This is a genomic window from Maribellus sp. CM-23, assembly GCF_021354595.1.
Lineage (GTDB): Bacteria > Bacteroidota > Bacteroidia > Bacteroidales > Prolixibacteraceae > Draconibacterium.
This window is the reverse complement of sequence record NZ_JADWYJ010000001.1, coordinates 749,727-807,397: the sequence shown is the minus strand read 5'-3', so window position 1 is coordinate 807,397 and position 57,671 is coordinate 749,727. Positions and strand designations below refer to the sequence as shown.

At 44.9% G+C, this 57,671-nt stretch carries 56 protein-coding genes and 1 tRNA gene (2 of these 57 cut by a window edge); 30 read left to right on the top strand and 27 right to left on the bottom strand.

Annotated features, from left to right (window positions below; genetic code table 11):
* The 4 genes from INQ51_RS03135 to INQ51_RS03120 all read right to left on the bottom strand — a co-directional run.
* On the bottom strand, positions 1-990 hold the 5' portion of the coding sequence (locus tag INQ51_RS03135; RefSeq protein ID WP_233376437.1) for a 1-acyl-sn-glycerol-3-phosphate acyltransferase. It extends 354 nt beyond the left edge of the window; the window shows 990 of its 1,344 coding nt (coding positions 1-990); its start codon is at positions 988-990; its stop codon lies off the left edge, out of view.
* 150 nt (positions 991-1,140) lie between these two features.
* On the bottom strand, positions 1,141-2,295 hold the full coding sequence (locus INQ51_RS03130) for an alkaline phosphatase (RefSeq protein WP_233376436.1): 1,155 nt from the start codon (positions 2,293-2,295) through the stop codon (positions 1,141-1,143).
* Positions 2,296-2,388: 93 nt separating this feature from the next.
* Positions 2,389-3,051 carry a helix-turn-helix domain-containing protein gene (locus INQ51_RS03125; protein ID WP_233376435.1) on the bottom strand — a complete coding sequence of 221 codons (663 nt, stop codon included), beginning with the start codon at positions 3,049-3,051 and terminating at the stop codon, positions 2,389-2,391.
* A gap of 36 nt (positions 3,052-3,087) precedes the next feature.
* Positions 3,088-3,534, bottom strand: coding sequence for a GNAT family N-acetyltransferase (locus INQ51_RS03120; protein ID WP_233376434.1), 447 nt, complete (start codon positions 3,532-3,534; stop codon positions 3,088-3,090).
* Between the two features lie 153 nt (positions 3,535-3,687).
* Here INQ51_RS03120 and yjjX point away from each other — a divergent pair, with 153 nt between their 5' ends.
* Positions 3,688-4,221: an inosine/xanthosine triphosphatase gene (gene yjjX / locus INQ51_RS03115; protein WP_233376433.1), complete on the top strand. Its 534-nt coding sequence runs from the start codon at positions 3,688-3,690 to the stop codon at positions 4,219-4,221.
* On the opposite strand, the gene INQ51_RS03110 is transcribed toward yjjX, so the two are convergent.
* Genes INQ51_RS03110 through miaB form a run of 3 tightly spaced genes read right to left on the bottom strand, consistent with a single transcriptional unit; the run spans position 4,208 to position 6,269 of the window.
* Positions 4,208-4,531 (bottom strand): NifB/NifX family molybdenum-iron cluster-binding protein, encoded by a 324-nt coding sequence (locus tag INQ51_RS03110; RefSeq protein WP_119436955.1) that lies wholly within the window; start codon positions 4,529-4,531, stop codon positions 4,208-4,210. The genes yjjX and INQ51_RS03110 overlap by 14 nt on opposite strands.
* A gap of 48 nt (positions 4,532-4,579) precedes the next feature.
* Positions 4,580-4,933, bottom strand: coding sequence for a carboxymuconolactone decarboxylase family protein (locus INQ51_RS03105; protein ID WP_119436954.1), 354 nt, complete (start codon positions 4,931-4,933; stop codon positions 4,580-4,582).
* 4 nt (positions 4,934-4,937) lie between these two features.
* Positions 4,938-6,269, bottom strand: coding sequence for a tRNA (N6-isopentenyl adenosine(37)-C2)-methylthiotransferase MiaB (miaB, locus tag INQ51_RS03100; RefSeq protein WP_233376432.1), 1,332 nt, complete (start codon positions 6,267-6,269; stop codon positions 4,938-4,940).
* Between the two features lie 268 nt (positions 6,270-6,537).
* Between miaB and INQ51_RS03095 the strand changes: the two genes are divergently transcribed.
* The gene (locus INQ51_RS03095) at positions 6,538-6,999 is read left to right on the top strand and encodes an SPOR domain-containing protein (protein WP_233376431.1); all 462 of its coding nucleotides are present in this window, start codon (positions 6,538-6,540) and stop codon (positions 6,997-6,999) included.
* The gene (locus INQ51_RS03090) at positions 6,996-8,894 is read left to right on the top strand and encodes an amidophosphoribosyltransferase (RefSeq protein WP_233376430.1); all 1,899 of its coding nucleotides are present in this window, start codon (positions 6,996-6,998) and stop codon (positions 8,892-8,894) included. Before INQ51_RS03095 ends, INQ51_RS03090 begins: the two co-directional genes overlap by 4 nt.
* A gap of 34 nt (positions 8,895-8,928) precedes the next feature.
* Here INQ51_RS03090 and INQ51_RS03085 read toward each other — a convergent pair whose 3' ends face one another.
* The 3 genes from INQ51_RS03085 to INQ51_RS03075 form a co-directional block, all read right to left on the bottom strand.
* Entirely contained in the window at positions 8,929-9,621 is a 693-nt protein-coding gene (locus tag INQ51_RS03085; RefSeq protein WP_233376429.1) for an NUDIX hydrolase, read from the bottom strand.
* 4 nt (positions 9,622-9,625) lie between these two features.
* Complete coding sequence (locus INQ51_RS03080) at positions 9,626-10,585, bottom strand: GNAT family N-acetyltransferase (protein WP_233376428.1); 960 nt, start codon at positions 10,583-10,585, stop codon at positions 9,626-9,628.
* 136 nt (positions 10,586-10,721) lie between these two features.
* Positions 10,722-11,570 (bottom strand): 1-acyl-sn-glycerol-3-phosphate acyltransferase, encoded by an 849-nt coding sequence (locus INQ51_RS03075; protein ID WP_233376427.1) that lies wholly within the window; start codon positions 11,568-11,570, stop codon positions 10,722-10,724.
* A gap of 378 nt (positions 11,571-11,948) precedes the next feature.
* Here INQ51_RS03075 and INQ51_RS03070 point away from each other — a divergent pair, with 378 nt between their 5' ends.
* Genes INQ51_RS03070 through INQ51_RS03000 form a run of 15 tightly spaced genes read left to right on the top strand, consistent with a single transcriptional unit; the run spans position 11,949 to position 28,754 of the window.
* Complete coding sequence (locus INQ51_RS03070; protein WP_233376426.1) at positions 11,949-12,401, top strand: division/cell wall cluster transcriptional repressor MraZ; 453 nt, start codon at positions 11,949-11,951, stop codon at positions 12,399-12,401.
* A gap of 7 nt (positions 12,402-12,408) precedes the next feature.
* A complete protein-coding gene (gene rsmH / locus INQ51_RS03065) occupies positions 12,409-13,311 on the top strand; it encodes a 16S rRNA (cytosine(1402)-N(4))-methyltransferase RsmH (protein WP_233376425.1) in 903 nt (300 codons plus the stop codon).
* A gap of 1 nt (position 13,312) precedes the next feature.
* Positions 13,313-13,660 (top strand): FtsL-like putative cell division protein, encoded by a 348-nt coding sequence (locus INQ51_RS03060; protein WP_233376424.1) that lies wholly within the window; start codon positions 13,313-13,315, stop codon positions 13,658-13,660.
* A gap of 3 nt (positions 13,661-13,663) precedes the next feature.
* Positions 13,664-15,766, top strand: coding sequence for a penicillin-binding protein (locus INQ51_RS03055; RefSeq protein ID WP_233376423.1), 2,103 nt, complete (start codon positions 13,664-13,666; stop codon positions 15,764-15,766).
* Position 15,767: 1 nt separating this feature from the next.
* Positions 15,768-17,225 carry a UDP-N-acetylmuramoyl-L-alanyl-D-glutamate--2,6-diaminopimelate ligase gene (locus INQ51_RS03050; RefSeq protein WP_233376422.1) on the top strand — a complete coding sequence of 486 codons (1,458 nt, stop codon included), beginning with the start codon at positions 15,768-15,770 and terminating at the stop codon, positions 17,223-17,225.
* Between the two features lie 10 nt (positions 17,226-17,235).
* Positions 17,236-18,486 carry a phospho-N-acetylmuramoyl-pentapeptide-transferase gene (gene mraY, locus INQ51_RS03045; protein ID WP_233376421.1) on the top strand — a complete coding sequence of 417 codons (1,251 nt, stop codon included), beginning with the start codon at positions 17,236-17,238 and terminating at the stop codon, positions 18,484-18,486.
* 1 nt (position 18,487) lies between these two features.
* Entirely contained in the window at positions 18,488-19,825 is a 1,338-nt protein-coding gene (gene murD / locus INQ51_RS03040; protein WP_233376420.1) for a UDP-N-acetylmuramoyl-L-alanine--D-glutamate ligase, read from the top strand.
* The gene (locus INQ51_RS03035; RefSeq protein WP_233376419.1) at positions 19,825-21,036 is read left to right on the top strand and encodes an FtsW/RodA/SpoVE family cell cycle protein; all 1,212 of its coding nucleotides are present in this window, start codon (positions 19,825-19,827) and stop codon (positions 21,034-21,036) included. The genes murD and INQ51_RS03035 overlap by 1 nt, the downstream gene beginning before the upstream one ends.
* On the top strand, positions 21,033-22,136 hold the full coding sequence (gene murG / locus INQ51_RS03030) for an undecaprenyldiphospho-muramoylpentapeptide beta-N-acetylglucosaminyltransferase (protein WP_233376418.1): 1,104 nt from the start codon (positions 21,033-21,035) through the stop codon (positions 22,134-22,136). The genes INQ51_RS03035 and murG overlap by 4 nt, the downstream gene beginning before the upstream one ends.
* On the top strand, positions 22,133-23,524 hold the full coding sequence (gene murC, locus INQ51_RS03025; RefSeq protein ID WP_233376417.1) for a UDP-N-acetylmuramate--L-alanine ligase: 1,392 nt from the start codon (positions 22,133-22,135) through the stop codon (positions 23,522-23,524). The genes murG and murC overlap by 4 nt, the downstream gene beginning before the upstream one ends.
* Positions 23,517-24,266, top strand: a complete 750-nt coding sequence (locus tag INQ51_RS03020; protein ID WP_233376416.1) for a cell division protein FtsQ/DivIB — start codon at positions 23,517-23,519, stop codon at positions 24,264-24,266. Before murC ends, INQ51_RS03020 begins: the two co-directional genes overlap by 8 nt.
* Before the next feature lie 2 nt (positions 24,267-24,268).
* A complete protein-coding gene (gene ftsA / locus INQ51_RS03015) occupies positions 24,269-25,558 on the top strand; it encodes a cell division protein FtsA (RefSeq protein WP_233376415.1) in 1,290 nt (429 codons plus the stop codon).
* 11 nt (positions 25,559-25,569) lie between these two features.
* Positions 25,570-26,874, top strand: a complete 1,305-nt coding sequence (gene ftsZ / locus INQ51_RS03010) for a cell division protein FtsZ (RefSeq protein WP_233376414.1) — start codon at positions 25,570-25,572, stop codon at positions 26,872-26,874.
* Between the two features lie 29 nt (positions 26,875-26,903).
* On the top strand, positions 26,904-28,292 hold the full coding sequence (ftsZ, locus tag INQ51_RS03005; RefSeq protein WP_233376413.1) for a cell division protein FtsZ: 1,389 nt from the start codon (positions 26,904-26,906) through the stop codon (positions 28,290-28,292).
* 12 nt (positions 28,293-28,304) lie between these two features.
* Entirely contained in the window at positions 28,305-28,754 is a 450-nt protein-coding gene (locus tag INQ51_RS03000) for a GatB/YqeY domain-containing protein (protein WP_233376412.1), read from the top strand.
* Between the two features lie 75 nt (positions 28,755-28,829).
* Here the strand turns inward: INQ51_RS03000 and INQ51_RS02995 are convergent, their stop codons facing one another.
* The 3 genes from INQ51_RS02995 to INQ51_RS02985 form a co-directional block, all read right to left on the bottom strand.
* A complete protein-coding gene (locus tag INQ51_RS02995) occupies positions 28,830-29,228 on the bottom strand; it encodes a hypothetical protein (RefSeq protein WP_119438803.1) in 399 nt (132 codons plus the stop codon).
* 197 nt (positions 29,229-29,425) lie between these two features.
* On the bottom strand, positions 29,426-30,115 hold the full coding sequence (locus tag INQ51_RS02990) for a vitamin B12 dependent-methionine synthase activation domain-containing protein (protein WP_233376411.1): 690 nt from the start codon (positions 30,113-30,115) through the stop codon (positions 29,426-29,428).
* A gap of 98 nt (positions 30,116-30,213) precedes the next feature.
* Positions 30,214-30,651 (bottom strand): peptidylprolyl isomerase, encoded by a 438-nt coding sequence (locus tag INQ51_RS02985; RefSeq protein ID WP_233376410.1) that lies wholly within the window; start codon positions 30,649-30,651, stop codon positions 30,214-30,216.
* A 492-nt stretch (positions 30,652-31,143) separates the two neighbouring features.
* On the opposite strand from INQ51_RS02985, the gene INQ51_RS02980 reads away from it, so the two are divergent.
* A complete protein-coding gene (locus tag INQ51_RS02980; RefSeq protein ID WP_233376409.1) occupies positions 31,144-31,791 on the top strand; it encodes an O-methyltransferase in 648 nt (215 codons plus the stop codon).
* Positions 31,792-31,797: 6 nt separating this feature from the next.
* A complete protein-coding gene (locus INQ51_RS02975) occupies positions 31,798-33,159 on the top strand; it encodes an APC family permease (RefSeq protein ID WP_233376408.1) in 1,362 nt (453 codons plus the stop codon).
* Here the strand turns inward: INQ51_RS02975 and INQ51_RS02970 are convergent, their stop codons facing one another.
* The gene (locus tag INQ51_RS02970) at positions 33,160-33,897 is read right to left on the bottom strand and encodes a lysophospholipid acyltransferase family protein (RefSeq protein ID WP_233376407.1); all 738 of its coding nucleotides are present in this window, start codon (positions 33,895-33,897) and stop codon (positions 33,160-33,162) included.
* Positions 33,898-34,078: 181 nt separating this feature from the next.
* Here INQ51_RS02970 and INQ51_RS02965 point away from each other — a divergent pair, with 181 nt between their 5' ends.
* Complete coding sequence (locus INQ51_RS02965; protein WP_233376406.1) at positions 34,079-35,392, top strand: Gfo/Idh/MocA family protein; 1,314 nt, start codon at positions 34,079-34,081, stop codon at positions 35,390-35,392.
* A gap of 55 nt (positions 35,393-35,447) precedes the next feature.
* Here the strand turns inward: INQ51_RS02965 and INQ51_RS02960 are convergent.
* Positions 35,448-35,518 (bottom strand) — tRNA-Cys (locus INQ51_RS02960).
* Between the two features lie 677 nt (positions 35,519-36,195).
* The gene (gene folB, locus INQ51_RS02955) at positions 36,196-36,546 is read right to left on the bottom strand and encodes a dihydroneopterin aldolase (protein ID WP_233376405.1); all 351 of its coding nucleotides are present in this window, start codon (positions 36,544-36,546) and stop codon (positions 36,196-36,198) included.
* 110 nt (positions 36,547-36,656) lie between these two features.
* Here folB and INQ51_RS02950 point away from each other — a divergent pair, with 110 nt between their 5' ends.
* From INQ51_RS02950 to INQ51_RS02925, 6 genes are all read left to right on the top strand, one after another.
* Positions 36,657-38,363 carry a glutamine--tRNA ligase/YqeY domain fusion protein gene (locus INQ51_RS02950; protein ID WP_233376404.1) on the top strand — a complete coding sequence of 569 codons (1,707 nt, stop codon included), beginning with the start codon at positions 36,657-36,659 and terminating at the stop codon, positions 38,361-38,363.
* A gap of 151 nt (positions 38,364-38,514) precedes the next feature.
* Positions 38,515-38,886 carry a LiaF transmembrane domain-containing protein gene (locus INQ51_RS02945; RefSeq protein ID WP_233376403.1) on the top strand — a complete coding sequence of 124 codons (372 nt, stop codon included), beginning with the start codon at positions 38,515-38,517 and terminating at the stop codon, positions 38,884-38,886.
* Between the two features lie 96 nt (positions 38,887-38,982).
* On the top strand, positions 38,983-39,705 hold the full coding sequence (locus INQ51_RS02940) for a LiaF transmembrane domain-containing protein (protein ID WP_233376402.1): 723 nt from the start codon (positions 38,983-38,985) through the stop codon (positions 39,703-39,705).
* Position 39,706: 1 nt separating this feature from the next.
* The gene (locus INQ51_RS02935) at positions 39,707-40,759 is read left to right on the top strand and encodes a sensor histidine kinase (RefSeq protein ID WP_233376401.1); all 1,053 of its coding nucleotides are present in this window, start codon (positions 39,707-39,709) and stop codon (positions 40,757-40,759) included.
* Position 40,760: 1 nt separating this feature from the next.
* The gene (locus tag INQ51_RS02930; protein ID WP_233376400.1) at positions 40,761-41,510 is read left to right on the top strand and encodes a LytR/AlgR family response regulator transcription factor; all 750 of its coding nucleotides are present in this window, start codon (positions 40,761-40,763) and stop codon (positions 41,508-41,510) included.
* A gap of 369 nt (positions 41,511-41,879) precedes the next feature.
* Positions 41,880-45,158, top strand: coding sequence for a WD40/YVTN/BNR-like repeat-containing protein (locus INQ51_RS02925; protein WP_233376399.1), 3,279 nt, complete (start codon positions 41,880-41,882; stop codon positions 45,156-45,158).
* A gap of 130 nt (positions 45,159-45,288) precedes the next feature.
* Here INQ51_RS02925 and INQ51_RS02920 read toward each other — a convergent pair whose 3' ends face one another.
* The 11 genes from INQ51_RS02920 to INQ51_RS02870 all read right to left on the bottom strand — a co-directional run bounded on the left by INQ51_RS02920 (position 45,289) and on the right by INQ51_RS02870 (position 54,282).
* Positions 45,289-46,137: a hypothetical protein gene (locus tag INQ51_RS02920; protein WP_233376398.1), complete on the bottom strand. Its 849-nt coding sequence runs from the start codon at positions 46,135-46,137 to the stop codon at positions 45,289-45,291.
* Positions 46,138-46,442: 305 nt separating this feature from the next.
* Positions 46,443-47,195, bottom strand: coding sequence for a hypothetical protein (locus INQ51_RS02915; protein WP_233376397.1), 753 nt, complete (start codon positions 47,193-47,195; stop codon positions 46,443-46,445).
* 44 nt (positions 47,196-47,239) lie between these two features.
* A complete protein-coding gene (locus tag INQ51_RS02910) occupies positions 47,240-47,773 on the bottom strand; it encodes a DUF4870 domain-containing protein (protein WP_233376396.1) in 534 nt (177 codons plus the stop codon).
* A 117-nt stretch (positions 47,774-47,890) separates the two neighbouring features.
* Positions 47,891-48,337 (bottom strand): hypothetical protein, encoded by a 447-nt coding sequence (locus INQ51_RS02905; protein ID WP_233376395.1) that lies wholly within the window; start codon positions 48,335-48,337, stop codon positions 47,891-47,893.
* Positions 48,338-48,799: 462 nt separating this feature from the next.
* A complete protein-coding gene (locus INQ51_RS02900; RefSeq protein ID WP_233376394.1) occupies positions 48,800-49,411 on the bottom strand; it encodes a hypothetical protein in 612 nt (203 codons plus the stop codon).
* 51 nt (positions 49,412-49,462) lie between these two features.
* A complete protein-coding gene (locus tag INQ51_RS02895; protein ID WP_233376393.1) occupies positions 49,463-50,044 on the bottom strand; it encodes a Crp/Fnr family transcriptional regulator in 582 nt (193 codons plus the stop codon).
* A gap of 7 nt (positions 50,045-50,051) precedes the next feature.
* Positions 50,052-50,843, bottom strand: a complete 792-nt coding sequence (locus tag INQ51_RS02890; RefSeq protein ID WP_233376392.1) for a class I SAM-dependent methyltransferase — start codon at positions 50,841-50,843, stop codon at positions 50,052-50,054.
* Between the two features lie 232 nt (positions 50,844-51,075).
* The gene (locus INQ51_RS02885) at positions 51,076-51,468 is read right to left on the bottom strand and encodes a YybH family protein (RefSeq protein ID WP_233376391.1); all 393 of its coding nucleotides are present in this window, start codon (positions 51,466-51,468) and stop codon (positions 51,076-51,078) included.
* 69 nt (positions 51,469-51,537) lie between these two features.
* Positions 51,538-52,101, bottom strand: a complete 564-nt coding sequence (locus INQ51_RS02880; protein ID WP_233376390.1) for a hypothetical protein — start codon at positions 52,099-52,101, stop codon at positions 51,538-51,540.
* Between the two features lie 122 nt (positions 52,102-52,223).
* On the bottom strand, positions 52,224-52,760 hold the full coding sequence (locus tag INQ51_RS02875; protein WP_233376389.1) for a hypothetical protein: 537 nt from the start codon (positions 52,758-52,760) through the stop codon (positions 52,224-52,226).
* Between the two features lie 1,045 nt (positions 52,761-53,805).
* Positions 53,806-54,282, bottom strand: a complete 477-nt coding sequence (locus INQ51_RS02870; RefSeq protein ID WP_233376388.1) for a hypothetical protein — start codon at positions 54,280-54,282, stop codon at positions 53,806-53,808.
* A gap of 434 nt (positions 54,283-54,716) precedes the next feature.
* Here INQ51_RS02870 and INQ51_RS02865 point away from each other — a divergent pair, with 434 nt between their 5' ends.
* The 3 genes in view from INQ51_RS02865 to INQ51_RS02855 are tightly spaced (at most 9 nt apart) and all read left to right on the top strand, a layout consistent with a single transcriptional unit that may run on beyond the window.
* Positions 54,717-55,088, top strand: coding sequence for a BlaI/MecI/CopY family transcriptional regulator (locus INQ51_RS02865; RefSeq protein WP_233376387.1), 372 nt, complete (start codon positions 54,717-54,719; stop codon positions 55,086-55,088).
* Positions 55,085-56,386 (top strand): M56 family metallopeptidase, encoded by a 1,302-nt coding sequence (locus tag INQ51_RS02860; RefSeq protein WP_233376386.1) that lies wholly within the window; start codon positions 55,085-55,087, stop codon positions 56,384-56,386. Before INQ51_RS02865 ends, INQ51_RS02860 begins: the two co-directional genes overlap by 4 nt.
* Before the next feature lie 9 nt (positions 56,387-56,395).
* Positions 56,396-57,671, top strand: the beginning of a protein-coding gene (locus INQ51_RS02855) for a M56 family metallopeptidase (protein WP_233376385.1). It continues 1,562 nt past the right edge of the window; the window shows 1,276 of its 2,838 coding nt (coding positions 1-1,276); its start codon is at positions 56,396-56,398; its stop codon lies off the right edge, out of view.

Below are 57,671 nucleotides of genomic sequence, written 5' to 3'. Positions count from 1 at the left end.
AACAAAGCCCATAAGAAATACGGGGAGCCCTATCAGCAATATAAGTTTGTTGCGAACAATCTTTAATGCATTGTAATTGCTTTTGTCGAGTAGCCAACTCTTCAGTCCGTGTTTTTTTAGTAGGTTTTTATAGTCTTTCGTAAGCTTTACCAGCTCGTTGGTTTTCTCCGGAGATTGAGCTTCGTATTCATCCAGGTGCCGCACCAGTTGCTGGTCGGAGTGGAACAGGTCAGTTGACGAAAACGGTTTGTTTTGCCGGCGAAGATATTCCTTGCCGTAGATTTCCCGAATGGTTTCAAAATCTTCGTAATGCTCTTTGCTTTTGATATTGAGGGTTAGCGGCTCAATGGCGTTGTACAGGGCATCTTTTAATTGTTGCGTGGCATTGTTGGGATTTTCGGCATATTCCTCCAAAAAATCGTTGACACGAACCGGTGCCCCCAGGTTAACGATCACCGTGCGGTTAAACTTCCAGTAGCTGCTGTAATAAATTCCTGTGGGGATGATATGAATGTTCAGGTTGTGCCCTGCTTTTTCTTCCGCCAGAAAAACAATGCGCGGCACTGCTTTTTTGTGTGGCAGCATCTGGCGTCTTCCCGAATGGGCTGCCTCCGGAAATAATGCAAGCGGAACATGGTTTTCAAGTACCCGGATGGAGTCGGCAAATGTTTTGTCGTTTCTCGAAAGCTGTTCTTTTCCGTCACGCAGCCTGTAAACCGGCATTATTTTGAGAAAACGAAGCAGGAATGCGGCAATTTTGTTTTTAAAAATATCGGCCCGTGCCAGCCAAACCGGCTGAAACGGAGTGTGTAACAAAATGGCCATCGGGTCGCTTAGCGCATTCTGATGGTTGGGCGCAAAAACGATCGGCACCTTTTTCGGGATGTTTTCTTTCCCGTTTACAATTATTTTTTTGTGAATGATAAAGTCAATAAAACGCACGTACTGCTTGAGGAAGAAGTAACCCAGCGACCATTTCTCGTATTTCATGCAAAATCTTCTTATTAATCCCAGTTTAATACCTTTATTGAATTGGTATTGTTTCGAAAAGCGGCGGAAAGATAAAAAACAATGCCCAAAAAATAAAAAACCGGAATCTGCGCATGGCAAAATTCCGGTTTCCTATTTTATTGTTTGAACTTAGTCTTTCAAAAGTAGTTCTTTGATTCTTTTATGAACATCGGTGTTGTCCATAATTCCGGTAAAGTTTTCAGCCCCCGGGCCATAGGCAAAAACAGGTACCATTACCGCACTGTGGCTTTTGGTGGCATAAGCACCTTTTACCATTCCGGTTTCTTCATTTCCGGCGGTAAGTGTAAGCCCTCCGGTTTCATGATCGGCGGTTACCACAATAAGAGTTTCCTTGTCTTTTGCTGCAAATTCGAGCGCTTTACCAATCGAGCGGTCAAAGTCGAGCATGTCTTCGATCACATAAATGGTACTGTTTGCATGGCTTCCCCAATCAATAGCAGAACCTTCCACCATTAAGAAAAAGCCTTTTTTGTTGTTGCTTAAAATATTGATAGCTGTTTCGGTGGCAACCGGCAACATATCGCCTCGTTCGGCTAAACGCGGGTTGTGCATCTCTGCTGTTAACCCGGCCAGTTTTCCACTTTTTACCGTGGCAATTTTGTCCATATCCGTTTCAACCCGGTAGTTTTTCTCTGCCAGATCTTCCAAAAGGTTGCGGCCGTCTTTGCGTTTGGTAAAGTGGTTCATTCCACCGCCGATAAACACATCGATATCGGTTTTGAGGAAGTCGGCTGCAACATTTTCGTACTTGCTTCGCGAAGACTGATGTGCAATAAAGGAGGCCGGAGTGGCATGGGTAATGGCTGAAGTAGACACGAGTCCGGTGGACAGATTTTTTTCCTCTGCCATTTCAAGAAGCGACTTTACAGCCACTGTGTCTTTGTTTACTCCAAGGCCGCCATTGTATGTTTTTACGCCACATGCCAGCGCTGTTCCGCCTGCAGCAGAATCCGTTACGTAGTCGCTGGCTGATTGTGTTTTGGAATAGCCGTTGTATTTGAAATTATTCAGAAAAAGCTTTCCGTGATTGGCCGTAAGAGCTGCAAAAACATGCGATACGCCCATCCCGTCGCCAATCATAAAAATTACGTTTTTGGGTTTGTCCGACTTAAACTTCTGAGGGTATATTTTTACTTCATAAGCTTCCCCGCCTAAGTAAGTTTTTTCTTTGTCTTCTGACTCAGCCTTTAAATATTCGTCCTGTGCCGAAGCAATCCATACCATGTTTGCCAGTACAAACAGTAAAAGTATTTTTTTGAACATGCTTATAGTTTTATAAAATTGTTGCGAAACTATTTAGTTTTTTTGATAAAACCGTCAAATTATGTTACAAATTAGATACGCTTTTGTTAATGTTTACCTGAATTTTTCCAGTTCACTTTTATCAAAGTCCTGATTTAATACAAAAGTTGTGCCTTCGTTGGTCGTCCTGATCTTCAATACATCAATCACCACAAAGTTGCTTAAAATGTCGCCCGCCTTTTTCCGCGAGAGCTGGGCCAGGCGCATGTATTTTGAAAAGGAAATGCTGTCGTTGTTCTGGAGGTATTCAATCAAAAGACGTTCGTCGTCGGAATAGGAAAAACACACACCGGTAGTGCTGTTTTCTTTTTTCCAGGCTTCAATTTGTATGCGGTGTGCCAGAAAATTTTCATCGCCAATGCGAATGTAGGCCAGCCATTTTCCGTTTTCATCTTTGGCGAAATACGGTTTTTTATCGCCTTTTTCAATGCCTATTTCGAGCACTGTTTTCCCTTCAACATGCCATTGGCGGGTGGTGAAATTAATCGCCGGGTTGCTGTATATTTTGGCGGCCGACTCAATCATGTAAAATTCTTCGTCAGAACTTATCCCGGCTATTTTACCATTGTCTTTTACTCCGATCAGCAGTCGGCCACCGTTGGTGTTGGCAAAAGCCACGAGCGATTTCGCAATCTTTTTGGAGTCGTTGATGCAGAACTTAAAATCCTGCTGCTCATGCTCGCCCTGCTCTATCAACTTGTAAAGGTATCTGCTCATCTTGCCAACTCCCAACAACTATGTGGCCCGATTGTTTTATTTCAGCCACTCAAAAGTAATATAATGATCCTGGTTCATCCCCAGGTTTTCGTAGGTACGATGAGCCGAGTGATTCGATTTATCAGCATAAAGCCGTATGCCGTGCCATTCGTCTGAACTCAGCACCATACTTTTTATGTGTGCGTACATGCTGCGGTAAACACCTCTTCGCCTGTAGCGTGGCATTACATACACCGATTGGATCCACATGATGGTTCCATTTCGCCAGTCGCTCCATTCGAAGGTGGTGAGCAACGAAGCCACTACTTCTCCATTGATCTCGGTCACAAAATAACTTCCCTTTTTAGAGTCTCTTAAAACAGCTTCCACGCCTTGCTCTACTTTTGACAGTTGAAGCTCAATTCCTTCCGTTTCGTGGGCCATAGCCACTTGAAACTCTACCAGTCTTTCATGGTCGTCGATGGTTGCCAGTCTTACTTTCATAGTTTTTAGTTTTGATGATCTAAAATAGGTATTCCTCGCCAATTCAAACAAGAGACAAGTCATGAAACGCGATTTCTTTCCATTTTCTTCGCTGCGGGACCCGAATTGTTTTTTTGTTTTCAGGATTATTCATTTTTTTACAGAAAAATATTCATGAAAATCATTGTTGCATCCCGGAATCCGGTAAAGATCAATGCCGCCATTGAAGGCTTCGGGTCCTTTTTTGATCCAGTAATTGTGAACGGTGTTTCGGTAGAATCAGGTGTTTCAGACCAACCAATGAGCGATGAAGAAACACTGGAAGGAGCCCGAAACCGGGTTGCCAATGCCCGAAAGCTTTTTCCGGAAGCCGACTTTTGGATTGGTATTGAAGGCGGGCTGCACCGCGAAAAAGAAGGTTTGGTGGCTTTTGCGTGGGTGGTTATTTCCGACGGATCGCAAAAAGGCGAATCGCGAACCACCAGTTTTTTACTCCCTCCCAAAGTTGCTGTCCTGATCGATAACGGCTACGAACTGGGCATTGCCAACGACATGGTTTTTAAACAACACAATTCGAAGCAAAAATCGGGTGCTGTAGGATTACTGACCGGTGATAAAATAGACCGTACGCAATTGTACCGCCAGGCTGTGCAGCTGGCCCTTATTCCTTTTCTGAATAAAGAACTCTATCTGCCTATTTCCCAGTGATGCGGTCCATCACTTCTTCAATCTTGATGCGCTCTTCGGGTAGAAGAACCAACTGAATTTTTTCGTTTTCCAGCTTCTGACTGACCATTGGGCCAACTTCTCCGGTGATAATGGTTGTTACGCCTTGTTCTTTCAGGTATTCTACCAGTTTAACACCTGTATGTTCTGCATCCAGACAAGGATTTTCCTGAATGGAGAAAGTATTTTTTTCAGGATCAAAAATGACAACGTTGAGACATTTTCCAAAACGTAGGTCCAAAAACGATTTTTCGGTTTTACCCGATGAAGTTATAGCAAACAGTTTGCCCATAGTCGAAAATTTTAAGATGTAATAATAACAATTGAAATCGAAAAAGGCTCAATTGAGTGGGGAATTATTCAGTTCTTCCCAGTATTCAACGGCTCTCCGGGTGTGAGGAATGACAATGGTTCCGCCCACCAAGTTGGCAACCCCGAACAGTTCAAAAATTTCTTCGGTGGTAACTCCCTGCTCGTAGCATTTCTCCAGGTGGTATTTAACGCAGTCGTCGCAACGCAGTACCATCGAAGTGGCCAGTCCGAGCATTTCCTTTACTTTCGTACTTAATGCACCTTCCTGGTAGGTAAGTGTGTCGAGGCTGTAAATGCGCTTCATTACTTTATTGTCCGAAGCCAGAATTTTTTCATTCATTTTTGCCCGGTAGGCATTGAATTCATCTACTAATTTCCCCATGGTCTTATTTTGATATATCTCCAATTAACGTAGTTTGTGTGCAATCGTTCACGGTAATTTTAACCAGGTCGCCTTTTTTATAATTGTACCTGGGAAATACCGCTACTTTGTTTTGCGAAGTCCGGCCAAACAGCATTTCGTCTGATTTTTTTGAAGTACCCTCCACCAATACTTCAACGGTTTTGCCAATGTCGGCCCGGTTGTTTTCGATCGATATTTGATTTTGCAAAGCAATCACCTCGTTCAGCCGGCGTGTTTTTACGTCCTCCGGAACATCGTCGTCGAGCCGTTTGGCCGCGTAAGTTCCCGGGCGTTCCGAGTATTTAAACATGAACGAGCTGTCAAAACGAACCTCTTTCATTAATGAAAGTGTTTCCTGGTGATCTTCTTCAGTTTCTCCACAGAACCCGGCAAAGAGGTCGGTGGTTACGCCGCATTCGGGTAGAATTTCGCGTATGGCACTGATGCGCCCCAGGTACCACTCCCGGTCGTATTTGCGGTTCATGGTTTTTAATACATTCGAGCTGCCCGATTGTACCGGCAGATGAATGTGTTTGCAAAGGTTGTCGTGTTTTGCCATTGTTCGCAACACTTTGTCCGACATGTCTTTCGGGTGTGACGTAGTAAAACGGATGCGCATGTTGGGATCCACCTGTGCCACCATGTCGAGCAAGTCCCAGAATTTTACGGGTTTGCGTTCACCTTCGGGCAGCCACATGAACGAATTTACATTTTGCCCGAGCAGGGTTACTTCTTTGTAGTTCTTTTCCGATAAATCGCGGACTTCGTTTAAAATGTCCTGCGGATCACGGCTTCGTTCACGTCCCCTGGTATAGGGAACAATGCAATAGGTACAGAAATTATTGCATCCGCGCATGATGCTTACAAAACCCGAAATGGCTTTGTCGCCAATCCGGACAGGGGTAATCTTGTCGTAGGTTTCAATGGTGGAAAGCTCAACGTTTACCGCTGCCTGTCCGTCGTTAACTTTATCAATTAGATACGGAAGATCCCGGTAGGCATCGGGACCGGCCACCAAATCAGCCGCTTCCTTTTCAATAAACTCGTTGCCAACTCTTTCGGCCATGCAGCCCAAAACCCCTACAACCAGGTTTTTTTTCTTCTTTTTCAGGCTTTTGTAATGCGCCAGTCTTCCCCAGATACGTTGTTCGGCATTGTCGCGTACCGAGCAGGTATTTAAAAAAATTGTATCAGCTTCTTCGGCCGATTCCACCAGTGTGTATTGTTTTTCTTGTAGTATGGCGGCTACTACCTCGCTGTCTGCCACATTCATCTGGCAGCCATACGTTTCAATAAATAATTTTCTCTCTTCCATGATGCGGGCGCAAAGTTATTTTTTATTTGTGAATGAAACGAGCTTGCATCGATTTTTGAATAGCGCATATCTGCGTTTGTGGGCGCTTGTTGGTTGAAAATGAAACCTCTCGACTTGGCATGCGGTAGAATTCAAAATGAGTGTTTGTTGTTTTCCTGTTTGGACGAATGCTGACATTACTATATGATTAAGGGCAATGACTTGATCTTTGATACGTTCTTGTTTTATATGTTTTTGAATTATATTTGCACACTCAATTAAAGGAATAATGAGGATTCTGATTCTCTTTTTGGCTGTTTTCTTTGTTGCGCAGTTTGCTTGTGCTCAGGATTTTGTGGGGGTGAATGCTGTGCCGGATTCAGCCGGTGTTACCATTCTTGACAAGCTGCAGGTAGAGCGTGATCCTGTGTTGGACAAAATGCTGGATTGGCATATTGAAAAGAACCACGAAAAAGAGGGAATGGATGGATTTAGGGTGGAGATTTTCTTTAGTTCAAAAATGGACGCAAAAGAACAAGCGCTGAAAACCAAAGTTGATTTTTTGTCTGAATATCCGGAATATGCGGTGCACATTAAGTTTGTAGCTCCAAATTTTCGGGTTCGGGTAGGCGATTTCAGGACCAAGAACGAAGCTTGGAAGTTGTATAAAAAGATACAAAGGGAATATCCAACCGCCTTTGTTGTTCCGGATGTAATTAATTTTCCATTGTTGAAACCGAATTCAAAATGAGTGATCAGATTAAGCACGAGTGTGGTATTGCATTGATTCGTTTGTTAAAACCACTGTCGTATTATCACAAAAAGTACGGAACCTGGAAGTACGGACTGAACAAGCTGTATCTTCTTATGGAGAAACAACATAACCGAGGTCAGGACGGTGCCGGGCTGGTTTGTGTGAAAAGTGAGATGGCGCCGGGATATCCTTATATCAGCCGGGTGAGATCGGTGGAGCAAAATCCGATTAAGGATATCTTCGAGAAGGTCAACAAACCATTGAAGAAGGCTAAACGACACGATGCTGATATAAATGATCCGGAATGGGCTGCACAAAACTATCCCTTTGCCGGATCACTTTATTTAGGACATTTGCGTTACGGAACTTTTGGCCGTAACAGTATCGAGTTTGCTCATCCGGTTATGCGTCAAAATAACTGGAAATCAAGAAACTTGGTGCTTGCCGGAAACTTCAATCTGACCAATACCGACGAGTTATTTAATGTACTTGTTGATTTGGGGCAGCATCCGAAAGCGTATACCGACACGGTAACTGCGCTCGAAAAAGTAGGGCACTTCCTTGACGAAGAAAACCAGTTGCTTTTCAGAAAATATAAAAACGAAGGATATTCCAATTCCGAGATTTCTCCTCTTATCGAGAAGAACCTCGATATTCAGAATATTCTGGAGCGTGCCTCCAAAGACTGGGACGGTGGTTATGCCATGGCCGGTTTGGTTGGACACGGCGATGCGTTTGTGGTTCGTGACCCTTGGGGGATCAGGCCGGCACATTATTATGCCGACGATGAAATTGTGGTGGTTGCATCAGAGCGCCCGGTGATTCAAACCGTCATGAATGTTCATGCCAACGAGGTAAACGAAATTGCACCCGGCGAAGCGTTGATCATTAAAAACAATGGCGAAGTTCGTCGCGACATGATCAGGGTGCCGCACAAACGGAAATCCTGTTCGTTTGAACGGATTTATTTCTCGCGTGGTAGCGATAAAAGCATTTACCAGGAACGCAAGGAACTGGGCCATTTGTTGACTCCAACCGTGCTGAAGGCAGTGAATTACGATTTTGAGAATACCGTGTTTTCGTATATTCCCAATACCGCTGAAACCGCTTTTTATGGCATGGTGCAGGGGGTTCGGGATTACCTGGTTGACTGGAAGATTGATCAGATTCAGAAAAAGAACGGTTCGCTAAGCGATAAAGATATTAAGCGGATTCTTTCCTTTGAGCCGCGGGTGGAAAAAATTGCCATCAAAGACGTAAAACTTCGGACTTTTATTGCCGATGATGCCAGTCGCGACGACCTGGTAGCACACGTTTACGATGTTACTTACGGTATCATTAAAAACGATGTGGATACGCTGGTGATTATTGACGACTCGATTGTTCGGGGAACCACGTTGAAGAACAGTATCCTGAAAATTCTGGACCGTCTGCATCCGAAAAAGATCATTGTGGTTTCATCTGCACCGCAAATCCGCTATCCCGATTGTTATGGAATCGATATGGCCCGCTTGGACAAGTTCATTGCTTTTAATGCCGCCATCGAGCTGCTGAAAGATCATGGTAAAGAGGGACTGATCCAGGACGTTTACAAGAAATGTAAAGAGCAGGAGAATTTGCCAAAAGAAGAAATGGTGAATTACGTACGCGAAATTTACAAACCGTTTACTCCCGAAGAAATTTCAGCCAAAATTGCGGAGCTGCTAAAACCGGAAGATTGCAAGGCGGAGGTGGAGATTGTATATCAATCGCTGGAAAACCTGCACAAAGCATGTCCGAACGATTTGGGTGACTGGTATTTCTCAGGAAATTACCCAACTCCGGGAGGAAACCGGGTGGTAAACAGTTCGTTTATCAATTTTGTGGAAGGGAAAGACGAGCGGGCTTATTAACAGTCTGCTCTTTTCAATGTTTTCATTTTGATTTTTAGAGTTCGAAGTTGAATCCCCTGCGGAGTAATTCTTCGTATTTGGCGGTGTTGAACTGGTAGTAAAAGGCTCCTTTTTTGGAGGTTTCCTTTTCCTTTTCTTCCAGCTTGTCGAGCAGTCCCATGGTCAGTACTTTGCGTCGGAAGTTACGTTTGTCGAACGGTTTTTGGTAAATGGCTTCGTAAAGACGCTGCAATTGCGGAATGGTAAATTTCTTCGGAAGCAATTCAAATCCGATAGGTTGCGTGCGGGCACGAATTCGCAACTTTCTGAGTGCTGTTGAAACCATGTCGTTGTGGTCAAAAATCAACTCGGGCAACTCGGACAAAGGTATCCAGGATGCACCGTTCTTTTTAACCAGCTCTTTGTCGTATTCGTTAATTTTTATCAGCGAAAAATAGGCCACCGAAATAATTCTGCCCCCCGGATCGCGGCGGGGATCACCAAAAGCATAGAGTTGTTCCATGTAAACATTCTCCAGCCCGGTGAGTTTCTGGACAATCCGCTGTGCTGCTTCATCCAGGCTTTCTTCGGGAGTAACAAAACCTCCCATCAGCGACCATTCTCCCTTGGCGGGTTCAAAATTTCTTTTCAGAAGCAAGAGCTTCAATTCGTAGTCGTTTTCATTGAATCCGAAAATAATCGAGTCAACGGCTACAAGCGTTCGGTGTTCTTGCTGATAGAAATCCATGTTGTTATTTTGGTGTGGGAAATTCGTCGTTTTCCTTGTCTTTGATGTAGGTTTCGATGTGTCGGTCAACCTTGGCATCGTAGATATCTTTTATGGTAACAATGATTCCGGTTTCCAGGACGTTCCCAAATTTCTCGTTTTTGATGGTGCCAAATGTTTTCATGGACGGCGACAAATTCATGTAAGCGTTTACCAGTGGAGGGATGTTCTCTCCGAATTGACGAACGCCTTGCACCAGTATTTTGTAGTCTTCGTTGTAGTTACTGCCTACAAACAATTTTTGCATGGCCGGAATGTCGATGTCAAATTCCACCGGATTCTTCGGATACACCAGGTTTTCCTTGTCGCGGAAATATTTTTTGAAGAAATACTGGATAAGGTTACGCGCTTCGTTGTGGAAGTGTTCGTACATCGTGATTTTTCCAAAAAAGTACTTTATTTCCGGATGGTCGACAGTGAGTGCTCCAAGTCCGTCCCAAAGATTATCGAGCGCAAAAAGAGCTTTTGCCCCTGCTTTGCTCGACTGGTAAGCCGGTTGAACAAACGAACGCCCCAGTTCCAGTGTATAGGGGAGGTAGTTGTCAACAAATTCTTTGGAGAAGTGAAATACCCTGGATGTTGCCATTAGTACTTCGTCCTTTTCATTGCGTGGAGCATCGGCACAGATCATGTAGCGATAGCCGCCTAAGACCTCCTGCGCATCAGGGTCCCACACCAAAAGCTGTTTGTATGGTTTTTCCTGTGTGTCGTAATTGTCGATGTCGGTTTCTTTTCCTGTTCCTCCTCCTGCATCCCTGAATGTTATCTCGCGTAACCGCCCTAATTCTTGCATGGTTGCGGGAGAATCATGTGCGGTTATAACGTAGATCTCATTTCCTCCCTTGTTTGTTTTCCTTAGAAGTTTATCCGGCGTGAGCTCCGCAATAAGCTCTTCTTTGGATACAGGTGCTATAATTTCCTTCATCTGTTACTTTGTTAGTTTTTTTCTAATCCCATCTGGACAAAAAGTTATTCAATCCAAACTTGTTTACGGTCTTTTAGAAAAATGGATTACAAAATTAAAAAAATCCGTCGAAGCAAGACATTTTCTTATTATTTAATTAATGCCGGCTTTCGGTTGCCGGTAATTGATAGACTTGTTGTTTAACCCATTCTGCCCAGTCTTTGTGGTTTTTGGTTGAGTCGAAGGTTGAATAAGGGATTGGTTTCCCGAAATATAAATGAACATCGGTATTTCGGTGACGGTACGTTTCGTCGGGGAGAAAGAACATCTCCAGGTTCCATTTTATTTTGAAAAACTTTCTGAGTTTGGCAATGCGGTAGAAGCGGTTGGTGTTTTTTCCACTGATAAATACCGGAATAATGTCCCGTTTGTGTCTGATCGCCTTTGCAATAAAATGCTTTTTCCACTCCAAATCCACAATCTTCCCTTTAATTTTTCTGGATGCCAGACCGGAGGGGAAGATTAAAACCTGGTCGTCGGATTCGTAAACACCCGAGAGCATTTTGGCTGCTTCCCGCGCATGGCCGCCGTGCTTGTTTACCGGAACAAAAACGGGGCTGAGCTGTGGAATATTCAGTAAAATATCGTTGGAGAGGAACTTGAAGCTTCCGAGTCTTTTTTCTACGTTTTTCATTAGCAGCATGCCGTCGAATCCTCCCAGCGGGTGATTGCTGGCGAAGATAAATTTACCTTCGGAAGGGATGTTTTCCGCACCATGTAGATGCTCGCGTACATTGAACTCTTCCACTACCTTGTCTACAAACTCAATTCCTTTGAGTTGTCCGTATTTCTGCAATAAATTATTGATGAAATCGATGTGCAGGATCCGGTTGAGATAAGCGTAGCCAAATCCCGGAATAAATCGGGCGATGCGTTCGTTCTTCTCCCGGAATACTTCTCTGATGTTGATGGGTTTAATGGGTGTATTGCCTGCTGTGTCAGCCATCATTGTGTTGTTTAATCAGCATTAAAAAAAAAAGTAGGCCATTCGTAAAAAATCGGAAAACGGCCAGTGATCTTGTCGGGACAAAATTAACAATTCTACCGTCAATTGGTTGAGGTAATCTTATTTGGTTGGTTAAGAGGATGCTAAGGCGGTTTTGTAGAGTTATTAACGCCTGTTTATTATTTTGGGGGTGTTTTGTAAGTTTCATTGAATCAGTGAGAATGAGAAATATTTCAACGGACGAATGCGGGTTATTAACAGGTTAGTAAGGCGTTATTAACAAAGTTGGCTAAAATGGGTGTGGAATGAAATGGAATAATATGGCATGATTTGGAATAAAATTGTATTTTTACGCTTAATAAAAGTGGAACCTCGTTTATGGCAACTTTCGCTGGACAATACAACGCAACTATCGACGATAAAGGCAGGGTGGTATTGCCCTCGGCCTTTAAAAAGGCGATGGGTGAGATGCAGCTTGAGTTTGTCGTGGTGGAAAAAAACCGCCGGAGTAAATGCTTGGATATCCACACGGTTGACACCTGGGAAAGAGGTGTTGAGAAATTCAGGGCAAAGCTTAGCCCGGAGACCAACCCGATGCACGACAAGTTGCTTCAGCTTTACTTTCAGAATTTTGTGCATGTGGGAGTTGCTGCAAATGGCAGGATCAATATCCCGAATGAGTTTCTCGAGTATGCCGGACTGAAAGACAAAGTGTCTTTCCTTGGCATGCAGACTTCCATTCGTTTAAGTACTGCGGTTAGCGCTCAGGAGAGCGTTTCGGATGAGGATTACCTGGATATGTTGAAAATGATTGATGGACAAAACGCGTAAGGTTAAGATGACAAACGTTTATCACATACCGGTTTTGGCAAGGGAAAGTATCGAGGCGATGAACCTCGGCCCGGGGAGCTGTGTGGTCGATGCCACCTTTGGCGGCGGCGGTCACTCCCGGCTCATTCTTGATCAGTTAAATAACGGGAGGCTGTTTGCCTTCGATCAGGATGAAGATGCTGCCGGGAATGCCATAGAGGATGACCGGCTTTTTTTTATCCGGCATAATTTCAAATATGTTAAAAATTTCCTGCGGCATTACGACGTGGAGGAAGTAGACGTGATGTTTGCCGACCTGGGCGTTTCGTCGCACGATTTTGATGTTCCCGAGAGAGGCTTTTCGTTTCGCTTCGACGGAGCGCTGGACATGCGTATGAACCGCGAAGCGCAAACCGATGCCGCTACCATTATTAATGAATATTCGGAGGCGCAGTTACAACAGCTTTTTTCGCTCTATGGCGAAATAAAAAATGCGCGGCGACTGGCTTCCGAGGTTGTAAAGGCGCGCGTGCAAAAACGCATCGATACAACTACCCGCTTAAAAGAGATTGCGGCTGCGTGTGCGCCGAGGGCAATCGAGAATAAATACCTGGCGCAGGTTTTTCAGGCATTGCGCATTGAGGTGAACGAGGAGATGGAGGCACTGAAGGAATTTCTGGAAGCCAGCCTGGATTTGCTCAAACCCGGTGGGCGTTTGGTGATCATTACTTACCACAGTCTGGAAGACCGTCTGTGTAAAAATTTTATAAAGACCGGGAATTTTGAAGGGAAAGTGGAGAAGGATTTTTACGGGAATGTTCAAACGCCTTTTGTGGCAGTGAACCGCAAGGTGATAACTCCGGGAGAAGAGGAACTGGCGGCGAATCCGCGTTCGAGAAGTGCAAAATTAAGAATAGCAGAAAGGGTGTAAAATGGCAGGAGAGAGCACGGGGAAAAAGAAGAAGACGGGAATGAAGTCGTTCATTGGAGGAACGATCCTGACCGATGAACGGATTTCGCGACAATTCCCTTTTGTGGTGATGCTTGCCATGTTTGGGCTGGCCCTGATTATGAACCGTAACTGGTCGGAAAAAACAATCCGGCAAATCGGGGATATGCAAAAAGAATTGGAGGCGCTTCGTTCGGAGCATGCTACCATTTCAGCAAGATTAATGGATGCAAGCCGCCCTTCGGAGGTGGCAAAAAAAGTAAACGAGGCTGGCATTGGTTTAAAAGAACCGGTAAAGCCGCCCAGAAAACTGACAGTAGAGGATAATTGATAGATGGGGATCCGAAAAACCATATTAACACGTTTTGCGCTGGTGTATTTTGTGCTCCTGCTGTTTACCCTGATAGTGATCGGGAAGTTGTTTTCGGTGCAACGCATTAAAAACGACCGTTGGGAGCAGATCGAGGAAAACCTCAGCAAAAACACCGTTGTGGTAGAGCCTACTCGCGGAAACATTTGTGCCGAAGATGGCAGTGTGCTGGCAACTTCGGTACCTGGTTATTTTGTGCGTATTGATTTGGCAGCCGATGGTGTGAAAAAGGTATTTAATAATGAGTGCGACTCGCTGGCCTGGCACTTGTCACGCTTTTTTAAGGATGCTTCTCAAAACGAGTACCTGCGCAAATTAAAAGGAGCTTACAAGGCGGGCAACCGTGGTTTTCTGATCACATCGCGGAAAATTGATTACCTCGAACTGCAGCAGTTAAAGAAATTCCCGATCCTGCGTCGCGGACGTTACGGTGGCGGTATGATTGTGGAGCAGGAGAACAAGCGTGTGAATCCGCTGGGGTCTTTGGCGCTGCGTACCATCGGGAGTTTAAATAAAGGAGAATACGAAGAAATTAACGGGCCGATCGGTTATACCGGTTTGGAGCGTGCCTATGAATCATATCTGAAAGGACAGGACGGAGTAAGCTACCGTCAAAACCTTTCGGGGCGCTGGGTGATTCGCACCGAAATTGAACCTCAGGACGGAATGGATGTGGTCACAACGCTGAATGTAAAACTTCAGGACATTGTTGAGAGTGCCCTTTACAACCAGTTGCTGGAATCGAACGCCGACTGGGCTACGGCTATTCTGATGGAGGTGAAAACCGGAGAACTGAAGGCGATAGCTAACTTGGGAAAAGGCGAAAGCGGTTATTACGAAAAAGATAATTACGCCTTGGGGCACAGGGGCTGTTTTGAGCCGGGATCTTCTTTTAAGCTTGTTTCGCTGATGGCTGCCCTGGAAGACGGAGTGGTGGATACCAGCGATGTGGTGGATACCGGGAACGGCTCGTGGGCAAACAATGGCCGCGTGATCAGGGATACCCACGGTTATGGAAAACTGACGGTGAAACAGGTGTTTGAGAAATCATCCAACATAGGCACTGCTAAAATCATTACCGATCATTACGCAAAGAATCCTAAAAAATACGTGGACCGGGTTTACGGTTTTGGGGTGAACAAAGCCCTGGGGATTGAAATTGAAGGAGAAGGCCGCCCGTATTTTAAATACCCGGGCGATGCCGATTGGTGGGGAACTACGCTGGCGGGTATGTCGTACGGTTACGAAACCAAAATGACGCCGCTTCAAATCCTGACTTTTTACAATGCCGTGGCCAATGGTGGTAAAATGGTAAAACCTCGAATGGTAAAAGAAATTCGCGACAATGGAATTCTGGTGAAACGTTTTGATCCTGAGGTGCTGAACCCCATGATTGCTTCGCGCGAAACCATCGGGAAGGCGCAAGATATGTTGGAGGGAGTTTGTGAGCGTGGAACCGGGACGTCTATCCAGGGAAAATATTTTAAGGTAGCCGGGAAAACGGGAACAGCCCGTGTGGCGACCAGCAGTTCAGGTTATAGCAAAGGAATGTACCTGGCTTCGTTTACCGGATATTTTCCGGCAGATAATCCGCAGTATTCCCTGATTGTCACCTTTAATAATCCGCGAGGATCGTACTATGGCGGGTCGGTGGCCGGTCCTGTATTTAAAGAAATTTCAGAAAAAGTATATGCAAGCCAGATTTTGGCCAGCCTGGAAGATGAGCAGGAAGAGGACCGGGGTCGTAACCTGAAAATCGCCAAAGGAAATACCGAAGATATTTTGGAAGTGGCCGACGAGCTGGACCTCGAAAATGTGAAGGGAAAACCTGAATCTCCGCTCGCAAATGTGGAAGAGAACGACAATCAATTGCTGGTTACCGGCACTGAGTTTCAGCAGGGACTGGTTCCGGACGTTCGCGGAATGGGCGCCAGCGATGCCATTTTTTTGCTTGAAAATGCAGGTTTGAAAGTAAAGATAAACGGAGTCGGAAAAGTAAAAACACAATCGTTAAGAGCAGGGGCAAAATGCAGTCCCGGGCAAACGATTTACATAGCACTGGGATAATATGAAGTTACATCAACTGGTCGAAAAAATAGAAGTTAAGGAGCTCGTTGGCGATCCTGCCGGTGAGGTGAAGGGGATTGCTTTCGACTCACGAAAAGTGCAGGACGGATTTGTATTCGTGGCACAGCGTGGAGTACATGTGGATGGACACCAATTTATAGGCAAGGCAATTGCCGGCGGAGCGTCGGTGGTGGTTTGTGAAGAACTGCCGGGCGAGCTGCCTAAAAATGTGAGCTTTGTTAAAGTGGCGGACGCAAATGCGGTGCTGGGGCAACTGGCTTCGGCATTTTACAATTACCCATCGGCGAAAATGAAGGTGGTGGGCGTAACCGGTACCAACGGTAAAACCAGCATTGCCACCTTGTTGCATCGTTTATTCCGCATGCAAGGCTACAATGTTGGGCTGATTTCTACCATTACTTATAAAATCAACGAAACCGAGGAAGTGGCTTCGCATACCACGCCCGATGCGTTGAAAATACAGCAACTGATGGCCGAGATGGCTGCTGAAGGTTGCGAATACTGTTTTATGGAAGTGAGTTCGCATGCAATTCACCAGGAGCGGATTTCCGGGATTGAATTTGCAGGCGGGATTTTTACGAATATCACGCACGATCACCTGGATTACCACAAAACGTTCGCGGAATACATCAAGGCGAAAAAGGCTTTTTTTGACGGACTGCCTGCTTCGGCATTCGCGCTTACCAACGTGGACGATAAAAATGGTTTGGTGATGTTGCAAAATACCAAAGCACAAAAGCTGACCTATTCCAATCGCTCGATGGCGGATTACCGCTGCAAAGTGCTCGAAAGTCATTTCGACGGGATGCTGCTAAACCTCGATGGTCAGGAAATATGGACCCGCTTTGTGGGTTTGTTTAATGCTTCCAATTTGTTGGCTGTCTATGCAACCGCTATTCAGCTGGGGCAGAACCGCGATGAGGTGTTGGCGCACATCAGCAACCTGCAATCGGTACAGGGGCGTTTCGAAACCATTCGCAGTCTCGATGGTAAATACGCCATTGTGGATTATGCACACACGCCCGACGCGCTGAAAAATGTACTCGGGGCTATTTCAGAAATAAGAACAAGAAACGAGCAGGTAATTACCGTAGTTGGTGCCGGTGGCGACCGCGACAAAACCAAACGCCCCGAAATGGCGCACGAAGCCTTGTTGGCCAGCGATAAGGTGATTCTGACATCGGATAACCCACGGACCGAAGACCCGGCAGCCATTATTAAAGACATGGAAGCCGGTGTTGACCCGCAATACAAAAACAAGGTGGTTTCGATCGAAAGTCGTAGGGATGCCATAAAGACAGCAGTTCTGATGGCGCAGCCCGGGGATATTATTCTGATTGCCGGAAAAGGGCACGAGAATTACCAGGAAGTAAACGGGGTGAAGCATCATTTTGATGACAGGGAAGAAGTAAGGAAATGTTTCGGATTGGACGATTAAATACAGAGATATGTTGTACTGGTTATATGAAATACTAAAAAGTTATGATATTCCGGGAGCAGGGATGATCCCCGGCATCTCTTTCCGCTCGGCGGCAGCCATTATTTTGTCGTTGTTTATTACCACCGTATTTGGGAAGAAACTGATCCGGATTCTGCAGCGCAAGCAAATTGGCGACGAAGTGCGTGATTTGGGGCTCGAAGGTCAGATGCAAAAACAAGGTACGCCCACCATGGGTGGTATTATTATTCTGATGGCAATCATCATCCCTACTTTGTTGTTTGCCCGCCTCGATAATGTGTACATTCTTTTAATGCTGATCACCACGGCTTTTTTAGGATTGATCGGTTTTATCGACGACTATATCAAGGTTTTCAAAAAGAACAAACAAGGGTTGGCCGGGCGTTTTAAGATTCTGGGACAGGTGAGTTTGGGACTTTTTGTGGTGGCCACACTTTTTATCAGCGACGATGTAAAAGTGCGGGAACACGTTCGCGACGAGAACGGAAAATACCTGACCATGCAAACCAACGACCCGGTGACGGGGGAGGTGCAGGAAGTTTTTGTAACCGAAGAAGTTAAATCGACCAAAACAACCATTCCGTTTATCAAAAAGAACGAGTTTGATTATGCGTGGCTGGTGGCTTTTGCCGGAGATGCCGCCCGCTGGCTGAAATGGGTGATTTATGCCATTGCCATTATTCTGATTATCACAGCCGTTTCGAATGCAGCCAACCTAACCGACGGTATCGACGGACTGGCCACCGGAACCTCTGCCATTAGCGGGGCAACGTTGGGTATTCTGGCCTATGTTAGTGGTAACATCATTTATGCCGACTACCTGAACATCATGTACATCCCCAACATTGGTGAGCTTACCATTTTTATAGCCGCTTTTATCGGGGCAACCGTTGGGTTTTTGTGGTACAACTCGTACCCGGCGCAGGTATTTATGGGCGACACCGGAAGTCTGGCACTGGGCGGAATTCTGGCGGTTTTTGCCATCATCATACGTAAAGAGATTCTGATACCGCTGCTTTGCGGCATTTTCCTGGTCGAAAACCTTTCGGTGATCATACAGGTGACCTGGTTTAAATACACCAAACGCAAATATGGCAAAGGACGGCGTGTATTTCTGATGAGCCCGATTCATCATCATTTTCAGAAAAAAGGATTTCCCGAACCCAAGATCGTAACGCGTTTCTGGATCGTAGGAATTATCCTGGCAGTGGTAACAGTGGCAACATTAAAAATGAGGTAAGGTGGAAAATCTGGTAGCCATATTGGGAGCAGGCGAAAGTGGGGTTGGAGCAGCCATCCTCGCGCAAAAGAAGGGATTTGCCGTTTTTGTTTCCGACCTCGGAAAGATAAAGGAGAAATATCAGAAAGTACTTTCTGATTATGCGATTGAATTTGAAGCAGGCCAGCATACAGAGGATAAAATTCTGAATGCAGAGTTGGTGGTAAAAAGCCCGGGGATACCCGAAACTGCACCGCTGATTGTAAAACTCAGGGAAAAAGGAATTCCGGTTGTTTCGGAAATCGAATTTGCAGGCAGGTACACCGATGCAAAAACCATTTGTATTACGGGCAGCAACGGGAAAACTACCACAACGCTGCTTACTTACCATATTTTGCAGAAAGCCGGGTTGAATGTGGGCCTTGCCGGAAATGTGGGAAAAAGTTTTGCCTGGCAGGTGGCCGAAGAAGAGCACGATGTGTATGTGATCGAACTCAGCAGTTTTCAGCTCGACGGTATGTACGACTTCCGTGCCGACGTAGCGGTTTTGCTGAACATTACACCCGATCACCTCGATCGTTACGGCTATCAAATGCAGAACTACGTGGATTCGAAATTCAGAATCCTTCAAAACCAAACAAGCGACGATTATTTCATCTATTGCGACGACGATGAAGTGATCAAACAAGAAATAGAAAAAAGAGAAATAGCTTCTGTTCAGGTTCCTTTTGGGTTGGGAGCGGCCAGCGTGCCGGGAGCAGGAGTACAAGAGAAACGGATAATTATCAACTTAAAACAAAACCAATTCAGTATGTCTATTCTGGATTTATCATTACAAGGGAAACACAACATTTACAACAGCATGGCTGCGGGCATTGCCAGCATGGTGTTTCAAATTCGCAACGAACAGTTAAGAGAAAGCCTGTCCGATTTTAAAGGAGTGGAACACCGTCTGGAGCATTTCCTGAAAGTTCACGGCATCGAGTTCGTGAACGATTCAAAGGCTACCAATGTCAACTCGTCGTGGTATGCGTTGGAAAGCATGCACAAGCCGGTGGTTTGGATTGCCGGAGGTGTTGACAAAGGCAACGATTATTCAATTCTGAAGGGATTGGTAACCGACAAGGTAAAAGCCATTGTTTGTTTGGGAAAAAATAACGCAAAAATCAAAGAAGCTTTTGGTGATTGTGTGGCCGACATCGTAGAAACCGGCAGCATGGAAGAAGCTGTGCGCGCTGCTTACTACCTGGCTCGTAACGGGGATACTGTTTTGCTTTCGCCCGCATGTGCGAGTTTTGATTTGTTTGAGAATTACGAAGACCGCGGTAATCAGTTTAAAAAACAGGTAAGAAATTTATAATGAACGTTTCCTTTTGGAAAATATTCAAAGGCGACCGTGTTATCTGGGCTGTGCTGATTTTATTGTCGCTTCTTTCGCTGCTGATTGTTTACAGTGCGACAGGGGCATTGGCATACCGTGTAGCTTCAGGAAAAACCTGGATCTACCTGGTTCGGCACATGGGGTTTTTGGTTGCCGGCTTTGGCGTGATGTTGTTGATGGTAAATGTGTTGCCGGTAAAGATTTATTCAATGGCAGCCAACCTGATGCTGTATTTTAGTATTGCCCTGCTGGTGCTGGCGGTTGGGCTTAAATTCACGCATATTATTCCGGGAAGTGGACGAACGCTTCCTTTGGGGCCCTTGTCGTTTCAGCCGGCTGAAGTAGCCAAAATTTCACTCATCATGTATGCTGCGAAAGTGCTGGGTAAAAAGCAAAAAACAAAGCGGGATCTTTTTCTGGCATTCCGGGGAATTATTATTCCTGCAGGAATTGTGTGTTTCCTGATCTCCTTATCCGATTTCTCTACATCGGCACTGCTTTTTGCAGCCATCATGACCATGATGTTCATTGGGCGTATTCCTTTAAAATATATGTTTTTGGTGGTAGTGGCCGGAATTGGTTTTGTGGCGTTGATGTATTTTGGTGCCAGTATTATGGACGAGCCGCCCGCTCGTATTGCGACCATTAAAGGCCGTATCGACCGCTTTATTCACGGCGATCCAAATTCAAACCACGGAATTACCCAGGCCGATTATGCGAAGTTGGCTATTTATTCCGGAGGATTCTTTGGGAAAGGTCCCGGACAGTCGGATGTAAGTAACTTTATGGCGGCGGCCTACAACGACTTTATTTTTGCCATTATCGTAGAAGAATACGGTTTGTTTATCGGTATCGGGGTGATCTTTTTGTACCTGATCTTCTTTTTCAGGGGAGTGACGATTGTCCGAAGGGCCAACCGTACTTTTCCCGCATTTTTGGTGGTAGGGCTAACGATGATACTGGTTTACCAGGCCATGATAAATATTGGGGTGTCAAGCGGTACCCTGCCGGTTACGGGGCAGCCCCTGCCGTGGGTAAGTTACGGTGGAACCGCCTTGTTGTTTACAGCCATTTCGTTCGGGTGTATTTTAAGCGTGAGTTACCAAAACCAGGTGGACCACGAAGCGGTGGATCAGCCGGTGATGATTAAAGCGCCGGACGAAGATTATGAAATTGAAAAAAGCGAATGAAACAAAAGATAAACAGAGTCATATTAAGCGGAGGAGGAACCGGGGGACATATTTTCCCGGCCCTGGCCATTGCCAATGAAATACGGCGCCGGAATCCGGAGGCCGAAATTTTGTTTGTAGGCGCTTTGGGGCGCATGGAGATGGAGAAAGTTCCCGCGGCCGGTTACAAAATTATTGGGTTACCGGTGATGGGATTTCCGCGCAAGCCCAGCTTAAAAATGATCACCTTTTTCAGAAAGCTGATGCAAAGTGCTTCGATGGCCCGCAAAATAGTAAAAGATTTTAAACCCGAAGTGGCGATTGGTGTGGGAGGCTATGCCAGTGGTCCGCTTTTGAGGGCTGCTGCGAAATTTAAGATTCCAACGCTGATTCAGGAACAGAATTCTTACGCGGGGATCACCAACAAGCTACTGAGCAAAAAAGTGAAAAGTATTTGCGTGGCCTACGATAAAATGGAGCGCTTTTTCCCGAAAGAGAAGATCGTGTTTACCGGAAATCCCGTGCGCGAGAACCTCATTCAAAAAATAGACAAACAAGAGGCCCTGCAATATTTTGGGCTGAATGAAACCGATAAAGTAATACTCATTGTTGGCGGTAGCCTTGGGGCTCGCTCGGTCAACAATGCAGTACTCAAAAATATAAAGTCGATCGCGGACAATGATTGTAAAATAATTTGGCAAACCGGAGCGATTTATTACGACAGAATTGAAGAAGAATTAAGAACTTCGAAGCCTGAAAATTTACAGGTGCATAAGTTTATTTCGCGAATGGATTTGGCTTATGCAGTGGCCGACCTGGTAATTTCGAGAGCCGGTGCAGGTACGATCTCGGAGCTTTGTTTGGTAGGAAAGGCATCGGTGTTGGTGCCATCGCCCAATGTGGCAGAAGATCATCAGACAAAAAATGCTCTGGCTTTGGTTGAAAAAGAAGCCGCTTTAATGTTGCGCGACGATGAAATAGACATCCGTTTGTTTCCGCTTGCTTTCGAAGTGGTAAACGACGATGAAAAATGCTCCCGCCTGTCCGAGAAAATTAAGGAACTGGCCAGACCGGAAGCCACGAAAACAATAGTTGATGAAGTAGAAAAGTTGTTAAAATGAAGAGCATCGAGAAGATAAAGAATGTGTATTTCCTCGGAATCGGGGGAATTGGGATGAGCGCTCTTGCCCGGTATTTTAAATACACCGGTAAGAATGTGGCGGGCTACGACCGCACGCAAACCGCACTCACCGATACATTGCAGGAAGAGGGGATTGATGTGCACTTTGAAGACGATATCCGGAATATTCCGTCGAAGTGGAACCCGGCAGAAACCATTGCGGTTTACACTCCGGCCTTGCCCGACGAGCACAAAGAACTGAACTGGTTTAAAAGCCAGCCCATTGGTTTATTCAAACGGGCCAAAGTGCTGGGTTTAATTGCCAACGAAAAGAGTGCGATTGCCGTGGCAGGTACACACGGAAAAACCACCACGAGTACGATGGTAGCCAATATTTTGAACAAAACCCCGGAAGGCTGTGGCGCTTTTCTGGGCGGCATTTCAAAAAACTTTGGAAGTAACCTGGTGTTGCCTAAAGAAGAATCGCCTTGGATTGTGGCCGAAGCCGACGAGTTCGACCGTTCGTTTTTGCATTTGCAGCCTTTGCTGGCACTGGTGACCTCGGTAGATGCCGATCACCTGGATATTTACGGCGACAAGGCGCGGATTGTTGAATCGTTCGAAAAGTTTATTTCCCAGATTCGGGAAGAAGGAAAGCTGGTCATTAAAAAAGGAGTGGAGTTGGATACTTCCAAAACAAAGGCACAGGTATTCACCTATTCATTAAAAGACGATACCGATTTTGCTGCATTGAATCTGAAACTGGATGAGATAAGCGGGACCTACGGTTTTGACCTGAAGACACCGGATGGAATTATTGCCAATTGCAAAATGGAATATCCCGGGTTGGTAAACGTGGAGAATGCTATTGGGGCAGCTTCGCTGGCCTGGCTGGCTGGAGTAGGTGCCAACGAACTAAAAGCCGGAATTCAGGATTACCATGGAGTGGCCCGTCGTTTTGATGTACGATTTCGCTCCGAAAAAAAGATTTACATCGACGATTATGCCCATCATCCCGAAGAGTTGAAGGCCTTTATTTCGTCGGTGAAAGCGCTTTATCCCGGCAAAAAAGTAACCGGTATTTTTCAGCCGCACCTTTATTCACGTACCCGTGATTTTGCTGCTGAATTTGCCACCAGCCTCGATCTGCTGGATCATGCTGTTTTACTGCCGCTTTATCCGGCAAGGGAAGAACCCATCAAAGGAGTTTCTTCTGAAATTATTTTTGATAAAATGGCGCTGGAGGCCAAGCAGCTGGTGGAGAAAACAGAACTGGAAGGGCTGCTGAGAAACGATCAGAATGAAATAATCCTGACGATGGGGGCAGGAGACATTGACAGAATGGTAAAACCAATTGTGGAACTTTTACAACAGGAACAAGGTGTTTAAAAGACTTTGGAAAATAGGAGGTGCTTTGCTGGTGGTGTTGTTCATGATAATAACACTGGCTTTCACGTCTATGAAATACTCCGGAGTTCTGTGTAAAACTGTCCGTGTTGAGTATGAATCCGATGACAAGATCACGCTGAACAAAGAGGTGATCCGGCGGGTGGTTAAGAAAACGGACAAGGACATTGTTGGAAAGACCTTTGATCAGATTGATGCCGAGAAACTGGAGGCTGCTGTTGAAAAACAGGCCGCTGTTTTTAAAGCGGAAGTTTACAAAACGGTAGCCAAAGACAGCTCGTCGTTCTCCGGAATACTGACCGTTCGGGTGAAGCACCGCGAACCGGTAGTACGGGTGATTACGAGTACCAGCTCGTATTACCTGGATGAGTATGCACATCGTTTCCCGGTGTCGTCCACCTATCCGGCGCAGGTGTTGGTGGCCACCGGAAGCATCGATACTACCTACGCAAAAGAACAATTGCTGCCATGTGTGCTGTTTATCACCGGCGATGAGTTCTGGAATGCGCAGATTGAACAGGTGCACGTGGAGCCCAATGGCGACATTGTATTGACGCCGTTGATGGGCGATCATTTAATAGAGTTGGGAGCTCCTGATAATTTTCAGGAAAAATTCCGGAACATGAAGGCTTTTTACAAACAGGTACTGGCCAATAGAAACTGGAACAAATACGAGTCGATTAGTTTAAAATATAAGAATCAGGTGATTGCTAAAAGAAGGTAATTATGGCTTCAAAACAGAATTTTTCGGTGGTTGTTGACCTGGGCACGTCAAAAATGGTGGCGCTGGCCGGAAAACTAACGGAGCTGGGTAAAATGGAAATACTGGGCACAGCTCAAATATCCTCGAAAGGAATAAAACGGGGGGTGATTGTAAACATTGAGGAGGCTGCCGAGGCGCTCGGTGATTTGCTTGACCTGCTCGAAAATCAGCTGGACGAAAAGCCGGAGCAGGTGCACGTTGCATTTGCCGGATCTAAAATGCAAACCATCGATTACCGCGCTACCTCGCTTACTTCGGGCGAAGGCTTTGTGACTGCCCCCGATGTTCAGCGCCTGCTCGACGAAGCCGAAAGAGTGGAGATTCAGCAGGATTACAAAGTGGTGCAGGTGATTCCTACTTCGTACATTATCGACGACGAACACGAAGTGGAAAAACCGGTGGGTAGTACCGGGCGGAAGATTGAAGCCCACTTTAAGCTGGTGGTAATGCCCACACAATACGTAAACAACCTGAAGCTAGTTTTTGACAAAGCGGGGTTTGAATTGGGCGAAATCGTTCATGCTTCGCTGGCTGTTTCGGAAGCAGTATTAAGTTCTGAAGAAAAAGAGGTGGGCGTAATTGTGATGGATTTTGGCGCCGGCACTACGAATATTGCGGTTTTTCAGGACAACGTTTTAAAACACACTGCGGTAGTTCCTTTTGGCGGACAGGTAGTGACAAACGACATAAAAGAAGGATGCTCGATCTTTTTGAAAAAGGCCGAGCTGCTAAAAGTAAAATACGGACAGGCAATGGGCGATTTTGCCGACGAGCAGAAAGTGGTAACCATAGCCGGTGAAAACGGCTGGGAACCGCGCGATATTTCCTTTAAAAGCCTGGCTTATATTATTCAGGCCCGCCTGGAAGAGATCATTGAGTGCGTGAATATTCAGATTGAAAAATCGGGGATCGAAAACAACCTCGGATCGGGAATTGTTATAACCGGAGGCACGGCAAAACTCGACAACATGATATCGCTGGTGAAATTCAAAACCGCCATGGACGCCCGGAATGCCCATCCCGTTATTCACCCGGTAAACCGCAAGGAAGAATTTCGCAATCCTGAACTTTTTACCGCACTGGGGACTTTAAAATTAATGCTGAGTTCAACCGGAACCGGAACCGTTACCGAACGGGTGCAGGTAAAAAGCAGCAAGAAAAAGGAACGCCGTTTTGGGCCGCTCTTCAAAGATGTAGTACAGGGGGCGCTCAATCTTTTTGATACCGATGGTTCAGATGCAGAATTAAATTAAAAAATCACAATATGGCCGAAGAATTCGTAAACTTTCAATTTCCAAAAGCAACCTCTTCCATTATTAAGGTGATAGGTGCGGGAGGGGCTGGCTGCAATGCGGTCAATCACATGTACGAAGAAGGCATTAGAGGGGTTGACTACATTATTTGCAATACCGATGCGCAGGCGTTGGAAAACAGTCCGGTACCCGTAAAAATACAGTTGGGTGTTACGCTTACTGAAGGACGGGGAGCGGGAAATAAGCCAGAGATGGGCGAAGAAGCAGCCCGTGAAAACTATGAAGACCTGAAAAAGGTTCTGCAGGATAATACCAAGATGCTGTTTATCGCTGCCGGAATGGGCGGTGGCACCGGAACAGGTGCAGCACCCGTTATTGCTGCGCTGGCACGTGAGCTGGATATTCTCACCATTGCGGTGGTAACCATTCCTTCGCCCGCCGAAGGACGCAAACGCTACGACCAGGCGCAGGAAGGCATCAAAAAGTTAAAAGAATCTGTCGACAGTATGCTGGTGATTAGCAACGACCGGCTACACAATATTTACGGCGATCTGCCAGCAAGCAAAGCCTTTAAAATGGCTGACAACATCATTGCTACGGCGGTGAAGGGAGTTGCCGAGATCATCACGGTTCACGGAAATGTAAACATCGATTATACTGATGTGCATACTGTAATGCACAAAAGTGACGTTTTCATTATGGGAACCGGTTTTGCAACCGGCGAAGGACGTGCGATGGATGCGGTACAGGCTGCTTTGGAGTCGCCGCTGCTTGACAGCAACGATATTTTCGGGACCAAAAATATTCTGCTAAACATTATTTCCGGAAGCGAGGAAGTAAGAATTGGAGAGATCGGTGAAATTATTGAAGCGCTGCAGGAAAAAGCAGGACAGGAGGCGGATATTATCTGGGGGAACGGATACGACGACCGTTTGGGAGACAAAATCAGCGTAACCATTTTGGCTACGGGTTTTGTGACCAACCCGAACCGAGTGTTGCAGCCCGCACAGGAAACCCAAAAGTTTGACCTGGAAGAAGAAGAAAAAGCCAACGAAGGCTTTGTGAGTTTCGACTTTAGTAACCGCGAAGAGGAAGAAGAGGAAACCGTTGACTATGCGCCGGAACCTGAAGAAACCATTATCATCAGGCCTCCGAAACAGGAATACGACAGAAAAAAAGAAAAGAAAGCCAAGCGAGAGAAGAAGGATAAAAGTACAAGGGATGAGCCGGTGGCTGAATCGAACGTAGATAACTGGTTCTTTAAGAACTTTGGTTTGAGCAAGTTTTTTGAAGAGGATGACCAATCGATGGATTAATACCACTTAACCCTTTTAATGACTGGAAAATGGAAAAACTGGCAAATTTTAATCTAAAGGAAGAACCGGGAACGGTAATAAAAATAGTGGGAGTTGGAGGAGGCGGAGGAAATGCCGTTAATCACATGCACGAGCATGGAATCCGTGATGTAGGTTATATGATTTGCAACACCGATGCCCAGGCGATGGAAAACAGCCCGATCCGGTTAAAAGTACAGCTGGGTGCCACCCTTACCGAAGGACGAGGTGCCGGGAATAAACCGGAAATGGGACGGCAGGCTGCCATCGAAAACATTGAGGATGTAAAAAAGGCGCTGGAGAAAGATACCAAGATGGTATTTATTACCGCCGGAATGGGCGGCGGTACCGGTACCGGAGCTGCGCCGGTAATTGCACAGGCCTGTCACGAAAAGGGATACCTTACAGTGGCCATTGTTACCATCCCTTTCCGAAACGAGGGAAGAAGAAGAATCAAGCAGGCCTACGAGGGCATCAAGGAACTGGAAAAATATGTGGATTCGCTGTTGGTGATCAACAACGAACGCATTCGCGAAATGTACGGCGACTTTGGCATATCCGAAGCCTTTCTGAGAGCCGACAATATATTATCGACTGCCGCCAAAGGCATTGCTGAAATTATTACGGTGCCCGGCTATATCAACGTCGATTTTGCCGATGTGGAAACCGTGATGCGCAAAAGCGGGATGGCGGTAATGGGAACTGGTGTCGCAGTGGGCGATAACCGGGCGGAAGAAGCAGTGGAACAGGCATTGAATTCACCCTTGTTAAACAATAACGATATTCGCGGAGCACGGAATGTGTTGATTCAAATTACCTCAGGCGAACGGGAAGTTACGATGGCCGAAGTGGGCCGTATTACAGATTACGTTCAAAACAAGGCCGGTTTTGATGCCGACCTGATTTGGGGAAACGGCATTGATGAAAGCCTCGATGAAGAACTTTCGGTGACAGTGATTGCCACCGGCTTTCCGAGCAGCATTCTTTCCGGAATACACGAAAACAGTCCGCAAAAGGAAAGAGTGTATCTTTCGGACGATGTAAGCACCGGAGGCGACCATTCTGCAAGTCATGCCAAACAGGCACAAGGGCATTCGGCCGGTCAGAAAACCTTTGAATTCGATATCCGGAAGGAACGGGAGATCGAAGACATGGAATTTGAAAACCTGTATCCCACTACCAGCCGTAAACGTAGTACTCCGGAGAAAGAGCTTGACCTGTCCGATTATTCAACGCTAAGCGAGGAAGATATGGATGACCTGGATAAGATTCCGGCCTACCGCCGGCGCCAGATTCGGATGAACGACCCAAAGTTTCAGAAAAAGCCGTCGAAGTATTCGGTGAACCGGAACAACCAGATTTCAGACCGTAATAGTTATTTACACGATAAAGTAGACTAAAAAACAAACGTTATGTCATTATTCGATCAAATCAACAACGATATCAAGGAGGCGATGAAAGCACGCGAGAAGGAAAAGCTGGAAGCCATCCGCGGAATCAAGAAAGTAATGCTGGAAGCCAAATCTGCCAAAGGTGCCGGAGCCGAACTGAGCGACGAGGAAGCTTTGCAGATCATTTCCAAACTGGCCAAACAGGGGAGCGATGCAGCTGCCATATTTAAGGAGCAGGGCAGGGAAGACCTGTACGAACAGGAAATGGCGCAGGTAGCTGTTTATGAACAGTATTTACCTGCAAAAATGTCGGACGAAGAATTAAGCGCTGTCGTGAAAGCCATTGTGGAAGAAGTGGGGGCCACTTCGATGAAAGACATGGGAAAAGTAATGGGAATTGCTTCCAAAAAACTGGCTGGTCAGGCCGACGGCAAAGATATTTCAGCAAAAGTAAAAGAGCTTTTAAGCTAACAGCCGTAATAATCCATACAGAACTATAGGTAAAATAGAAAAAGAAAAGGCTGGTAACCACCAGCCTTTTTTATTTTAGAAATCGTCGTCGTCTCCTTCGTCGTCACCACCATCATCATCGTCGTCATCGTCATCATCCGGAATATCCTCATCATCGTTTAACTTGTCGGCGATGTGATCCAGTTCAGAGTACTTGTCTTCGTATTCCTGTTTTACTTCATCCTTCAGGAATCCTTCATCATCGTAATCATCGTCCTCGTCAACCAGTGCAACGGCTTCGTTTTCCGTCATCCTTAACATGTAGTACTTGTCCTCGGTTTCGAACGGAAGAACGGTAATTTTTTGCCCGTTTTTGTCAAAAAAATGGATAAGGTTGTCGGCGAAGCCATCGGCATAAATCAGCTTGATTTGTTGTTGTAATTCTTTGTCAAGCTTGTTATAATCTTTTATTACTCTGGGTTTGCTAATTGTCATTTTTGTAGCCCGTTAAGTTATTGTTTACTAAATATTTCATAACACAGACGCCGGAGCATCCCCTCATTGAATTCGTACAATAAACTGTCATTTTTCTTCGACAAATAAATATCCTTAATCCGACATTTGCAATAGTACTTACCTATTTTTTTTGAATTCGTGGAAAGTTTAGTTAAAACTTACTGATATATAAAAGTTTACTTGGTGCGTTTTATTCGGCGGAAGATACAGTTGGTGTCGGAACACCACTTGCACTGGTAGCCTTTTTGCGTAAGACCGCTGCCAATTCCGATAATCCCGCTAACCGACTTGATGGGATGCATGAGCGATGAGGCGGAAAGAGTAACACCGCAAAAGTTGTTGGGAAGAAGGGAGAAAAGCTTCTGTTGCTCGCTCACACTCCAGTTGCAGTACCCGGGCGAGTAACGGTCCGAAATGTTCATGCCTTCCTGTTTTACCTCATGATTCAATTTCATTTGAATGTTATCCATGGCTTTTTCTACGGTTACCGATCCCAGCACGTCAAAAATATAGGCCAGCACCGGGTCATTTTTTGTTGTTTTAGCTGCATGGTTTGAAATACCTTCACCTGCAGTGCAAACAAAAAGGGCTGCAGCGCTTGATTTTCGTAGTTGGGTAGTAACAATTTTCGACGGATGAAAAAGCTCATTTTCCAGCTTCAGTGTTTCATTTAGGAGATTTACTTCAATGCTTTCAAACCGTTTGAAGCCACCGCTGATGTTAAAAAGTTGGGGAGCCTTACTAAGCGCATATGCAATCATCTCAGGAAAAGGTTCAGGAAGGTCTTCCTCAAACCCCATCAAATCGTAAAGGTCGGCGGGGATTACGCCCAATTCTTCAAATTGATATGTAAACGCGCGGATCATAATTTAAATGAGAGAGCGAAAGATACAATAAAGATGCGAGCGCGAACAAAAAAGGGGAAATGTTGAACACTTCCCCTTTTGCTTATATGCAATTTTGCTTAGCCTTCGGTAATGACAATCTTTTCAATTACATCTCCTCCACGGATGGCATCGATCACTTCCAAACCTTCAAACACTTTTCCAAAACAAGTGTGATGACGGTCGAGGTGTTGGGTGTTTTCGCGGTTATGGCAAATGAAAAACTGCGAGCCACCGGTATTTCTTCCGGCATGAGCCATCGAAAGTACACCGCGGTCGTGGTACTGATTGTTCCCGTCCAGTTCGCATTTGATGGTATAACCCGGGCCACCGGCACCGGTTCCGTCAGGGCAACCTCCCTGAATTACGAAATTGGGAATTACCCGGTGAAAGGTAAGACCATCGTAAAAACCTGATTCCGACAAATTGATAAAATTCGAAACGGTTCCCGGGGCATCTTCTTCGAAAAACTTAACTTTCATTACCCCTTTCTCGGTATGAATTTCTGCTATTTTCATATTACTTAAATATTGTTTGTTTTTTATGGTACGTCAAATGTTTGATGAAATTTGCATGTCCGTCGTCTAACGGATAATCAGCTGTTGATCTGAGCTGCTTGTCATGCTTGTCTCATATTAATCAACTTTAATCCAATACAAATGTAGAAAAAGTTGCCGGATTTCTCGGAACTGCGAATAATTGCGTCTGTTGGCTTAGGTATAGATCGTTACAGTATGAATTGGGATCGGTTGGGAGTTGAGGTAAAAGAAAGAAGGAGACTCATCAGTCTCCTTCTCAAATGTTAACCCCCAAACACACAATATGGGATGAATCCCAAATGCTCTGCAAAGTTAACTAAAATAGAAAGAGGGTAGAAATGACATATGTCATTGTCCTGTTATGTTGTGTTCTGACTTGCAAAAGTATGTTGTACAAAACATCGTGGAAAGCGCGACCTGGCATATTTTCGCCGAAATATTTTAACTTTATGACTTCTAAATCGACTTTAAATGAAACTTGAAAAAAGAATACTACTGTTTGTTTTCTTGCTTTCTGTGGCGGTAAATGTCAATGCCCAGTATCCACCAGTTGAAACCAAACTCGATAAAAAAATTATGGCATTTCTGGAAGACAATGCTACCAACTGGAGAGATATGAATGTGCCGATTTCGGACGGAAAGGCTTTGTACGACATCATTTTAAAGAATGGCTACACCAAAGCCGTGGAGATCGGAACTTCTACGGGGCATTCGGCTATATGGATTGCATGGGCCCTTAGTAAAACGGGAGGAAAACTGGTGACCATTGAAATCGACACCAAACGGTATCTCGAAGCAAAGGCCAATTTCAAAAAAGCCGGTGTTTCCAAATACATTGACGCGCGGTTGGCCGATGCACATGAGCTGGTCCCGAAGTTGGAAGGCGAATACGACTTTGTTTTCAGCGACGCCGATAAATACTGGTACAAGAACTATTTCGTGGCGATGGATCCGAAGCTGAAGGTGGGCGGATGTTTTACCGCGCATAATACAGCTATGAGAGCCAACGGTATTCGCGAGTTCCTGGAGTACGTTGAAAGCCTGAGTAATTATAAAACAACTTTCGCCGAAGAAAGCCGGGAGGGAATTTCGATCAGCTACAAAAAGGCGTCAAAATAAAAGCCATTGTCGGACTCAAATCAGCAACTTGAACGAAAATTAGGCCTGTTTCCGGTCACAAATATCGTGGTCGCAAACATTATCGGAGCCGGAATTTTTACCACCACCGGTTACATTATGGATTTTCTGGGAAACCCCTGGATGATGATCATTTTATGGTGTGTGGGCGGTGTGATCTCGTTTTGCGGGGCGCTGGCTTTTGGAGAATTGGGGGCAGCCTATCCCGAGGCCGGCGGTGAGTACGTTTTTATTTCGAAATTGTTTAGCCCGCTGCTGGGCTTTTTAAGCGGATGGTTATCTCTGCTGGTTGCGTTTTCCGCTCCCATTGCGGCATCCGCCATCGGTTTCAGCAAATACCTAACCTGGGCCTTTCCTGGGTTTCAGAACGAATTAATGCTGAACGGAGTAATTACTCCCGAAACTTTCAGCAGTGTTTTAGCCATCTTGTTAATCCTTGGTTTTAGTTTGATTCATTCTTTGGGAGTTGTTTTCGGAGCGCGCATTCAAAATGTGTTGACCGTTTTTAAGGTTTTGCTTTTGATTGGACTGATTGTGGCCGGTTTTGCTTTTGGTGAAGGGAGTTTTACGCATTTCCGGTCATCATCGCTTATGCGTTTTGATTTTGCCAATTGGAAGGAAATTGGGTTAGCGCTGGTTTTTGTTATGTTTGCCTACAGTGGTTGGAATTCGGCCACCTACATTGGTTCTGAGATTAGAAATCCGCGAAAAGTTATTCTTCGTTCACTTTTAATTTCAACGCTGATTGTAACGGTGTTATATGTCTTGCTGAATTTGTTTTTTGTGTACGCCATTCCTCCGGGGCAGATGGTGGGAGAAACCGAAATTGGCGGGCTGGCAGCCGGTAACGCATTTGGCCCGGTGGCGGAGAAAATCATTTCTTTGCTAATTGCCTTTGCGCTGTTTTCTTCGCTAAGTGCCTTTATTATTCTGGGGCCCCGGGTGTATTTCCAGATGGCGCGTGATGGCTATTTTTTCAAAAGCATTGCTGTCATTCATCCGAAAAGAAAAGTGCCGGTTAACGCCCTTTACCTGCAGGCTGTTATTGCCATTGTGCTGGTTTTGTCGGGCACCTTCGAACAGATACTGGTATACATGGGCTTTGCATTGGGTATCTTTCCCGTGTTGGCCGTGGCAGGAGTTTTTGTTTTGCGAAAAAGGGAAAAGAGTGTTTTACCATTGTGGGGATATCCTTGGGTGCACCTCATTTTTATCATAACCGGCATTGCAATGTTGGTGCTGGCATATTGTCAGCGGCCTGTTGAATCGTCGGTTGCCATCCTGACCGTACTTTCCGGAATACCGGTGTTTTATTGGTTCAATGCCCGAAAGAAGAAGCTCAAAAATTGATTACATCTCTTTGAGCATGTGGTCGATGCTTTCCTTTGTTTTTGCTTGTAGCTCTTTGTAATCAGCAAGAATAAGAGGTGTTCCGTATTGAATCTCGACGTGAGTTACAGGCTTGCTTATCTGTCGGAAGAAATGTCCCAAAAATGTGTCGTCGCCCACCCAGGCATCTTCCCTGTCTTTGTATTGAATGGCCATCGGAATAACCGGGATTCCGGTTTCAGCGGCTATTTTAAAACTGCCGTTTTTGAAGGTTTTGGTTAACGGTCCTTTGTAGGTAGTGCCTTCGGGAAACAAGGTAACCGGAATTCCCTGGGAAACCGATTCTTTTATTTTTTTCATGGTATTGATCAGACTGCTGGTATTGTTGCGGTCCACCAAAATGGAATTCGAAACGGTCATGGCCAGTTTTCCCAGCGGCCATTTGGCAATTTCTGCTTTCCCTACCATGGCCGAGGGCGTTAACCCGGCAATAATGAAAATATCGAGGTAGCTGCGATGGTTCGACATTAAAATAAAGTTGCTGTCGTCGGGGAAGGCTTTTTTATCGAGCCGGATGCCACAAATCCAGGTAAGCGATTTGCCCCAGTTACCCATGGTCCACCGCTGAACCTTTCGGCTGAACCCGGAAATTTTCATCCAAACCAAAGCAATGGTCGAAAAAAAGAGGGTGGATAGCAACACCAGTAGCAAGCGGATAAGCGCCAACGGGCTTAATAAAATTATTCGAAGTATTTTCATCTTAAAAAAGTCTGTATTTGATAACAGATTTCACGTTCACAAATATGCTAAAAGAATTTTTATCGGTTCGCGTAATTTTCTGTTACTTTATTATGTAAATTTCCACTTCAATCTGTTTTTACAATCACTTGAGATTCCTATTTTTATACTTCGCAAAACAAAACCTTTAACAAATTATATTATGAGTAAAGAAAATTTTTCGAGAAGGAGGTTTATTGGCACTACCGCCGTTGGATTGGCCGGTATTACTATTTTGCCTTCTTTGAGTTCTTGTGCAACAAAAGCAGTGGCGGAGGAGGGGATTCGCCTGGGAATTATTGGCCTGGGACGACAAGCCATGTTTCTGCTGAATGGTTTTCTCCAGATTGCCGGTGTTAAAGTGGTGGCTGGCTGCGACGTTTACGGCCGCAAACGTACCCGTTTTGAAAACAAGGTGAATGAGTTTTATGCTTCGAAGCAGCAAAACGTGGAAGTAAAATCGTACGAACGTTTTACCGACCTGCTGGCGCGCGAAGACATTGATGCCGTTGTTATTGCGGTACCTGACCACTGGCATGCACTTATTGCCATTGCAGCATGTAATGCAGGGAAAGATGTTTACCTGGAAAAACCGATGACCTTCACTATTAAAGAAGGGCAGGAGTTAATCAAGGCAGTACGCGGAAACAACCGTATTCTCGGAATCGGAAGTCAGCAAAGATCGGATCCAAACTTCCAGCATGCCGTAAAATTGGTGCAAAGCGGAGCCATTGGCAAAATTGAAAAAGTAAACGCTTATGTTGGTGCTCCTCCAACGCCTTATAATTTGCCGGAAGAAACCGTGCCGGAAGATCTGAACTGGGATCTGTGGTTAGGGCCTCTGCGCGGAGATATTCACTTTAACAAGGAATTGAATCCGCCTATTTCGCTCAATCCTCCAAAAGATGAAGAGTTCTGGGGCGGATGGCGCTGGTACAAGGAAATGGGTGGTGGTTTCACTACCGACTGGGGCGCACACATGTTCGACATTGCTCAGTGGGGACTGGGAATGGATAACAACGGCCCGGTTAAAATTGCACCCATCGGCGACGGTTCAGAATTTATTCATTACGAATACGCCAATGGTGTGGTAATGACTTCTGAAACTTTTGACGAAGCAAAAACCAAAGGTGTGAAATTCTGGGGCGATAATGGCTGGATTGAAGTATCCCGCGGCCATTATAAAGCTTCGGATGATTCGTTGCTTCCAGCTGACAGCGGGCAAGCGGATGACGATACGCCGTATGAAACAAAAATTCCGCACCAGGTTAATTTTATTGAAGCGGTTAAAAAACGGATCGATCCGGTGGTGCCGGTGGAAATCGGACACAGTTCGTGCACCGTTTGTACGCTGGGTAATATTGCCTGCGACCTGGGACGCGAAATTATCTGGGATCCAAAAGCACAGTCGTTTGGAAACGATGAGGCTGCGGTGGCATACATGCAGTACCAATACCGTGAACCCTGGAAATTATAAGATACGATCGGATAAAAAAAGAAGGGCAGTCTTTTCAGATTGCCCTTCTTTTGTGAGGTTCCTGGCGGATTCGAACCGCCGTACGCGGTTTTGCAGACCGCTGCCTAGCCACTCGGCCAAGGAACCATTTTTGAGTTGCTTCCTAGTCCCGAGTACTCGGGACCAAGGAACCTTGTTCGTTTCGGTGTGCAAAAATATAAATTTTATTAGTTCCTGCAACAGGGAACGATAAATCGTGCTTATTTCCGCAATTTTTGCCAGTGTGAATTTACATGTGTGCCTTGTGCAACATATGCATTCTCTTGTATCGATTTTGGGTTCTTTCCCTCTTGCAACTCTCTCTTTCGTCCGCCGAAACACTTGTCGCGGCAGCCTCCTTCGCTCAAATTCTTCGTACTCAAAAACATGGTTGTAAAGGTTGAAATTTGTGTTTTCGAAAATACGAATTAAAAATTTGAAAAATTTGATAAATGTCAGGATTACATTGGTAATTAAATATTTGATAACATCCTTGTGATTGATTAACGTGGAAAGAGGATTGATTCGACTGATAGATTGAAGTAGATTGTGGGTTGAGTTTCCATTCTCGGTTATTGAAGGCATAAATGCATGAATGCTTTAATGCGTAAATGGGAAAATAAACTACAAGCTACTAGCTACAACGAACAAGTGACTGGTTATTCAACATTGGGTATTGAAAATTTTTTTATGACTTCAATAACTACGACTGCTGACTTAACCATATAAGGAGTAAACATCTCGAACATCTGCGCCTCCGCCTTCGCCTTTTTCTCCACCTTTCCCTATCTTTCCAGCGTTACACTTACCCGTTCCATTTCACCACCCATCGGCGGGTTCATTTTCGAAATTTTGATTTTTGCTTTTTCAATGGCCGAAAATTCAGCGTACAGCGCGTCAAGAATCCGGGTTGCAACGTTTTCGAGCAGTGCCGATTTTATTTGCATTTCTTTCTGAATGGTTTCGTATACCGCCTGGTAATTCAGTGCGTCGTCCAGATTATCACTTTCTCCGGCCTTGCTGCAATTTGCCTCAATCCGCGCATACACCTCAAAATTATTCCCAACGATCTGTTCTGCTGCAAAATGCCCGTGATAGGCATAAAACTTCATGCCCTCGATTTCAATAACTCCCATGTTTTTTAAATATGTGGGCACAAAAGTAATAAAATGAGAGGGTAGCCGCCTTTCTCACAAATCATTTTTTAATTTTGTAGGCTTTTAAATGAGGGGTTAATTCTAAAAATATGTCAGAAAATAACACAGCCAACAATACGGAAGCCAAAAAGAAGGCCAACTTTATAAACATGCAGATCGATGCTGATCTGGCAGCCGGGAAGAATGACAAGCGGGTTCATACGCGTTTTCCCCCGGAACCAAACGGTTATTTGCACATTGGTCACGCAAAGTCTATCTGCTTGAATTTTGGCCTTGCCCAGCAATACGGAGGTAAAACCAATCTGCGTTTCGACGATACCAATCCTTCGAAAGAAGAGACAGAATATGTTGAATCCATCATGGAAGACGTACACTGGCTGGGATTCGACTGGGAAAACCGCCTGTATTATGCTTCTGATTTTTTCCCGAAACTGCATGCTTTTGCGATCCAGTTGATCAAAGAAGGGAAAGCCTATGTGGATGATCAGGATGCAGAAACCATCAGTAGCCAGAAAGGTACTCCTCAGAAACCGGGGATGGAAAGTCCGCATCGTAATCGTTTGGTGGAAGAAAACCTGGATTTGTTTGAAAGGATGACAGCCGGCGAATTCAATGAAGGTGAAAAAGTGTTGCGGGCAAAAATTGATATGACTTCGCCCAACATGCACATGCGCGACCCGATTATTTACCGGATCATGAAAGCGCATCACCACCGCACCGGAGACAAGTGGTGTGTATACCCGATGTACGATTTTGCCCACGGGCAGTGTGACTATTGGGAAGGAATTACACATTCCATCTGTACGCTGGAATTTGAGGTGCACCGTCCCTTGTACGATTGGTTTATCGATCAGTTAAAAGATAGTGACTACCGTCCGCGCCAGATTGAATTTGCGCGTTTGAACCTGACTTACACCGTGATGAGCAAGCGTAAACTGCTCGAGCTGGTAAAAGACGGGCATGTAAGCGGTTGGGACGATCCGCGGATGCCCACCATTTCGGGTTTGCGCCGCCGTGGTTATACGCCCGAATCGATCCGGAATTTCTCGGATAAGATCGGAGTAACAAAAGTGGACGGAATGATCGATGTTTCGCTGCTCGAGTTCAGCGTGCGCGAACATTTAAATAAAACAGCACAGCGGGTAATGGGAGTGATCAACCCGCTGAAAGTAGTGATCACCAACTATCCGGAGGATCTGGTGGAAGAATTGGATGCGGTCAATAACCCGGAAGATGAAACCATGGGAATGCGTAAAGTGCCTTTTACAAGAGAGATTTACATCGAGCGCGATGATTTTATGGAAGATCCGCCACGTAAATTCTTCCGTCTCGGACCGGGCAGGGAAGTACGTTTGCGTTACGCTTATTTTGTGACTTGCACGGATGTGATCAAAGACGAAAACGGAGAAATCACGGAGTTGCATTGTACCTACGATCCGGCTTCAAAAGGCGGAAATTCACCCGACGGGCGTAAAGTAAAGGCAACGCTTCACTGGGTGTCGGCTACGCATGGTGTAAAATCAGAAGTACGTTTGTACGATCGTCTTTTTAACGATGAAGATCCCAATGGTCACAAGGACGTAGATTTCAAGGAATTTATGAATCCTGATTCGTTGAGCGTACTGAGCGATTGTTACCTGGAACCGTTTATTAAAGATTCGAAACCGCTGGACCATTTCCAGTTCGAACGACTCGGGTACTTTAATATGGACCCGGATTCGACTCCCGAAAAACCGGTGTTTAACCGAACAGTTGCATTAAGAGATTCGTGGGCAAAAGCCCAAGGCAAAGAATAAGTAGAAGGCGGGATCATTTCCCGCTTTTTTTGTGCTTTCTGGTTTCCGATCATTCCTTTTACCGACATATCCCCTTTGTTAACCGAATGTAAACTGCGCGGTGTGCAGGTGTTTCCTACCTTTAATCCCGAAATCATAAAACATCAACATCATGCAGGAGAAACCACACAACGACAACTCAAAAAAACTGCTGGCGGTATTTTTGATCGTATTCGGAATATTGTGGCTAATAAAACAGAGCGGGGCTTTTTCGATGTTCCCGTTTCATCATTTTCAGAATGTTTTTATCCCTTTTCAACTGACGGCCACTAAACTGGGGCATCTGATTTTCTCCTGGCCGGTGATACTGATCATTGTCGGGCTGGTGCTGATGGCTGGACGGCGTCCTGTCGGACTGGTACTTTTGGTAGTGGGAGGCATCTTTTTAATCCCCAAATTATTTTTCCCCGGAATTACAGTTTTCCTTTTATTACCGCTTATTCTGATCGGATTTGGGGTGGCAATTGTTGCCCGATTGTTATAATGTGTATATTAACCGACAATTATGCTTTGTTTACCGAATAGAGAGCAGGCATTAGAAGCAACGAACCTAATTTTGAATTTCTAAAATTCGATAGCAATGGAGAAAAGAGAATCATCGAATAAAAGAGTATATTTTGGCGTATTCATGATCGTTATTGGCGTATTGTGGATTATGGAACGACTCAACCTGATTCCTGATTTTTGGAATGATATTCTCATTTCCTGGCAAATGTTGCTGATAGGTATCGGGGTGTTCTCACTTATCGGAGGAAACAAAACAACCGGAACCGTATTGATCGTTATCGGTGGTTTTTTTCTTATGCCTGAAATGATGAGCATTCCGTATGAACTGAAACGAATTGGCTGGCCATTGCTGATTATTCTTATCGGTGTAGTTTTGCTGGTCACGCATTTTGGAAAACACAACACTCCGCGCGAACAACCAACCTTCGATCCCGGTAGAGCTTACGGAATTAACTACTTTGATGAATTTGTGATGTTTGGCGGAAGGGAAGTCTACATCGATTCAAAAAGTTTTGTCGGAGGAAAAACAACCTCTGTTTTTGGTGGTGCCGAATACGATCTTCGGCAGGCACAGCTTTCACCGAACGGTGCGGTTGTTGACTGCGTTTCCATATTCGGAGGATGCAGTTTTAAAGTTCCGCCCGACTGGACCATCAAAAATGAAGTTACGGCTGTTTTTGGTGCATTTACCGATAAACGGGGATCTTCCATTAATCATATTGTTTCCGATCCTTCAAAAACGCTGATCATAAAAGGATTTGCAGCGTTTGGTGGGGTGGAAGTAAAATACATGTAAAATGGACATCCGCCATCCGTTTATATCCAATCCAAAGCTCACCATCGCTTACGGACTGTTCTGGATACTTGTTTCTACGGTTCTGGTGCTGATTGCTACATTGGTAAACGGAGTTCCGCTTGGCAACTCTGTTGTTGAAACCTTTACATTTCTTATTCTTTACGCCCTGATTGGAGCGGCTATCTGGTACGTGATTAAGTTCAGTACACTCGAAGACAATAGCATTCTGCGGGTTATTCTGGCGCATCTGATCGCAGCTACCATCATCGTTTTTATCTGGATGTACATTGGAGTGGTAGTGGTAAAGGCCTTTCATCCCAATGCACGGCAGTGGCTCGATCATACGGTTTTAGGTCGCACGGTGGCCGGATATATTATGTACGTTGGCTTTGTGGTTTTTTTCTATGCTGTAAATTACTACTATGCCTTCAAGGAAAAATCGAAGAACGAAACACACCTGAAAGCTTTGGTAAAAGAGGCGGAATTACATGCTTTAAAATCGCAGATAAACCCGCACTTTTTGTTCAACAGTCTGAACAGTATCTCGTCGCTTACCATGACCGATCCCGCGCGGGCGCAGGAAATGGTGATCAACCTGTCGCAGCTGATGCGCTATTCGCTTAAACACGACCAGGATGAGAAGGTAACTTTTATGCGCGAACTCGAAAATAATAAGCTGTATCTCAGCATCGAAAAAGTGCGCTTTGGGAAAAAACTGAACCCGGTTTTTGCCATCGAAGAGGATTGTATGAAAGCCGAAATTCCGAACATGATTCTTCAGCCTTTGTACGAAAATGCAATAAAATACGGTGTTTACGAGGCCACCGAAACCATCGATGTAATTACCCACTGCCGCCTCAACGGAAACATGCTCGAAATTGTTATCAGCAATACCTACGATAAAAATGTGTTAAGCAAAAAAGGCGAGGGCATTGGTTTGCGTAACATTCGCGACCGGCTCCAGGTGATATATGGGAATCCGCATTTGTTAAGGATCGAGGACAACAACAACGAATTTACCGTAACTTTGAACATACCACAAAAACAGAAATAAAATGACCGAAAAATTGCGCACCATCATTGTGGAAGACGAAGAGCTGGCCCGCAACCTTATGAAGAATTTTTTGTCGGACATTGAATCCATTGAGATCATTGCCGAATGCGAAAACGGGTTTGAAGGGGTGAAAATGATCAATGAATTAAAGCCTGACCTTGTTTTCCTCGATATTCAAATGCCCAAAATTACAGGTTTTGAGATGCTTGAATTGCTCGAACATAAACCACAGATCATATTTGCCACCGCCTACGATCAGTATGCTTTAAAGGCTTTTGAGTACAATGCTGCCGACTACCTGCTGAAACCTTACTCAAAGGATCGTTTGGTGGAAGCTGTGGCAAAAGTGGAAGAGCGTATCCAGACAGAAGGGCGCGAATCGGACGTGGCCGAGAAGGTAAGTGATTTTCCGCGCGAAGGTTATCTCGACCGTGTGGTTGTGAAAGACCGTCATAAAATCCATATTGCGCCGGTGGATGCTATTCGTTACATCGAGTCGATGGATGATTACGTGATGATCTACACCACTGAAGGCCGCTGGATGAAGCAAAAAACCATGAAGTATTTCGAAACGTCGTTGAACCCCAATGATTTTGTGCGTATTCACCGTTCGTACATTGTAAAGGTGAACGAAATTTCCGAGATTCAGCAATACGAAAAAGAGTCGTATGTGGTCATTCTTCACGATAAAACCAAGCTGAAAGTCTCCAAAACAGGGTATAAAAACCTGAAAGATATTCTCAACTTCTAATCCCTTAGCCGACGGCTCGTCGTCTTGGGTGTTGCTGTGCGCTGCGGTCAGTATGGGCTGGCGGCTCACAGCCTGTGTAATTCTCTTCTTTTGTTGTGAGTTTTCAGTAAACTCTCGCCCTTTTAGCATTCGGGTGCTTTCCCCCTAAAACTTTTCCCTTCTGTCTCAGCCTGAATAGGTTTGTGAGTTTTGTCTTATTTCTGAAAGCAGATAATTTGTATATTCAGGATCTCGATTTGAATCATAAACCATTGAGATGATGACCGGAAATGAAAGATGTGTTAGACATGCTGACTTTCCTTAACCTCATTTCGCGCGGCATTTATCCTGACTTTACCGCAACTTGAATTTTCACAAAAACGATAACTTATGAAGAAACTGTTACTATTGCTGGCCGTCGTATTTCTGTTTTCGACGGTGGTGAATGCAAAAAAGAAAGAAGACGAGAAAAAAGAAGAACCCAAATCCTTTATTAACTCCGGCCTGGTGAGCGGCCTAAAATGGCGAAGCATCGGCCCGGCATGGGCAAGTGGGCGAATTGCCGATTTTGCGGTGAATCCCAACAACACCAAGGAGTATTATGTGGGCGTTGCCAGTGGCAATGTTTGGAAAACAGAGAACAACGGGACTACCTGGAAACCGGTTTTTGACAACTACGGGACTTATTCGATTGGCGTGGTGGTGCTCGATCCCAATAATGCAAACGTAGTGTGGGTGGGTACCGGCGAAAACAACCACCAGCGTGCTTTGGGCTATGGTGACGGGGTTTACAAGTCGCTTGATGGCGGGAAGTCTTTCAAAAATATGGGATTGAAAGAAAGCCGGCAGATTGGTGGAATTGTGATCGACCCCCGGAATTCGGATGTTGTTTTTGTTGCCGCCGAAGGCTCGGCCTGGGGACCGGGCGCAGAACGTGGCCTTTACAAGTCGACTGACGGTGGCGAAAACTGGAAGAAAGTGCTTGAGATAAGTGAAAACACAGGTGTTAATAATGTGAAGATCGATCCTTCGAATCCGGATATTATGTACGCCACTTCGGAGCAACGCCGTCGTACTTCGTTCACTAAAATTGGTGGCGGGCCTGAATCGGCCGTGTACAAATCAACCGATGGCGGCGAAAACTGGCGCAAGGTTACCAAAGGTTTACCAAGCGTTCAGCTGGGGGGTATGGGAATCGATGTTTCACCGGTGGATCCGAACGTAGTTTATCTGATTGTGGAAGCGGCTGACAATAAGGGTGGCTTCTACCGTTCGACCGACAAGGGGGAAAGCTGGGAGAAAATGAGCGACCATCATTCGAGCGGACAGTATTACAACGAAATTTATTGCGATCCGAAAGACGTGGACAAAGTTTATTCGGTGGAAACACGTTCGGTGTATACAACCGACGCCGGGAAAACCTGGAACAACATCACCACCAAAACCCGCCACGTGGACGACCATGCGATTTGGATTGATCAGAAAGACACTGAACATTTTATCATCGGTGGTGATGGAGGGATTTACGAGAGCTGGGACGGCGGACTGACTTTTGATTTTAAGGAAAACCTTCCTGTCACTCAATTCTACCGGGTGTTTGTTGACGATGCCGAGCCTTTTTACAACGTGTATGGCGGCACGCAGGACAACAATTCCATGGGAGGGCCTTCGCGCAACACAAGCCGCAACGGTGTGGTCAACGACGATTGGTACATTACCATGGGCGGCGATGGTTTCTGGGCGGCTACCGAACCCGGAAATCCCGACATTGTGTATACCGAATATCAATACGGAAATATGTTCCGCTACGATAAAAAAAGCGAGGAAACCATCAGCATCAAACCGCGCGAGCGAAAAGGCGAACTTACCTATAAATGGAACTGGAATGCACCGCTTATTCTCAGCCCGCACATGAAAACGCGTTTGTATGTGGCAGCCAACAAAGTGTTTCGCAGCGACGACCGGGGAAATACCTGGGAGGTGATCAGCGACGATCTTACAGCACAGGTAGACCGTAATTCCTTCCCGGTAATGGGCAAATACTGGCCGGCAGACGCGGTGGCGAAAGATGTTTCCACTTCGCAGTGGGGAACCATCGTTTCGCTCGATGAATCAAAACTAAAAGAGGGCTTGCTGTATGCCGGAACCGACGACGGTGTAATTTCCATCACTGAAAACGGCGGCGATAACTGGACACAGGTAAAATCTTTCCCCGGTGTTCCGGAATATACCTATGTGAGCGATCTTTTGCCCGACCGTTACGACGAAAATGTGGTGTATGCCACTTTTGATAACCTGAAACGCGACGATTTTAAACCTTACGTGTATAAAAGTACCGACAAAGGAAAGACCTGGACCTCCATTTCGGGGAACCTGCCTGAAAACGGAACCGTCCATACACTTGCACAGGACTTTCTGCGGCCCGAACTATTGTTTGCAGGTACCGAGTTTGGCATTTATTTTACCGTAGATAACGGGCAAAACTGGATCGAGATGAAAGCAGACCTGCCCACCATTGCTGTTCGGGATATAGCCATTCAGGAGCGCGAAAGCGACCTGGTGATTGCCACCTTTGGGCGCGGGTTCTACATTCTGGATGATTACAGTCCTTTGCGCGAAGTAACACCCGATTTGGAGAACAAGACGGCTGCCATTTTTCCGGTGAAAGATGCTTTGATGTACATTCAAACCGATGGAAAAGACAACCAGGGCGATACCTATTTTTATTCGAAGAACCCGGAGTACGGCGCTACTTTTACTTATTTTCTAAAAGAAGTTCCGAAGACCAAAAAGGAACTTCGGAAAGACGAGGAAAAGAAATTGTTCGAAGAAGGAAAGCCGATCCCGCAGCCCAGCTGGCGGGAGCTGCAACTCGAAGACCAGCAGGAGAAAACACATTTGATTTTTACGGTTTACGACCAGGGAGGCAATGTGGTAAGCCAGTTTGCCAAATCACCTTCCAAGGGAATCAACCGGGTAAACTGGAACATGACTTACACGGCCACGGCCGGTATGCGTTTTAGCGGGAAGTTCGATCCTGTTTCTTCGGGGCGCAACCGGGGGATTATGGTGCTGCCGGGAACTTACAAAGTAGGAATGCAAATGTGGCACGAAGGCGAATTAAGTACCTTGGTGGAGCCGCTTGAATTCACTTGCCGGAAACTGAACAACACTACGCTGCCGGCTGAAGATTACCGCGAAAATGTTGATTTTGCAGCCAAAGTCAACAAGCTCGCCTTGTCAGTGGTGGGGGCAGGAAGGTTGATCAGCGAATCGATGGAGAAGGTGGAACAGATAAAACAAGCCATTTATGCTACACCGGGTGCTGGGCAGCAGTTGATGGACAAAGCGCGGGCATTGGGAGTGGAACTGGAGGCGCTGAACTACAAAATGAACGGAGTTCCGGCCAAGGCCAGTGGCGAAGAAGTGCCGCCGGAACAGGTGCCGCTGAACGACCGCCTGGGGCATATCACTTACACCCACATGGGATCGACCAGTGGAATTACCACTACCGAAAAACGCGGATATGAAATTCTGAAAGAAGAGTTCCCGCCGGTACTGGAAAGCCTGAGAAAGATGGTTGAACAGGAGATTCCGGCATTGGAGGCCGAACTAAACAAGATCAATGCGCCGTGGACTCCCGGCCGCCTGATCGACTGGAAGGAATAGTATTGCGACAGGCATGGCCACGAAATAATTCACCCGGTGACTCTAAGTCTCCGGGTGAATAAATTTATCAAAAAAGGGAATAGCCATTCAATGACCATTCCCTTTTTGTTATACATGGTTGTATAAGTTTCTAGAAGAATCTTCTTCTTACAATTACAGTTACTGCCAATAGCGCAAATAAGCCGGCAAAGTAGCCCGGATGTAAAGGAACTGCCGTAAAGCCTGTGATAATAAATGGAACTCCCTGGGGAGTATTTGTTCCTAAATCTAATAAGCTGTTCCAATTACCACTATCATTGGTATATTGTATCGCATTCCCGGTTGTGCTGTTTCCGGTGATGGTAACCGATGGGCACCACGGCCCGGAAGCAAGAGATCCGTCAACCTGTATCTCGAGCCAGTAGGTTCCGGCCGGTAAAGTTGTGTTTACATCGCAAACGCACTCCATAATGGGGCGGTCAGTAGTTCCTGAGCTGGTCTCTTGTACTCGGTAAATTTCACTCCAGGTTGTGCTGGCTAAACGGTTGGTGGATAAATCTCCCCAGATAACATTTCCTCCCGCACCGGGTTGGCCGTCATAAATCTGAAGATAAACAGCCGTGATGCTTGATGTTGTTGAGGAGCCGGTTTGGTAAGCAAAAACTTTAATTTGGTTGATGTCACTTGATTGGGTAAACGTAAAATCATCCGCTACACTGTTTCCTGCAGATGTTTGAAAGCCAAAGCCAAAGGTACCCATGCTTAGTGAAGTATTTTGCAACACACTTTCGTCAGCGCCACCAGAACCTGTGCCGGGACTGTTAATAATGGGCCCGTTGTTAAATAGTTCGTTACTTGGAGGGGCAATTGCCGCCGATTTGGTGGCGAGAGGAGTTAAAGTGATATTAGGCGTACCGCCTGTAGTTGATACGTCTTGGGTTTGTGCAAACACCGACAATGCAAATGCTTGCAAAGCAAAAATCAAGAATACTTTTTTCATTTTTTATCTTTTGGGTTAAAGTTAATCGGTCTTGGTCTGTTTTTTCGGACTGCAAATTAGCTCATTTTGATCTAATTTAAAATATTTTATGTATGTTATTTTGATCATAATTTCGTAATAACTAATCAATTCAAGTTTTTCATTGAAGTAAGCTTTGTGGTAAAGATTTCAGAAAAATTACACTGAAGAACTTCTGAGAATTGAGTTGTGTAAACAGAAAACTCTTGTTGAGGGGCCGATTCCGCTTGGTCTGCCGTTTAGTCCCTGCTTTTTCCGGTGAATAATTTTTTAGTAGGAGCAGTTAACTATTCCATCCTTTTTACTGCCAACTTCCGGATTTCCGGGTCAGGGTCGTTTAACGCTATATGTTCAAGTGTTGACTCTATTGTTAACTTTTGAATGGCCGATCTTTTTACTTCACTGTTTTTGTCGTTCAGTGCTACATGCGACAAAGTGGATTGCAGCGATACCATACTTGCGGCTAACTTTCTGATCTCCGCCTCAGGATCGTTTAATGCCACATGTGCCAACGTAGACTCGAGGGTTACTTTTTTTAGGGCTGCTATCCTTACTCCAAAATCTTTGTCGTTTATTGCTACATGCGACAAAGTGGATTGTAGCGATACCCTGCTTACTGCAAACTTCCTGATTTCTGCGTCAGGATCGTTTAATGTGACATGTGCCAGCGTGGACTCAAGGGTTACTTTTTTTAGGGCCGCGACTCTTACTTCCCCGTTGTTGTCATTTATTGCAATATGCGACAAAGTGGATTGAAGGGTCAGCTTATTCACCGCCAATTTTCGTATTTCAGGGTCGGTATCGTTCAGCGCTACATGAGAAAGCGAAGATTGAAGCGTCAGTTTTTCAACTGCTGCTTTCCGAACCTCAAGGTCCTTTTCATTCAATGCCAGGTGCGAAAGGGTGGATTGACCGGAAGCGGGTATTGTCGTTTCAAGGTTCTCGGACGAGACCGTCTGAAAGGTAATTTTTTCATGACTTGAAATCGTACACGCGCTCAGTACGCTTACAATCAGTACCAGTTGTACTATTTTTTTCATCTTATTTTCATTCGTTTTCATTGCTGTAACGAAAACAGTTCTCACTACGAAAAAAAGTTAATGGCTAAAGGATATTTCCAAATCTCTCCTTTATTGGCTTTTACTGCTCCCGTTATGATGAAAACAATATTCAATACCATCAGAATCGTTATCGGCACAAATCCGGTGAAAAGCGAAAGCGGACTGCTAAAGGTAAACGAAAAGCTGATCGACAGATTAAACAAGAAATTGATCGGAAGTATCAGTATAAACAAAACGGTGAAATAGATCATTAAGCTCAACAGCCAGTTGACTACATTTTTTCCGTGCTGATCAATGCGTTGTGATTTATCTTTGTTAAGCACCCATAAAATGATGGGGGCAATTAAGCCCAATACCAGGTGAATCATTCCCAGGAACACTGATATGTGAAGGAGAAATCCATAGGTATTTTCGCTAAGTCCGAATAAATTCCCCGGATTGTTTTGGGGCCTGTCACTTAAAATTCTTTCTTTCTCTTTTATAAATTCGTCTTTCGTAATGATCTCTTTCTTGAGTAAGTCATCCAGTTTCTCCAAGTCTTCAAAATGTTTGTTCATATTCAGTTCCTTTTAATAGGTTAGTGCTAATTTAAAGTATCATCCGGCTGATGATCATTAGCCATTGCATTGTCATTCATATTGCATCGGGGATTTGTGTTTTACTATGGTGGTTAGCTAGCTAAGTTGTTCCTTGTAATCATTGATTTTTACCCAATAGATGATCCAACAAACGATTCCGGCAATTACGGTCGCATATCCCAGGATAGGTATTATACTGCAGGCAAACAAGACGCAATACGCTAATCCTATTCCGGATCCGGGGTTTACTTCGTTGGTTTTAATGCCTCTTTGGACAAATTCCAGCTTTAGCGATTCGGCCATTTTATTTACAATAATAAATTGCCAGACCACGCCAAACAGTGGAATTAAACTGAGCCAAACCATGCCCGGTTCCATTTTCCGGTTTTCAAGGCTCACCTGCTTTAAGGTGTTTTGAAGAGTGAGTAAATAAAAGATCATCGGGATTAAGGTGATGGCGGGAAAGATCAGAATGATCATTATTATAATCAGTTCCTGCGGTCCGACAAAACCAAGTAAAATGGCGTTTAAGATTGGGTTCATTGCGTTAAGTTTTAGTTGTTCTACTGTTTTGTTTTTATTTAGCGATTGCCCTTCTGTTTTCGGGTTTCAGGGCTCGGTTCCATTTTTTTGTTGTATTCCTCCCGGTTCTTCCTCGTGTATCTTTCCTTGTTGGTTGATGATGCCTTATGACCTGCATTGCAAAAAGCATGAGTGATACAGGGCGATTCAGCAAATGTCAGTATCTACCCCTCCAAAACGGCTCTCTGCGCCACTTCATCCCCATATGTTTTGTGCTGTTTTCAAAGGCGTATTCAAGGTGTCAACTTTTAGACAACAATAAAGTAAACATAAAAAAGCTAACGATACAATTGCAGCAAGCTTTTTTTCTGCAAAAATTGTGTTTAAGTCGACCGATGATGTGAGAGGTTTGCACCTCGGGATTCATGTTACAGAGTAGTTTTTAGCTCCTGGGGAGTAGCCGAATCAACCTCACTTCTGGTTTTATTTCCCAATCAATAAATTGTATTCTTCGGGAATTTCAACCCCGTTTAAGCCATTTGTCAGGCCATAGAAGATCACCAATGTTAAGACAACTCCGGTTGCTAAAACAAGTTTCGATTGCAGGTCCACGGGTAAGCCCATTACTTTTCTTTTCATCTTTTTATGATGAATGGCAGCAAGATGACCAAAGAATGAAAGGATTGCCAGCGCGTAGTAGGGTATAAAAAACAGGTTATGGGGAAAGGTGTTCAGGCCGGCAACGCCGAAATAGAAATTCGTGTCAAGGTGGAGGATGTACCGGCCGGCAAACACAGCTCCCAGGTGAATTACAAAGAAAATGGCCAGGTACAAACCGGACCAGAGTTGTAATTTCTCAAAAAAACCAGTGGCCGATTGGCGTTGCCGAAAGAACATTCTGATACCCGAAATAACCTGGAGAAGAACCGCACCCAACAATATCGTTTCGCCTGCGGTAGTTCTGTAAATGGACTGCAGTTGGTTCATACAGGCGATGTGCGATTCGGCACCTGTAATGCTTACTGCATGATTAATTAAATGAAGCCCGACAAAGCAGGCTATGATAAGCCCCGAGACGTAATGTATCCGTTTCATCTTTTTTGCCGCAAAGGTAGCTTGTCAAGGTAAAGGGGCATTTGACATAGATCAAATTCGGTGTTTTGATTTCCGGATCCGGCTCAACGTTTCGAGGGTAATGCCCAGGTACGACGCAATGTGTGTTAACGGAACTCTTTGCGTGATATTCGGGTGAATGGCCAAAATGTTTTCGTATCTCTGCTCGGCACTGTAAAACTGTATGGACGCAATTCTTTCCTGCTGGTCTAGCAGGGTATGGGTAAGCACTACCCGAATCAGGCGTTCAAAATCGTGGTATTTGTCCGAAAGCTTTTCTATCTGATCTTTTGGCAATTCCAGCAGCAACGAATCCTCCAGCAGTTCAATGTAGTGCGGACTGGGCTTTCCGGTAAAGAAACTGACAATGGAACTAATGAATTTATTTTCGAAGGCGAACCACTCCGAAATGTCTTTCCCGTCTTTTAAATAATAGGCCCTGGCGCATCCGTTGACGATGTAATATGTTTTGGCCGAAAACTGACCTTCGCGTACCAGTACCGTGCCCTTTTTCAGCGACAAAAGGGTGGCACAAGCCGCCATTTCCTCCCTGCATTCGGGAGTGAGAGGAGAGTATCTTTCGCTGATTGCATTTACTGTTTCTTCCGGTTTCACAGCTGTTTTATAATTTTCCTTTGATAGCAATTGCTCTGCCCAATAATTTGATTGAACCATCAGGTTCACAATTAAGTCTTTCCTGGATGTTATTCTTTATGTCTTCCTGTAATTCTTTGCTTAGAGAAAGTAAATAACCTGGAGCAGGTCCTTGTCCACCTAAAAACGGATTCCAGTAATCTTCGAAATTTATAAATAGGGTGTCAATACATAAATACGACGATTCAATCTCCGCAAACCCGGCTTTTTGAAATGCGTGAATTAAATTATTCGAACTGCAAATTGGGAAACGTATTCCCTCATCAATGGTTTTTGATTTTGGATCTATTTGATAAGCTGCGTCCCAAAAATGCCTTAAAAAATCCATTCTTCCGGAGTAATCCCATACATAAGCCCCCACAACTCCCCCGGGTTTTAAAACTCTTTTTATTTCAGCTAAAGCAGTCTCTGTTTTTGGGAAAAAATTTAAGGCAAGTCCGGATACTACAATATCAAAGTTTTCATTTTCAAAGGGCATGTTTTCAACACTGCCAACGGTAAATGCAGCCTTCATTGAAATTCTTTCTTTTGCTTTCTCAATGAAAACAGAGGAAGGGTCAAGGCAAGTTAAATTTTGAGGAGAGCAGTTTTGTTCAATGGCTTTACTTAAAGCACCCGTTCCGCAGCCAACATCAAGCCAGTTCGTGTGCAGAGGTGCATTCAACCACACGAGAAATTCCCGGGCCATTAATGTGCTCCATCTACCCATAAAATATTCATAAGGGTCTCCATTGTCCCAATTGTCTTTTATTGCGCTCATCACTTTTTAAGTTTCTGATCCAACATTATCATCGCATCGTTCAATTGCTAACGGTTGACGGTAATAAATTGTTGCAGAATTCGACGCGCGTCAGCGGCAGGTAGGGGAGTACTTCAACGTGGAAATTGGGTACAGTGAAATCTACCCGGGCAACCAGCAGGTCCCAGGCTTACCAGTTTCGTGCTTTTGTCAGCTGGCGGCACCGATGGCAAGTTTGTGCCACTAAGGTCTGCTAAACCACAGCAGCCCGGGTCATCGACCAATGGCTGTGGACGATCTTCCACTCCTTGTTTTCTTCCAGCCTGTACACTTCGGTGCAATTTTCTTTCCAGAGCATTTCACCCGAGTAGGAACGCAGGTTGTAGGTAAGAACCGCCATTGTGTCGCTAGCCTGCACAACGGGATCTATTATTTCGAACTTATCCATTTTTACCTTTCCGCGCATGCTTTCGTAGAACTGTTTGATCGTGTCCCACCCATCGAGCCGTTTTTCATGCACCGGGTCGAAATACGTGAAGTCTTTTGAATAAAGTGCGAGATAGGGAGAGGGATTGCCCTGGTGCCATGCATCAAGAGCCGCTGTCTCCAACGCAATAATGGTTTCTGTAATGGTGCGCTTATCCATGATGTTTTATGTTGTGTTGATAATGGTCGCTTGCAAGTGGGAAGCCCCGCTTTGCAATTTACCCGGTGTTTATTTTATTAAGAACCTGGTTTTGAATTCCACATCTTTTGCATTACCCGCAGTTCCATTGCCAGCTAAAATACTGAGATTACAATCGAATGTCCCCGTAATAATCAGTGTCGTATCTGTTTCGAACTCGATATCAAATATCTCAACTTTGTTATCATCATTGTTTGAATATGTTGAATGGATGGTCCACTCTTGACCTGTTTTTTCAGCTACATTAAACTGAAAAGGAGAACTTGAGTTATAACTACCAACTTTTTCAAACCCGTATTGCCCCGTTTGTTGAACCGGAAATAATAATGAGTTAGACGTAGAGTCTTTGGGGATAGTAAAAGTCAATGAATAGCTCGTGTTCCCTTTTTTAAACATTGAAACGAAACTCCTGCTATTAAACGGTCCGTCTAAATCAATAATATCTACAAACAACAAGTTGTTTTCATTCAGAGATATCGTTTCACCGAGAATATTTCCTTTAAATCTGATGTCTGAGATTTCCAGGCTATCCTCCTGACAGCCCATTAAACTGAATAGTACAATAACAATAATAATGATGGGAAACTTTTTCATATATGATTAGATTAACATTGTGTTGACGGTCACTAGTGTGTGGTCGTGGCGGTCCCGGATACTCTGGATTGTCAGACCGCTCTTACCCCCGCCTGCCATGTTACAAATTGTTAGGGTAGTTTTTATTTTCTTTCAAGTTTAATATCATGCAAATCTCCAATTTCCATTTCTCCAAGAAAAGTTCCTGTCAGGTTTCCGAATAATGCTTTGCCTCCTTCTTTTAGAGTCAAAAGTAAAGTGCCAAGTCCAATGCATTTAGATGACTTAGGCAAGTAGTTTAATATTAGGAAATTATCTTTGATAAAACCTTCGAATTTATAAAACGACATCGTTTCAGTACCGTCAAGGATGTTGATGTTTTTTATGGTTAAATCACCTTTAAGATTGTAGGCGCTTTGTTGTATCGAAATATTTATTTCCTTCCATTTGACTTTCTTTTTCTTTTTAACTTCCTTGTATTCTTCTTTATCTGCTAATTTAGTTGTGTCGTAATAACAAGCAGAATGCCATTCTCCTTCTAGATCAATACCCTTGTAAAGTAATTCTCTTATTTTAGGTTTGATAATTGCATTAACAATTAGAATAAAGAACCAAATAATACCAGATGAAACAAGACCTGCTATTATGCCAATCATTAAATTTGAAAGTGATTTTTCCATATTTATTTATGTCTATTATTTTAGTCCTTCACTCTAAATTACCGGCAACGTATGTGTATATCACACTGTGCTATACATTTTATTAATTGTTGTTGTTTTAAGTCGTTTATTTCGTTGGCTTTGATCCTGGAAAACCAAGTGTATTTGTGTTTCGTATTTGCAGGAGATATTTTCAATGTATTGGGAATGATTGATTTTTCGTGCTCTAAAATAAACATAAAAATTATTGGTAGTACAGCAGCAGATATGTTATAGAGTAGTTTTCAGCCCAATAGGGGTACTTCGGAAGTGGGATTCCCGGTGCACATTTTTTCCGGAGCCTGAAGAAAATACAAACGTTTCTTAATCAATACTGTCCGGGAAAAACAACTATTCCGACGCTTAAACCGATTACGCTGCGCTGCAGCTTAACGGTTTTTTTGTCTGTTTGTCTACAACGATCTTGCTGCTCTGCAGCTGATTTTTTAGCAACAGCGTTGCGATGCTATTAATAGAAAACTCCAGGTGAGAAAAAATAAGCCCCATCGGGGCGGAACATCCTGTAGCAGCAAGAATGAAAAGATAGCAGTAGGGGCCGGTTAATCTTACCGATTGCGTCTCCGTTCCTCATCCGACGAACAGACCGCAATGACGTACAATTCAGGGCTTTTTGATAGGGAGAGGGGTACTTCGGAAGTGGGGAGGGGTACTTCCGAAGTACCCCTCCCCACTTCAAAACATACTCGCCGGGCTTCAGAGGGTAGTGCAGTCGGCAAAAAGGCGACTCGTGTTACTTCCGAGGCGACTGCAGTAGCCTTTTTACCGACCGGAGTCGCCCCGGAGATGACTGCAGTTGGCAAAATACCGACTCGGGTCGCTTTTTTTCCTCTCGCAGTAGGTTCAGAGGCAACTCAGGCAGGCTCGGAAGTGAGTGCTGTTGCCTGGGAGGACGGATCAGGGTGAGTCAGAAAGTTGTAATCGTATTTTGCTGTTGTTTTTTGAGAGACTTTCAGAAAAAAAAGCGGGGTTGATGATCCCCGCTTTTTTCCGGACTGCGCATCCCGGATTACACCTCAGGTTCCGGTTTCTTTCGGCTGCCATTTGATTCGAATCGTTTCTTCAGATCCTCGAAAATGGCTTTGGCGCCGGGAACATTCATTTTGGCGGCTTGTTTCACCGAGTTGTAATACCCCAGCGCATTTACGTAGCTTTCGCCGCCTGCCGCCATCAGCGTGTCGTCGAGCCCGTCGTTGAGCTGCTCAACCATCCGCAGCAGCGGAACCAGTTGCCCCACCACCTTCATATCGTTGGCCAGTTCCTGCTTATCCATGTAAGGCGGTGCAAACTGCGGGTCGGAGGTGGTGTAATCAAGTGTCTTCTCCACAAACGGAAGGGTTTTGTCACTCATTTTAGGCACAGAGCGCCGCTCGTCGGGTGTAAGCGCAATCAGGTAAGGCTGTAAAGCTGTTTGTACTTCGGCTAATTTCGTTTGGACGTCGGTAATTACCTCGTCGGGAATAATAAAATCTACGATGTTTTCCATGAGGATTAAATTTAAGTGTTACTAACTAGAATTTTGTGTAATGGTTTGTTCAAGATAAACCTATTGAGCCTTAAAAACAAGGAATGTTTTTTAAAACATAAAAAATAGATGCCTGATACAGTGTGTTGTACGGGTTGTCTGTAAGAAGTTTTTTTGAATAACTATAAAAAATAGTTTGAAAACTATAAAATATAGTTACATTTGTTTTGAAAGAGTTCAGAGTTCAGGGTTCAGAGTTCAGAGTGCTCGAAGCTCCCCACTTTTTGATTTGTCCCCCTTTTAGAGGGGGACGAGGAATTCCGGGGCATTAGCCACCGGAATGACGGAGGGGGTGTCTGAGCTTGGAGCTCGATACTCGAAGCTCGAAGCTCGAAACTCGAAACTGGATACTTGTTACTCAATACTAATTACTCGATACTCAATACGAAATAAAGATGAAGAAACTGACACAGAAGGAAGAAGAGATCATGAACTTTTTTTGGGACCGCGGGCCCATGTTTGTGAAAGAATTAAAAGAGTTGTATGCCGGGCAAAAGCTGCATTACAACACGCTTTCGACCATGGTGCGGGCACTCGAGGAAAAAGGTTTTGTTGATCACGAGCAGTTTGGAAATACCTACCGCTATTTTGCGGCGGTAACAAAAGAAGAGTACAGCAAAACAACGCTGGGCAGCGTGGTGAAGAAGTATTTCGACAACTCGTATAAAAACGTGGTGTCGCTGCTGGTGGAAGAAGAAAACCTTTCGCTGGATGATTTGAAAAAGCTGATTGAAGAAATAGAAAATCAACAAAACAACTCGCAATGAACCCATTCCTGGTTTGGCTGCTAAAATCGTCGGTAAGTCTGGCGCTGTTGTATGCGGTGTTTAAGCTGGCCGTTAGCCGCGACAAAATGCACACCGCCAACCGCATGGTGCTGCTGGGTATTTTGCTCACGTCGGTGGTGCTTCCTTTTGCCGATGTCCCGGTTTTCAGGGAGACGCAGGTGATTCCGCAGTTTGAAGCCATTCACGAGTGGGTGGCAGCACCCGTGGTAAATGAACCGGTGGTTTACGCTGAAGACACGCCAAAGACAATGAGTGAGGCAACTCCCGTGAAAGCGCCGATTAACCCTTGGCTGGTATTTTACCTGGGCGTGATCGGGATGCTGGTTGGTCGGCTGGCCTTTTCGGTGGCGAGGGTATGGCAAATCATCCGCCGGGCCGAGAAACAACACTTCCGCGATGTGGTGCTGGCCATTGTCAAAGATTTTATTCAGCCCTTCTCCTTTTTGCAGCACATTGTTTTGTCGGAAAAAGATTTTACTGAAAACCGTGATATTGTAATCGCCCACGAATACGCGCACATTCAACACAAACACGCGCTCGACCTGATGATCTGCGAGCTGTTTACCGCCCTTTTCTGGTTTAACCCGGTGGTGTGGCTGTTGCGCCGCGATCTGAAACTGATACACGAATACCAGGCCGACCAGGCCGTACTTAACCAAGGCATCGATGCAAAAACATACCAACTGTTGGTTCTTAAAAAGGCTGTGGGCGAGAGACGTTTTGCCCTGGCCAACCATTTTTCACAAAAACCAATTTTAAAACGAATCAAAATGATGCACATGAAAAAAGAAACAGGCAAGGCATTTTTGAAATTGCTTCTATTCGTTCCTGCAATTATGTTACTGTTGATTTCATTTAAGGAAGAAAGTAATTCTATTCAAATAGATGGTAGAAGCTATCCAATTGAAAAAGTAGTTGTAGCCAATGAATCGCCAAAGGAATCTGGCAAATTTGAAATAAATATTTACCCGAAAGATGATAAAAATTTTTTCCTGGGACTTATCAGTTTCCGGACTAATTCAAAAGAAAAGCCAGATGAAGGTACTTATAAATACATCGCAAAATCATATAGCGAAAGGGAAGCCTATACATTTTTTGGGAGTTTGTTTTCGGAAGGAGATGAGGTGGATATAACACAAGCAACTTTTCAAATGTTGGAAAGTAATAATAATAAAATGAAATTCACATTTGAAGGGAAGCTGAAAGATGGTCAAAGGTTTCAGGGATCTTTTTTTGGACAGGTTGAAGCTGTTGATTACAGGTACATTCATAAATAGAGAAGAAAAATGATGAATTTATTTTTGGTCTGGCTGCTAAAATCGTCGGTAAGTCTGGCGCTGTTGTATGCGGTGTTTAAGCTGGCTGTTAGCCGCGACAAAATGCACACCGCCAACCGCTTTGTGCTGCTGGGTATTTTGCTTACGTCGGTGGTGCTTCCTTTTGCCGATGTCCCGGTTTTCCGGGAAACGCGGGTGATCCCGCAGTTTGAAGCGATTCACGAGTGGGTGGCAGCACCCGTGGTAAATGAACCGTTGGTTTATGCTGAAGACATGCCAATAACAATGAGTGAAGCAGCTCCTGTGAAAGCGCCGCTTAACCCTTGGCTGGTATTTTACCTGGGCGTGATCGGGCTGTTGGTCGGCCGGTTGGCCTTTTCGGTGGCGAGGGTGTGGCAGATTATCCGCAGCGCCGAGAAACAACACTTCCGCGATGTGGTTTTGGCCATTGTCAAAGATTTTATTCAGCCCTTCTCTTTTCTGCAGCACATTGTTTTGTCGGAAAAAGATTTCACCGAAAACCGCGATATGGTGGTGGCACACGAATATGCCCACATTCAACACAAACACGCACTCGACCTGATGATCTGCGAGCTGTTTACCGCCCTTTTCTGGTTTAACCCGGTGGTGTGGCTGTTGCGCCGCGATCTGAAACTGATACACGAATACCAGGCCGACCAGGCCGTACTTAACCAAGGCATCGATGCAAAAACATACCAACTGTTGGTTCTTAAAAAGGCTGTAGGCGAAAGACGTTTTGCCCTGGCCAACCATTTTTCACAAAAACCAATTTTAAAACGAATCAAAATGATGCACATGAAAACCAATCGTCGCCGGACAAACCTCAAACTGGTTTTGTTTGTTCCGGTGCTGGCGCTGCTTTTGCAGGCTTTTGCAAGACCTGAAATAATTGTGGAGAAAGCGGGAGCCTATTTGCCCGCAATCGGACAGCAGGATAGTTCTGAGGTTTGGGTTGGAAATTGGGTAAGTTCGAAAATGAAGGCACTTAACGATGAAAGCTATCTGCGCACGGCAAGCAACCAGAAAACACCTCAGCTTATAACTATTGTTGATTCAGATGCTTCGGCAGATGAGGCCAATACTTTCACAAAAAACAATGTATTTATTGTTTTGCAAAATAGTAAAGGCAATTTGCTGGTGGAAAACCAAAGACTTGAACTAAAGGATTTAAAGCCAAACCTGGAATGGTTTCTAAAAGGAAAAAATGCGCTTTCCGGAGAAGTGCCTGGTTTTAACCCGGTAGAACTTCCGTTTGTCGGGAAAG

Excerpts from the sequence above, each read along its gene's own strand:
- INQ51_RS03130 (WP_233376436.1), bottom strand. The coding sequence starts at position 2,295 with ATGTTCAAAAAAATACTTTTACTGTTTGTACTGGCAAACATGGTATGG.
- INQ51_RS03125 (WP_233376435.1), bottom strand. The coding sequence starts at position 3,051 with ATGAGCAGATACCTTTACAAGTTGATAGAGCAGGGCGAGCATGAGCAG.
- INQ51_RS03120 (WP_233376434.1), bottom strand. The coding sequence starts at position 3,534 with ATGAAAGTAAGACTGGCAACCATCGACGACCATGAAAGACTGGTAGAG.
- yjjX (WP_233376433.1), top strand. The coding sequence starts at position 3,688 with ATGAAAATCATTGTTGCATCCCGGAATCCGGTAAAGATCAATGCCGCC.
- INQ51_RS03110 (WP_119436955.1), bottom strand. The coding sequence starts at position 4,531 with ATGGGCAAACTGTTTGCTATAACTTCATCGGGTAAAACCGAAAAATCG.
- INQ51_RS03105 (WP_119436954.1), bottom strand. The coding sequence starts at position 4,933 with ATGGGGAAATTAGTAGATGAATTCAATGCCTACCGGGCAAAAATGAAT.
- miaB (WP_233376432.1), bottom strand. The coding sequence starts at position 6,269 with ATGGAAGAGAGAAAATTATTTATTGAAACGTATGGCTGCCAGATGAAT.
- INQ51_RS03095 (WP_233376431.1), top strand. The coding sequence starts at position 6,538 with ATGAGGATTCTGATTCTCTTTTTGGCTGTTTTCTTTGTTGCGCAGTTT.
- INQ51_RS03090 (WP_233376430.1), top strand. The coding sequence starts at position 6,996 with ATGAGTGATCAGATTAAGCACGAGTGTGGTATTGCATTGATTCGTTTG.
- INQ51_RS03085 (WP_233376429.1), bottom strand. The coding sequence starts at position 9,621 with ATGGATTTCTATCAGCAAGAACACCGAACGCTTGTAGCCGTTGACTCG.
- INQ51_RS03080 (WP_233376428.1), bottom strand. The coding sequence starts at position 10,585 with ATGAAGGAAATTATAGCACCTGTATCCAAAGAAGAGCTTATTGCGGAG.
- INQ51_RS03075 (WP_233376427.1), bottom strand. The coding sequence starts at position 11,570 with ATGGCTGACACAGCAGGCAATACACCCATTAAACCCATCAACATCAGA.
- INQ51_RS03070 (WP_233376426.1), top strand. The coding sequence starts at position 11,949 with ATGGCAACTTTCGCTGGACAATACAACGCAACTATCGACGATAAAGGC.
- rsmH (WP_233376425.1), top strand. The coding sequence starts at position 12,409 with ATGACAAACGTTTATCACATACCGGTTTTGGCAAGGGAAAGTATCGAG.
- INQ51_RS03060 (WP_233376424.1), top strand. The coding sequence starts at position 13,313 with ATGGCAGGAGAGAGCACGGGGAAAAAGAAGAAGACGGGAATGAAGTCG.
- INQ51_RS03055 (WP_233376423.1), top strand. The coding sequence starts at position 13,664 with ATGGGGATCCGAAAAACCATATTAACACGTTTTGCGCTGGTGTATTTT.
- INQ51_RS03050 (WP_233376422.1), top strand. The coding sequence starts at position 15,768 with ATGAAGTTACATCAACTGGTCGAAAAAATAGAAGTTAAGGAGCTCGTT.
- mraY (WP_233376421.1), top strand. The coding sequence starts at position 17,236 with ATGTTGTACTGGTTATATGAAATACTAAAAAGTTATGATATTCCGGGA.
- INQ51_RS03035 (WP_233376419.1), top strand. The coding sequence starts at position 19,825 with ATGAACGTTTCCTTTTGGAAAATATTCAAAGGCGACCGTGTTATCTGG.
- murG (WP_233376418.1), top strand. The coding sequence starts at position 21,033 with ATGAAACAAAAGATAAACAGAGTCATATTAAGCGGAGGAGGAACCGGG.
- murC (WP_233376417.1), top strand. The coding sequence starts at position 22,133 with ATGAAGAGCATCGAGAAGATAAAGAATGTGTATTTCCTCGGAATCGGG.
- ftsA (WP_233376415.1), top strand. The coding sequence starts at position 24,269 with ATGGCTTCAAAACAGAATTTTTCGGTGGTTGTTGACCTGGGCACGTCA.
- ftsZ (WP_233376414.1), top strand. The coding sequence starts at position 25,570 with ATGGCCGAAGAATTCGTAAACTTTCAATTTCCAAAAGCAACCTCTTCC.
- ftsZ (WP_233376413.1), top strand. The coding sequence starts at position 26,904 with ATGGAAAAACTGGCAAATTTTAATCTAAAGGAAGAACCGGGAACGGTA.
- INQ51_RS03000 (WP_233376412.1), top strand. The coding sequence starts at position 28,305 with ATGTCATTATTCGATCAAATCAACAACGATATCAAGGAGGCGATGAAA.
- INQ51_RS02995 (WP_119438803.1), bottom strand. The coding sequence starts at position 29,228 with ATGACAATTAGCAAACCCAGAGTAATAAAAGATTATAACAAGCTTGAC.
- INQ51_RS02990 (WP_233376411.1), bottom strand. The coding sequence starts at position 30,115 with ATGATCCGCGCGTTTACATATCAATTTGAAGAATTGGGCGTAATCCCC.
- INQ51_RS02985 (WP_233376410.1), bottom strand. The coding sequence starts at position 30,651 with ATGAAAATAGCAGAAATTCATACCGAGAAAGGGGTAATGAAAGTTAAG.
- INQ51_RS02980 (WP_233376409.1), top strand. The coding sequence starts at position 31,144 with ATGAAACTTGAAAAAAGAATACTACTGTTTGTTTTCTTGCTTTCTGTG.
- INQ51_RS02970 (WP_233376407.1), bottom strand. The coding sequence starts at position 33,897 with ATGAAAATACTTCGAATAATTTTATTAAGCCCGTTGGCGCTTATCCGC.
- INQ51_RS02965 (WP_233376406.1), top strand. The coding sequence starts at position 34,079 with ATGAGTAAAGAAAATTTTTCGAGAAGGAGGTTTATTGGCACTACCGCC.
- folB (WP_233376405.1), bottom strand. The coding sequence starts at position 36,546 with ATGGGAGTTATTGAAATCGAGGGCATGAAGTTTTATGCCTATCACGGG.
- INQ51_RS02950 (WP_233376404.1), top strand. The coding sequence starts at position 36,657 with ATGTCAGAAAATAACACAGCCAACAATACGGAAGCCAAAAAGAAGGCC.
- INQ51_RS02945 (WP_233376403.1), top strand. The coding sequence starts at position 38,515 with ATGCAGGAGAAACCACACAACGACAACTCAAAAAAACTGCTGGCGGTA.
- INQ51_RS02940 (WP_233376402.1), top strand. The coding sequence starts at position 38,983 with ATGGAGAAAAGAGAATCATCGAATAAAAGAGTATATTTTGGCGTATTC.
- INQ51_RS02935 (WP_233376401.1), top strand. The coding sequence starts at position 39,707 with ATGGACATCCGCCATCCGTTTATATCCAATCCAAAGCTCACCATCGCT.
- INQ51_RS02930 (WP_233376400.1), top strand. The coding sequence starts at position 40,761 with ATGACCGAAAAATTGCGCACCATCATTGTGGAAGACGAAGAGCTGGCC.
- INQ51_RS02925 (WP_233376399.1), top strand. The coding sequence starts at position 41,880 with ATGAAGAAACTGTTACTATTGCTGGCCGTCGTATTTCTGTTTTCGACG.
- INQ51_RS02920 (WP_233376398.1), bottom strand. The coding sequence starts at position 46,137 with ATGAAAAAAGTATTCTTGATTTTTGCTTTGCAAGCATTTGCATTGTCG.
- INQ51_RS02915 (WP_233376397.1), bottom strand. The coding sequence starts at position 47,195 with ATGAAAAAAATAGTACAACTGGTACTGATTGTAAGCGTACTGAGCGCG.
- INQ51_RS02910 (WP_233376396.1), bottom strand. The coding sequence starts at position 47,773 with ATGAACAAACATTTTGAAGACTTGGAGAAACTGGATGACTTACTCAAG.
- INQ51_RS02905 (WP_233376395.1), bottom strand. The coding sequence starts at position 48,337 with ATGAACCCAATCTTAAACGCCATTTTACTTGGTTTTGTCGGACCGCAG.
- INQ51_RS02900 (WP_233376394.1), bottom strand. The coding sequence starts at position 49,411 with ATGAAACGGATACATTACGTCTCGGGGCTTATCATAGCCTGCTTTGTC.
- INQ51_RS02890 (WP_233376392.1), bottom strand. The coding sequence starts at position 50,843 with ATGAGCGCAATAAAAGACAATTGGGACAATGGAGACCCTTATGAATAT.
- INQ51_RS02885 (WP_233376391.1), bottom strand. The coding sequence starts at position 51,468 with ATGGATAAGCGCACCATTACAGAAACCATTATTGCGTTGGAGACAGCG.
- INQ51_RS02880 (WP_233376390.1), bottom strand. The coding sequence starts at position 52,101 with ATGAAAAAGTTTCCCATCATTATTATTGTTATTGTACTATTCAGTTTA.
- INQ51_RS02875 (WP_233376389.1), bottom strand. The coding sequence starts at position 52,760 with ATGGAAAAATCACTTTCAAATTTAATGATTGGCATAATAGCAGGTCTT.
- INQ51_RS02870 (WP_233376388.1), bottom strand. The coding sequence starts at position 54,282 with ATGGAAAACATCGTAGATTTTATTATTCCCGACGAGGTAATTACCGAC.
- INQ51_RS02865 (WP_233376387.1), top strand. The coding sequence starts at position 54,717 with ATGAAGAAACTGACACAGAAGGAAGAAGAGATCATGAACTTTTTTTGG.
- INQ51_RS02860 (WP_233376386.1), top strand. The coding sequence starts at position 55,085 with ATGAACCCATTCCTGGTTTGGCTGCTAAAATCGTCGGTAAGTCTGGCG.